The following is a 57,107-nucleotide window of genomic DNA, read 5'->3' as shown; positions in this document are numbered from 1 at the left end:
CCGCCGCATCGGCTACGTCGCCGCGGAGATCACCCGGCACGGCGGAGCGGCCGTGTGCGCGCCGATCGCCCCGTACGCCGCGGGCCGCGCCGAGGTGCGGGCGATGGTGGAGGAGTTCGGGGACTTCTTCCTCGTGCACGTGGCGACGCCCCTGGAGGTGTGCGAGGCCCGGGACCGCAAGGGCCTCTACGCCAAGGCGCGCGCGGGGGAGATCGCGGAGTTCACGGGCATCTCCGACCCCTACGAGGAGCCCGGGGACGCCGACCTGGTGCTGGACACCGGCGGAGACCCGGCGGAGTCCGTGGCCGAGGTGATGGCGGCCCTGCGCGAGGGCGGATGGCTGCCCCGCTAGGGCGCGGGCGCGCAGGACGAGCAGTGGCAGGACCCCGACAGAGAAGGACCGAGATGACCGACCCCCAGCCGACCGGGCACCGAGTACTGCGCCTGGTGGAGGTGATGGACACCCTGCGCAGGGAGTGCCCCTGGGACAGCTCCCAGACCCACGAGTCACTGGCCAAGTACCTGATCCAGGAGGCCTACGAGACCCTGGAGACCATCGAGGAGGGGGACCTGGCCTCGCTCCGGGAGGAGCTGGGCGACGTGCTGCTCCAGGTGGTGTTCCACGCGGCCGTCGCGGCCGAGCGTCCCGAGGGCGACCCGGCGCGCTTCACGGTGGACGACGTCGCGGACGCGATCATCGACAAGATGACCCGCCGCCACCCGCACGTGTTCGGCGGGGCCGAGGCGGCGGGCGTCGACGAGGTGTGGGCCGACTGGGAGGCCATCAAGGCGGCCGAGCGCGCGGCCAAGGCGGAGGCGGGCGGGAACGGCGCGAAGCCCTCCGTCCTGGACGGGGTGCCGTTCGCGCAACCCGCCGTGCTGCTCGCACACGAGCTCCAGAGGAGGGCGGTCCGCAACGGCTTCCCCGCCGACCTGGTGGGCGACGACGGGGCCGAGGGCGGCGGGCTGTTCGCCGCCGTGGCGGCGGAGGGCGCCCGGGGCCGGGACGCGGAGACGGACCTCCGGGCGGCGTCCCGCAGGTTCGACGCGCGCGTGCGCGCCGCCGAGGAGGCGGCCCGCGCCGACGGCAGGGAGCCCCGCGACCTGTCCGGGGAGGAGTGGCGCTCCTACTGGGACGCGGCCGGCGTATAGCGCCCCTGTCACCCCGGGCGGGTCTCCGGGGGAGGGGGCGGCAGGTCGCGCATGCGGACGGCCTCCGTGGCGGGGTCGCGCTCCGCGCCGCCCGCCCGGGGCCGGCGCGCCGTCTCGCTGATGGTCAGCCAGAGGCCGACGATCACCCAGTTGGCCATCAGCGCCGATCCACCGGCCGACAGGAACGGCGCGGTCATACCGGTCAGGGGGATGATGAGGGTCGCTCCGCCGAGCACGATGAACACGTCGAACGCTGTGAGGAAGGCGTACCCGAGGGCCGTCAGCTTCAGGAACCACTCCCGGGAGCCCAGGGCGATGCGGAACCCCCGCTCGGCCAGGACCAGCAGCAGGAGGAGGACGGCCATCAGGCCGGTGAGCCCCAGCTTCTCGCCCACCGAGACCAGGACCAGGTCGCTGTCGGCGGCGAAGACCTCCTGGACGGCCCCGCCTCCGAAGCCCGTCCCGGTCAGGCCGCCCTCGGCGAGCGCGAACATGCCCTCGACGATCTGGTAGCTGCCCCCGGGGCGGCTGTACACCTCCTCGTCGAAGGGGTCGAGCCAGATGTCCACGCGGTTGCGCACGTGCCCGAACATCAGGTACGCCGCGTACGCGCCCGCCGAGAAGGCGACCAGGCCGATGAGCACCCACGACTTGCGCGCGGTGGCGGCGTAGAGCACCGCCAGGAACGTCCCGAAGAGCAGGAGCGACGTCCCCAGGTCCCTGGTGCCCACGAGCAGGAGGATCGCCAGGCCCCAGCCCACCGCCATGGGCGCCAGGTCGCGTGCGCGGGGCACGCTGAACACCTTGAGGCGGCCGACCCTGACGGTGCGGGTGACCAGCGCCATCACCTCGCGGCGCCGTCCCAGGTACGAGGCGAGGAAGAGGACGAGGAGCACCTTGGCGAACTCCGAGGGCTGCATCGTGAACGGGCCGAGGCCGATCCACCGCCGGGCGCCCAGCACCTCGTGGCCCAGGGGGGACAGCGGCAGCAGGAGCAGGAGCAGGGCGGCCCCGGCGATCACGTACGTGTACATGGTGAGCCGCTGGGGGCGGCGGACGGCGGCCACCGCGGCGGCGCACAGGGCCATGCCCACCAGGGTCCACACCACCTGCCGGTCGGCGTCCCCGTGCTCCCCGGCGGTCGCCGCCCGGGTCGTCTGGATCACCCAGATCATGGTGACGCCGAGTCCGTTCAGGACGGTGGCGACCGGCATGACGACCGGGTCGGCGTAGGGCGCGACCCGGCGCAGCAGGAGGTGGAGGGAGAGGGCCCCGGCGCCCAGGGCGGCCAGGTAGAGGCCGAGCACCGGTTCGACGCCGCCGGTGACGGACAGGGACGCCGTCAGGAGGGTCGCCGCGACCGTCAGGAGCCCGGCCGTGAGCAGGACGAGCTCGGAGCCCCGCCGTGGCACCGGGGGGAGGGCGCCGTCGGCGGCCACCGGTCCGGTCTCGGGGTCGCCCACTGTCGTTCCGCCGTCCACCTCGGGGCGCGGGCGCCCGGGCCGGGCCGCCCGGCCCGGCCGGGTCCTCCGACCCTGAACTATAGGCGGGGGAGCCGTCCCCGCCCCCGAGGCGTGCCGTCCGGGCGGGACGCGCCCGGACGGGCGGGTCGCCCCGACGGGGGCGCGGGCGCGTCCAGCTCCAGGGCCTCGGCCGCCCTCGACAGCCTGGAGTCGAAGCCCCCGACCCGCGACAGCAGCGGGGCCGCGCGCACCAGCGCGTTGCGCACCGCGATGCCCGTCCGGGTCCGCGGGGCCAGGAACCCCAGCCCGGCGTCGGCGATCGCCTGGTTGGCGGCCACGAAAGGCCGCATCCGGGCCTCGTAGGCGGCCAGGGCCGCGGCGGGGGCCTCGTGCCGGGCCAGCTCTCCGGCGAGCACGTGGGCGCCGGCCAGGGCGAGGCTGCTGCCCTGGCCCGACGCGGGGGAGGGGCAGTGCGCGGCGTCGCCGAGCAGGACCACCCGGCCGGCGGACCAGCTGCGGGCCCGGATCTGGGTGACGGAGTCGAAGTAGAAGTCCGGGGCCGCCTCCGTCTCCGACAGGAGGCGCCCCGCCTCCCAGCCCGCCCCGGCGAACGCCTCGCGCAGGAACTGCCTCTGCTCCCCGGCCGGCCTGCGGTCGATCCCCGTCTCCGAACGCGTGGACACCAGGAACATCGCCTTCGCCCCCTCGGCGCGGGGCGTGTGGTAGAGCGCGATCGCCCGCCCGGGGAGGTTGTGCAGCAGGACCTCCCGGTCCAGGCCGAGGTGGTTGGGCACGGTGCAGATGCTGATGTAGGCGTTCAGGAACCTCCGGAACGGACCCTCGGGGCCGAAGGCGAGGGCCCGGGTGGTGGAGTGGAGGCCGTCGGCCCCCACCACCAGGTCGAACACGCGCGGCGCGGCGTGCGCGAAGGACACGTGCACGCCCCCGGGGGCCTGCTCCAGCGCGGTGACCGTGTCGTCGTACAGGTACTCGGTGTACGCCGTGGTGGGCTCGTGCAGGAGCCGTACCAGGTCGCCGCGCAGGAGCTCGCGGGACCGTCCCCCGGAGTCCGTGCGGGCCTGGGCGGGGGTGAAGTCGGCGACGCGGCGCCCGCGCGCGTCGACGAACGACGCCGACGCCATGCCGGTGCCGTGCTCCACGATGCCGTCGAGCACGCCCATGCGCTCGGCGACGTCCAGGGCGACGCCGCGCACGTCGACGGCGTAGCCGCCGGAGCGGGGGGCGGGGGCGCGTTCGACCACGGTCGGCTCGATGCCGTACCGGTGGAGCCAGTGGGCGAGGGCGGGGCCGGCGATGCCGGCGCCGGAGATCAGGACGTTCCGTACGGCTGTCACGGGGGGTTCACGCTCCTTCGGATGGCTTGCGGGACACGTTAGGCAGCTACTTACCGTGCGTCAAGTAACTTACCGGTCGGAAGGTACGGGTTAGACTCGGCGCATCAGGCGGCGAGTGAACAGGAGTGACACGGGTGCCCAGAGCGCAGAGCGACACCAAGGCCGAGATCCAGGCCGCGGCACTGGACCTGTTCGCCCGCAAGGGGTTCGAGAAGACGAGCCTCCGCGAGATCGCCGAGCGCCTCGGCATCACCAAGGCGGCGCTGTACTACCACTTCCCGTCCAAGAACGACCTGCTCAGGTCGCTGGTCGAGCCCCTGGAGAAGGACATGGGCGCCCTCTTCGCCGAGTACGGCGACGATCAGGGCCAGGCCCCGGAGGGGGTGTCCGACCGCGCCCGCGAGCTCCTCGGCGACTACTTCGACATCTGTGTGCGCCACAGCACCCTGCTGGTCGCCGTCCTCAACGACGTCGGCTCCCTGGCCGACGTCGGGCTCATCGACGCCGTCGTGGCCTGGCGGCGCCGGCTCGACCGCCTCCTGGTCGGCCCCGGGCGCGGGACCCCCGCCAGGATGGGCGCGGTCATCGCCCTCGGGGGGATCCAGGACATCTCCGTCATGCTCTCCGCCGAGGAGGCCCTCGCGCACCGGGAACGGGCCCTCGACATCGCCCTGGCGGCCCTGGTGACCGGGATCTCCTCCGAGGACTAGACCGCTTCGGCCGGGTGTCCCCACCTGGGGGCGGGCGGTGTCGCTAGTCTCGTGTCGGGTCCTGAACCAGTGGTCCGAGAATCCCCAAGAGACGGAGAGAGACCGTGGCGTCCATCGAGGCAGTACAGGCGCGAGAGATCCTTGACTCGCGGGGCAACCCGACGGTCGAGGTCGAGGTTCTTCTCGACGACGGAACCATCGCGCGCGCGGGTGTCCCCAGCGGCGCGTCCACCGGCCGGTTCGAGGCAGTCGAACTGCGTGACGGCGGAGACCGCTACGGCGGCAAGGGCGTGGCCAAGGCCGTGACGGCCGTCAACGACGAGATCGCCGACGAGCTCCTCGGCCACGCGCCCGACGAGCAGCGCATCATCGACCGCGCGCTCATCGACCTGGACGGCACCCCGGACAAGTCCCGGATCGGCGCCAACGCCATCCTGGGCGCCTCCCTGGCGGTGGCCAGGGCCGCCGCCAAGGAGGCCGGGCTGCCGCTGTTCCGCTACATCGGCGGTCCCAACGCGCACGTGCTTCCCGTGCCGATGATGAACATCCTCAACGGCGGCGCGCACGCCGACAGCAACGTCGACATCCAGGAGTTCATGGTCGCCCCGATCGGCGCGCCCACGTTCTCCGAGGCGCTGCGCTGGGGCACCGAGGTCTACCACTCCCTCAAGTCGGTCCTGAAGGCCCACGGCCTGGGCACCGGCGTGGGCGACGAGGGCGGCTTCGCCCCCGACCTGGAGAGCAACCGCGCGGCCCTCGACCTGATCGTCGAGGCCATCCAGAAGGCCGGCTACACCCCCGGCGCCGACATCGCGCTCGCCCTGGACGTGGCCGCCACCGAGCTGTTCGACGACGGCGTCTACACCTTCGAGGGCAAGGCCCGCACCTCGGCGGACATGGCCGCGTACTACGCGGAGCTGGTCGACGCCTACCCGCTCGTCTCGATCGAGGACCCCCTCGACGAGGAGGACTGGGAGGGCTGGAAGACCCTCACCGCCGAGCTCGGCGACAAGGTCCAGCTGGTCGGCGACGACCTGTTCGTCACCAACCCCGAGCGGCTCCAGCGCGGCATCCTCGCCGACACCGCCAACTCGCTGCTGGTCAAGGTCAACCAGATCGGCACCCTGACCGAGACCCTGGACGCGGTCGCCATGGCCCAGCGCAGCGGCTACACGGCGATGATCAGCCACCGCTCCGGCGAGACCGAGGACACCACCATCGCCGACATCGCGGTGGCCACCAACGCGGGCCAGATCAAGACCGGCGCCCCGGCCCGCAGCGAGCGCGTCGCCAAGTACAACCAGCTCCTGCGCATCGAGGAGGAACTGGACGACGCCGCCGTCTACGCGGGCGTGTCGGCCTTCCCGCGCTTCGCCAAGCGCGGCTAGTCTGCCCCAGTGCCACGCGAATCCAAGCAGCCGCCCCCAAAGGCCGGGAAGGCGTCCAAAGCCGACAGGTCTGCGGGCAGGGCTGCCCGGAGGAGGCCGGGGCGCAAGAGCGCCGGAACCGGCTCCGCCAAGGGCAGGGGGGCCGGGAAGGGCACGGGCCGCACCGCCGCCGGGGTACGGCCCATGCTCACCAGCCGCGCGGCGATCCTGGCCCTCGTGGTGTGCGTGATCGCACTGAGCCTGGCCTACCCGCTGCGCGAGTACGTCGCGCAGCGGGCGCAGATCGCCCAGCTCCAGGAGGACCGCGCGCGCATGGAGGAGAGCGTGCTCGACCTGCGCGAGCGCGAGCAGGAGCTCACCCAGGACGAATACGTCGAACGGGAGGCCCGCGCGCGGCTCCACTACCAGTATCCCGACGAGACCGCCTACATCGTCATCCCGCCGGACTCCGAGGACGACGACGAGGCCGAGACCGGTCCCCGCGAGCCGTGGTTCACCACGCTGTGGCGCTCGGTCGAGGAGGCGGACAGCCCGCCGCCCGACGACGGGCTCTGACCCGCCCCCCCGGGGCGCGGCAGGGCCCGGGGCGGGGCCCGCACCCGAGGGCGGCAGGGGTGCGGGGGCGGCCCTATGCTGGGTTCGCCATGACTTCCGCTGATCAGCCCGTGCCCGGGCACGCCGCCGGACCGGCGGGCGCCCGCCCCGGGGGGCACTCCGAGAACCCGGTCGCCGCACGCGACATCGCCGCCATCGAACTCCAGCTGGGCCGTACCCCGCGCGGGGTGCGCGGGGTCGCGCACCGCTGCCCGTGCGGGCTCCCCGACGTGGTGCGCACCGCGCCCCGCCTGGAGGACGGCACCCCCTTCCCGACGCTGTACTACCTGACGTGCCCGCGCGCGGCGTCGGCCATCGGCCGGATGGAGAACTCCGGCCGCATGCGCGAGATGCAGGACCGGCTCGCGACGGACCCGGAGCTCGGGGAGGCCTACACCAGGGCCCACGAGTCCTACATCGAGGAGCGGGCCGAGCAGGCGCGCCTCGACGGGGTCGAGCCCCTCCCCGAGGGCATGCAGAGCACCGGCGGCATGCCCACCCGGGTCAAGTGCCTGCACGCGCTGGTCGGCCACGAGCTCGCCGCGCCGGGAACCAACCCCTTCGGCGCCGAGGCGCTGGAGGAGCTGCCGCAGTGGTGGGACAGGGGACCGTGCGTGTGCGTCGACGAGGACGCCCGAGAGGGCAGTGAGGGGAACGGGTCATGAGCGGTGTCGCGGCCATCGACTGCGGAACCAATTCCATCAGGCTGTTGATCGCCGACGTGGTCCACATCGACGGCGACGAGGTCCAGGTGGTCGACGTCGACCGGCGCATGGAGATCGTGCGGCTGGGCGAGGGCGTCGACCGGACCGGTGCGTTCTCCCCCGAGGCGCTGGAGCGGACCTTCGAGGCGCTCCGCGGCTACGCCGAGGCCATCGAGGCGCACGGCATCGCCCTGGGTCCGGACGCGGTGCGCATGGTCGCCACCAGCGCGACCCGGGACGCGGCCAACCGCCAGGTGTTCATCGACGGGGTCCGCGGGATCCTCGGGGTGGAGCCCGAGGTGGTCACGGGCCTGGACGAGGCAGAGCTGTCGTTCGTGGGCGCCACGGCCGAGTTCGACGCCGAGGCGGCCGAGGGGGGAACAAGCGAGACCGCCCCGCCGTTCCTGGTGGTGGACATCGGGGGCGGCTCCACCGAGTTCGTCCTGGGGACGGGCCCGGAGGAGGCCGAGAAGGGCGAGCTGGTCCGCGCGGCGCTGTCGGTGGACATCGGCTGCGTGCGCATGACCGAGCGGCACCTGCGCGACGACCCGCCCACGGCGGAGCAGATCGCGGCGGCCACCGCCGACATCGACGCGGCGCTCGACGAGGTCGAGCGGGTCGTGCCCCTGCGCGAGGCGGGATCGGTGGTGTGCGTCGCGGGGACCGCGACCACGGTCGCCGGCATCGCCCTGGACCTGCCCGCCTACGACGCGGAGCGGATCCACCACTCCCGCGTGGGGGCGGCGGACCTCGACCGCATCACCGGGGAACTGCTCGCGGCGACCTCGGCCGAGCGGTCGGAGATCGGCGTCATGCACCCCGGCCGGGTGGACGTGATCGGTGCGGGCGCGCTCGTCCTGTCGCGGGTGCTCGCCCGCACCGGGGCGGACGCGTTCACGACGAGTGAGCACGACATCCTGGACGGTGTCGCCTGGAGCCTCGTGGTCCAGGCGTAGGCGTTCCGCAAGGGGCTTTCGGGACCCCCGAGCAGGGTCCTCCGGGTGAGACGCATCACCCCGGAAGGCCCTTGTGAATGCTTTCACAACCACTCTGACCTGCGTAAACACAAGACATGCAGGTGGGCGGGTGGTCGGAAGGTGATCAGATGTGAACCTTCTCTGTCGGTAGGTGCTTGTGAAAGAATGCACAAGCACCACCCGAAAAGTACGGGTACCCACCACGACGGGGTGGTGCCCCGCTGGAACACGAGAGCGGGCGACCGGAGACCGCGAGACCTTCGCGGCCCCGGACGGGCGCGACAGAAACCTTTAGGGCGGATATGCGATGACCGAGAGCAGGAACTACCGGCTGGTACACGGCGGAGGGGACGAGGCGGAGATCCCGCACATCCTCATCGTCGGCGGCGGTTACCTCGGGATGTACACCGCGAGGCGGCTGGAGAAGAAGCTCGGGGCGGGCGAGGCGCGGATCACCGTCATCGACCCCAACTCCTACATGACCTACCAGCCCTTCCTGCCCGAGACCGCGTCCGGCAACATCTCCCCGCGCCACGTCGTCGTCCCGCTGCGCAAGGTCTTCGACCGGGTCCGCGTCCTGGGCGGGCGCGTCGTGCGCATCGACCACGCCGACCGCCAGGTCCGCTACGAGCCCAACGTCGGCGAGCCCGAGACCATCGCCTACGACCACCTCGTGATGGCCGCGGGCGCCGTCTCGCGCACCCTGCCCATCCCCGGCCTGGCCGAGTGGGGCATCGGGATCAAGACCGTGGAGGAGGCCGCCTACCTCCGCAACCACGTCCTCAACCAGCTCACCATCGCCGACTCCACCGACGACGAGGCCACCCGCCGCAAGGCGCTCAACTTCGTCTTCGTCGGCGGCGGGTTCGCCGGCGCCGAGGCCATCGCCGAGCTGGAGGACATGGTCCGCGACGCGGTCCGCCTCCACCAGTCGATCGACCTCGACGACGTGCGGTTCTACCTCATCGAGGCGGCCGACAAGATCCTGCCCGAGGTCGGCCCCGAGGTCGGGAACAAGGCCCTCAACCAGCTGCGCCGCCGCGGCATCGACGTCAGGCTCAAGACGTTCCTGGAGTCGGCCGCCGACCAGCACATCAAGCTCAGCGACGGCACCGAGTTCGACGCGGGCACCCTCGTGTGGACCGCGGGCGTCAAGCCCAGCCCGGTCGTCGCCGCCAGCGACCTGCCCCTCGGGCCCAAGGGCCACGTGGACACGAGCGAGTTCCTCACCGTCAACGGCGTGGAGAACGCCTTCGCCGGCGGCGACAACGCCCAGGTCCCCGACGGGAACGGCGGCTACTACCCGCCCAACGCCCAGAACGCGGTCCGCCAGGCGCCGGTGCTCGCCGACAACGTGATCGCCTCGCTGCGCAACACCGAGCTCAAGGCCTACAAGCACAAGAACCTCGGCGCGGTCGCCGGCCTGGGACTGCACAAGGGCGCCGCCCAGCTGTTCGGCGTCGTCAAGCTGAACGGCCGCCTCGCCTGGTACGCCCACCGGGCCTACCACCTGTTCGCGGTCCCGACCTTCAACCGCAAGATGCGCGTGCTGTCGGACTGGACGCTCGCCCTCTTCCTGCGCCGCGACTTCGCCGCGCTCCCGGAGATGGCCGAGCCCCGCCAGGCCTTCGAGGAGGCCAGCCGGCCGCAGATCGAGGACGGCCGCCTCCGCCGGGTCAGCTGACCCGGCCCGGCCACGCGGCACCCGCCCGCGCGGCCCCGCCCGAACACACGAAACGACCGGTTTCCCCAGGGGAGCCGGTCTTTTCGTGACCATAACCGGCCAAGCCAAAGCAAAGTGGGCAATCGGCCCGGCCGGTATGATGGGTTCGCCCTCGTAGCCCAATGGAAGAGGCAGGCCCCCTAAAAGGGTCACAAGTGTCGGTTCGAGTCCGACCGGGGGTACCAGTGTCGTCGTGGGGCTCCGCCGTGCCGCCGTGGGGCTCCGCTCCGCTTCGCCCCGGGGTTCGGGCGCCTGGTGGCCGGGGTGCTTCGTCCTCGTCTGCGCCTGCCGCTCGTTCCTCGCTCGCGGCTTGTCTCGTCCTGCAGCACCCCGGCGGCGCCCTCACACACACCCCCTTGGGCGGGGTCGCGTCCTGACTCACACCCCCTTGGGCGGGGTCGCGTCCTGACTCACACCCCCTTGGGCGGGGTCGCGTCCTGACTCACACCCCCTTGGGCGGGGTCGCGTTCTCACCCGCAACCCTCCTGAGGAGAGGGCGGCTGTCACCGGCCACCTCCTGGAGCGGGGGACGGCGCCCTCACGGGCCGCCCCCGGGGTACGGGGGCTACGGGGTCTGCCGCTCCATGAGGAGCTGCAGCTGCGTGAACAGCCGCTCCCCCGGGTCGCCCAGGTCTATCCCGCTCACCGCGGCGGCCCTGCGCACCCGGTACCTCAGGGTGTTGGGGTGGATGTGCAGCCGCTCCGCCGCCGCCCGCGCGTCGCCGAACGCCTCCAGGTAGGCCAGCAGCGAGTGCACCAGGTCGGCGCCGCCCGCACGGTCGTACTCGATCAACCGGCTGACCCTCGGGTCCCGCAGGGACGGGTCCTCCCGCAACCGGGCCAGCGTCTCGCCGATCAGCACCCGCGAGCGCACGTCGGAGATGGTCGCCACCTCCCAGTCCAGGTCCCGCTCCAGGTCGCGGCCCATCGCGTCCAGCACGCGGTCGGCCTCGGCGCGCGAGTCCGGCACGTCCGCCAGCCGCTCCGTCAGCGACCCCACCGCCCCCTGCACCCGCGCCCCCAGGGTCGCGCGCGCCGCCGCCACCGTTTTGCGCGTGAGGGCCAGCACCGACTGCTCCACCCCCCTCCACCCCTCCCTGCCGCGCTCCAGGTCCGGCAGCAGCACGTACACCCGGCCGCCCAGCTCCGTCACCAGGGCGCTGCGGCGGTACGCGGCGGTGTGCACCGACACCAGGTCGATCATCCGGCGTCGGCGCAGCTCGCGGGCGGGCCGGTCGGGACGCTCCTCGCCGACCCCGTCCGGGGCCTCCAACAGCGAGAACGCCACCACCAGCGCCCCGCGGTCGGCGTGCACCTCCACCGTGTCGGCCAGGGCCCCCGCGTCGATCCGCCCCTCCAGCAGGCTCGACAGGAGGTCCTCGCGGAGCCGCAGCCCCGCGCTGGCCTGACTGCGCTGCCTGATCATCTGCAACGCCGTGGTGCGGGCGGCCCCCAGCAGCGCCTCCTCGGCGTTCTCCGCCAGCGGGCTCGCGCCCTCCTGCACCCAGATCGCCCCGAGCGGCTGCCGTCCGGCGTGGATCCCCACCGCAAGGCGGCGGCGGATGCCCAGGTCGGGGTGCTCCTCGATCCGCACCACCTCCTCACCGGCACGCAGCTTGGCGAACACGCCCCACTCCCGCAGCAGCGCCAGGTACGACTCCGGACCGCGCCTGCCCAGCACCGACAGCCGCCGCAGCTCGTCCACCTCCGCGCCGCTGGAGTAGGCCAGCACCCGGCTGGCCGCGTCCTCGATGCTCACCAGGCCGCCGGTCAGCTGGGCGATCGTCTGCGCCATCGAGAACAGGTCGCCGCTGGACTCGCCCAGGTCCTCGACGGCGGTCAGCCGGGCGTCGTCCACGATGCTCTGGCAGACCGCCTGCAACTGGTCCCACCGCACCTCCGCGCGGACCGCCAGCAGGGCGATCCCCGCCTCCCGCGCCTCGCTCCGCAGCGCCTGGAGCTCATCGGTCGCGCCCGGCCTGGGCCGCACCGCGCGGCCGCCCGCCGACGGCGCCTCGTCCTGGGGGTACCCGCCGGTCTTGACGGCGACCGCCGTGGCGCCCTGCTCGGCCAGCGTCCGGACGAGCCGGCGCGCGGCCGCTCCGCGTGCGCCGATCAGCAGCACCAGGTCGCCCTCGCGGACCTCCGCGCGGTCCTCCGGATCGAGGATGACGACATTGTCCACCTGGACATCAAGACCCCCCGGTGCGGCCGCGACGTCCGCGACGGGGTCGCCCAGGGCCAGCAGCAGTCTGCGCAGGGGCACCCCGGTGGAACCCTCCCCGTCGTGGGCGGAGTGACCTGCGAAGACGCTCGTCCGAACTTCCGTCCGGTGCGGGTTGTCGCCAGAGTGGCGGAAGGGGCCTGGTGGTGGGGTGTCAGTGCTCATATGAGTCCCATTTTGTCCCAGTGAACAAATAAGGCGGGTAAAGAGTGGCCTGCCCCACAAGGTTCGCACGGTCTTGTTCTGAGAGCGTTGAGTCAGCTCAACCCTGCTCGTTTCAGGGACATTCTTAACTGGGGAGGTGCCCATGGACGCCGTGACCAACGTCCCGCTGCCGCAGAACGAACCCGTTCTGTCCTACGCGCCCGGCAGCGCCGAGCGCGAAGAGCTCGTCGCCAAGCTGGAGGAGCTCGGCAAGGAGAGCATCGACCTTCCGATGCGCATCAACGGCGAGAGCCGCATGGGCGGCGGAGAGCCCATCGACGTCGTGCAGCCGCACCGTCACACCGCCGTCCTGGGCACCATGCGCAACGCGACCCACGACGACGCCCGCGCCGCCGTCGCCGCGGCCAAGGCCGCCGCCCCGGCGTGGCGCGCGATGTCCTTCGACGACCGCGCCGCCATCCTCCTGCGCGCCGCCGACCTGCTCGCCGGCCCCTGGCGCGCCACCATCAACGCCGCCACCATGCTCGGCCAGTCCAAGACCGCCCAGCAGGCGGAGATCGACGCGGCCTGTGAGCTCATCGACTTCTGGCGCTTCAACGTCTCCTACGCCCGCGAGCTGATCGCCCAGCAGCCCCTCAGCGTCCGCGGCGTGTGGAACCGCATGGAGCAGCGGCCGCTGGAGGGGTTCGTCTACGCGATCACCCCCTTCAACTTCACCGCCATCGCGGGCAACCTCCCCACCGCCCCGGCCCTGATGGGCAACGTGGTCGTGTGGAAGCCCTCCCCGACCCAGCAGTTCGCCGCCGAGCTGACCATGCGCCTCCTGGAGGAGGCCGGGATGCCCCCGGGCGTCATCAACATGGTCACCGGTGACGGCCTCGCCGTCTCCGACGTCGCCCTCAACGACCCCGAGCTGGCCGGTGTGCACTTCACGGGTTCGACCAAGACCTTCCAGCACCTGTGGAAGAGCGTCGGCGAGAACATCTCCTCCTACCGCAGCTACCCGCGGATCGTCGGCGAGACCGGCGGCAAGGACTTCATCGTCGCGCACTCCTCCGCCGACCCCGAGGTCCTGCGCACCGCGATCGTCCGCGGCGCCTTCGAGTACCAGGGCCAGAAGTGCTCGGCCGCCTCGCGCGCCTTCGTCGCCCGCTCCGTGTGGGAGCAGGTGCGCGACGACCTGGTCGCCGAGACCGAGGCCCTCACCATGGGCGACGTGACCGACCTGTCGAACTTCATCGGCGCCGTCATCGACCGCCGCTCCTTCGACAAGCTGGCCAAGGTCCTGAAGGACGCCGAGTCCGACCCGACCCTGGAGATCATCGCCGGCGGGACCGCCGACGACTCCGTCGGCTACTTCGTGCGCCCGACCATCATCGAGGGCACGGACCCGACCAACGACGTGTTCCGCACCGAGTACTTCGGCCCGGTCATCGCCGTCCACGTGTACGAGGACGACGAGTTCGACGACATCCTCAAGGTCGTCGACGAGGGCTCCGCCTACGCCCTGACCGGCGCGGTCCTGGCCAAGGACCGCTCCGCGATCGCCAGGGCCACCGAGGCGCTGCGGTTCTCGGCGGGCAACTTCTACGTCAACGACCGGCCGACCGGCTCCATCGTGGGCCAGCAGCCGTTCGGCGGCGGGCGCGCCTCCGGCACCAACGACAAGGCCGGTTCCGCGCAGAACCTGTCCCGCTGGTCCAGCCCGCGCGCCATCAAGGAGACGTTCGTCGCGCCGACGGTCTCCTCCTACCCCCACCAGGGGTAGCCACGGTTCCGCGCCCCCTCCCGTCCTGAGGGGGTGCGGACCCTCCAGCCCCCCGAGGAATCCACCGGCACCGCGGGGACACCCCCCGGCCGCTGCCCCGTCCGCGCGGGCCCACAGACCCGCGCACGTCTTCTTCGAGGTCACCATGCTTCGTAAGCCCCTTCTGCTCGCCGCCAGGTCCGCGAAGGTCCGCACCGTCGTCGAGCGCACGCCCATGACCCGGGCCATGGTCCACAGGTTCGTGGCGGGCTCCACCATGGAGGAGGCCCTCCCCGCGATCGAGGACCTGACCAGGGACCGCTACGTCACCCTGGACTTCCTGGGGGAGGACACCGCCGACGCCGCGCAGGCCGCGGCGACGGTGACCGCCTACCGGGACCTGCTCGCCGCGCTCGGCGAGGCCGGTCTCGGGGACCGGGCCGAGGTGTCGGTCAAGCTCTCGGCGGTGGGCCAGTTCCTCGACAGGGACGGCGAGAAGATCGCCCTGGAGAACGCCCGCGAGATCGCCGAGGCGGCCAAGGCGATCGGCACCACGGTCACCTTCGACATGGAGGACCACACCACGGTCGACTCCACCCTGGGGATCCTGCGGGAACTGCGCGAGGACTTCCCGTCCACGGGCGCGGTGCTCCAGGCCTACCTGCGCCGCACCGTCGCGGACTGCCGCGACCTGAGCGGCGCCGGTTCGCGCGTGCGCCTGTGCAAGGGCGCCTACGACGAGCCCGCCTCGGTCGCGTACCGCGACAAGGCCGAGGTCGACAAGGCGTACGTGCGCGCGCTGCGCGTCCTCATGGAGGGCGACGGCTACCCCATGGTCGCCTCGCACGACCCGCGCATGGTCGCCATCGCCGGCTCCCTGGCCGAGGCCAACGGTCGTTCGGCGGACGACTACGAGTACCAGATGCTCTACGGGATCCGCGACGCCGAGCAGGTCCGCCTCGCCGCCGAGGGCAAGAGGATGCGCGTCTACATGCCGTACGGCACCGAGTGGTACGGCTACTACATGCGGCGCCTGGCGGAGCGCCCGGCCAACGTGCTCTTCCTGGCACGCTCGCTGGTGTCCCGCAGCTAGCTTGGTGTTTAACCTCGGGCCCGTGACCGGACGACCACCCGGCCACGGGCCCGAGCGCTTCCCGGACGACCGGGGCGGCCACGCGCGCCGTCGCGGGGCTGGCGACCGGACCCGGGGCCTGTGGACGGGTGTGCCGCACGGCCGCGCCGGGGACGCGGCGCCGGCCCGCGTCCCCGGTGAGGAGCTCTTCCGCGCGACGGGGCGCCGTCGGCGGCCCGCCCCGTTTCCCAACGGTGACCTGTCCTGCGGAACCCCGCGTCGGTCCCGTGCGTTACCTTGTGGGCAGCAATCCACGCGTGAAAGGCCATTACTAGACATGCGGATGCGGAGTTCCAACCCCGTCCTCAAGCGGGCACTTCAGCAGGCCCCGGCCGGGGCTCCCCACCAGGGGTACGGCCAGCAGGGCTACGGTCAGCCGGGGTACGGACAGCCGTACCCGCAGCAGGGCTACGGCCAGCAGTACCCCCAGCAGGGCTACCCGCAGCAGGGCTACCCCCAGCAGGGGTACCCGGGCGGTCCCGCCCAGGGCGCCGGCGGCCAGCGGATGACCATCGACGACGTCGTCGTGCGCACCGGGATGACCCTCGGCGTCGTCGCACTCTTCGCCGTCGTCAACTACTTCCTCTTCGACCCCTTCGCCCCGGGCCTCACCCTCGGCCTGATGATCGTCGGCGCCCTCGGCGGCCTGGTGCTCGGGCTGGTCATCGCCTTCAAGCAGATCACCAACCCCGTCGCGATCCTCGCCTACGCGGCCCTGGAGGGCCTGCTCGTCGGCGGGCTCTCCGCGCTCCTGGCCTCCTCCCTGGAGGCGACGACCGGTGACGCGGGCGCGGGCGGCGCCCTCGTGACCCAGGCGGTCCTGGGCACCGTCGTCGTGTTCGCCGTGATGCTGGCGCTGTACAAGTTCCGCATCATCAAGGTGACCGACGGCTTCATGAAGGTCGTCATGTACGCCACCCTGGGCGCGGCCGCGCTCATGCTGGTGAACTTCGTGGCCAGCTTCTTCATCGCCGGCGGCATCGGCCTCCGCGAGCCCAGCCCGCTGGGCCTGGTCGTCGGCCTCGTGTTCGTCGTCATCGCGGCCTGCACCCTCGCCCTGGAGTTCCGGGGCATCGAGGAGGGCCTGAACGCCGGGATCCCCGACAAGTTCGCCTGGCAGTTCGCCTTCGGCCTGACGGTCTCCCTGGTCTGGCTCTACATCGAGATCCTGCGCCTGCTCTGGATGATCAAGACGATCTTCGCCGAGTAGCGACCGTCGGCCGTCCGGCCGACAGGATTCGTCGCGTGGCGAGGGGCCGCCGCCCGGGAGTTCCGGGTGGCGGCCCCTTCGTCGTGTCGCGTGCGGTGTTCGGACGCGGGACCCGTGGTCAGGCGTTCTCGCCGCGCGGAGCGGGGATCGAACGGTTCCTGCGGCGGCGGTCGTGCTCCAGCACGATGGCCTGCGCGTACCACTGGGGGAGCTCGTACTCGTCCGCGAGCCAGTTGGACCTGTCCTGGCAGCGGAGCAGTCCCGGCCCCTTGTCGAGGGCGGCGAACCACTCGTGGAGTCCCCGGCCGGTGACGACCGGGATGCGTTCGATGAGCTTGGCGTGGACCTCCGGCGAGTGGGTTACCGACATAGGCACCTCCGGCAGCGCTGTGGTGTGTGGCACTTACCTGCGACCCTGCATCAGGAACATGTTCCGGACAAGCCCCGGTCGCCAGCTTTTACCTTGCCGGTGCGGGAACGTTCGCCCGGATCCTCCTGACAGCCGATCCCGGATGTGCTGGGGCGGAACCGCCCGTGGTCCGGCGCAGGGGAGGCCCGTCGACGTCCATGGGTGAAGTGTCGTAAATGCCCACATATGCACGAAAGTCCCCCGTCCTCCTCCGGTGCGCGGAGGAGGACGGGGGACCCGGCGGGGCCGGCGCGGACGGCCCCCGGGAAGGTCTAGCTGAGGCGCTCGAAGATCGCCGCCATGCCCTGGCCGCCGCCGACGCACATGGTCTCCAGGCCGAACGTCCTGTCGTGGAACTGGAGGCCGTTGATCAGCGTGCCGGTGATGCGGGCGCCGGTGCTGCCGAACGGGTGGCCGACCGCGATGCCGCCGCCGTTGACGTTGAGGGTGCCGTCGATGTCGATGCCGAGCTGGTCGGCGGAGGGCAGCACCTGCGCGGCGAAGGCCTCGTTGATCTCGACCAGGTCGATGTCGCCGATGGCCATGTTGGCGCGGGCGAGGGCCTGCCGGGAGGCCTCGACCGGGCCCAGGCCCATGATCTCCGGGCTCAGGCCGGTCACCCCGGTGGACACGATCCGGGCCAGCGGGGTGATGCCCAGCTGCGCCGCCCTGGTGTCGCTCATGACGACCACGGCGGAGGCGCCGTCGTTGAGGGGGCAGGCGTTGCCCGCGGTGACGGTGCCGTCGGGGCGGAACACCGGCTTGAGGCCGGCGACCTTCTCGTAGGTGGTGCCGCGGCGGATGCCGTCGTCGGTGCTGACCACGGTGCCGTCGGGCAGGGTCACCGGGGTGATCTCGCGCTCCCAGAAGCCGTTGTCGAGGGACTTCTCGGCGAGGTTCTGCGAGCGCACCGCGAACTCGTCCTGGCGCTGCCGGGAGACGCCGGTGATCTGGGCGACGTTCTCGGCGGTCTGGCCCATCTCGATGTAGGCGTCGGGCAGCGCGCCCTCCTCGCGCGGGTCGGTCCAGGCCGCGGCGCCGCCCTCCTTGCGCTTCTCGGTGCGCGCCCTGGCGTCGGCGAAGAGCGGGTTCTCGTTCTGCGGGTTGTCGCTGCTGCCGTGGGCGAAGCGGCTGACGGTCTCGACGCCGGCGGAGACGAACACGTCGCCCTCGCCCGCCTTGATGGCGTGGTAGGCCATCCGGGTCGTCTGGAGCGAGGAGGAGCAGTAGCGCGTCACGGTGGTGCCGGGGACGGTGTCCAGGCCGAGCTGGACGGCCACGATGCGGGCCATGTTGAATCCCTGCTCGCCGCCGGGCAGGCCGCAGCCGAGCATCAGGTCGTCGATGCCCGCGGGGTCGAGCTGGGGCACCTTGGCCAGGGCGGCGCCGATGATCTGGGCGGTCAGGTCGTCCGGGCGGATGTCCTTGAGCGAGCCCTTGAAGGCGCGGCCGATCGGGGAGCGGGCTGTGGCGACGATGACTGCTTCGGGCATGGGCTTCGTCCCTATCGTTGAGGTGCTGCGTGCGGGCTGTGGGTTCCGGCCTGGCGGTCGGCGCGCCGGGACAGGTCACAGCATGTCTTGTTACCGACCAGTAAACCCGTCGGGAACCTCCGTCCGCCACCCGGGGTCGGCGTTCAGGAGGGCTCGCCCGAAGGCCGTCCGGCGTCCGCCGCCCCCAGTTCCGCGGGGCGCTCCTCGCGGTCGCCGTTCGCCCGCGGCCGGAAGGGGCTCCGGATGAGCGCGGCCCAGCGCCCGCGCCTCCCCGGCGCCTGTCCGTCGATGTGGGCCGCGGCGCGCGAGACCTCCGTGCCCGGGGTCTCGGCGGCGACCACGGCCGCCCGGTCCACCGGCAGGATGCCGCGCGTGCGACGGGCCTCCTCCAGTTCCGGGAGCAGTCCGAGGGCGGCGCAGGCGGAGGGGAGGACGGCGAAGGCGGCCTGCGCGTACCCGCGAGCTGACGGATGAAAACGGTCGGGCCCGAACATCGACGAAGGGTCTGTCCGGAAGTCGTCGGAGAGGATGTCGCTCAGGGAGACGGTGCGGCCGCCGACATCGGTCACGGCGATCGTCTGCGCCGCGGCGAGCTGCCGCGAGGCGCGCCGGGCGATCGAGCGCAGCGGCCAGCCGATGGGGCGGACCGTCCCCAGGTCCGGGCAGGTCGCCACGACCACGGCGGTCCCCCGGCCGACCAGGGCCCGCACGGTCCCGCGCAGCTGTGCGACGGCGTCGTTGGGCCGGATGCGGCGGATGACGTCGTTGGCGCCGATGAAGACCACCGCCACGTCGTAGCGCGAACCCGGTTCCAGGGCCCGTGCGCGTTCGACCTGGGCGGACAGGTTCGCGGACGTGGCGCCGGGGGAGGCCGTGCAGCGCAGGCGCACCGGGCGCTCCGACGCCGCCGCGATCCCGGAGGCGATCAGGACGCCGGGGGTCTGGTCGGCCCTGGCCACCGCGAACCCGGCGGCGGTGGAGTCGCCCATCATCAGCATCCGGAGCGGCGTGCCCCCGCCCTCGCCGTAGACGCCGTCGACCACCGGCCGGTCCCACCGCGTCGTGCCGACCGCGCGGCGGGCCAGCCTCGCCTGGAGGTAGAGGAGGGCGACCGTGCCGCCCCCCACGAGTGTGAGCCCGCCGCCACCGAACGCGGTGGCAGCGGCGATCCGCCGTGCGCGTGCGGCTCGCAGCACAGGACGACCTCCGAGTCCTCGGACCCGCCTGCCCTGGGCGAGCCGGTTACCTGCGAGGTTACCGGCGGGGAACCCCCGGGTCACGTACCCGGGCGGCACACCGTCCGCACCCCGGGGTGAGGGGGAACCGGCGTCCGGGCGACCCCGTCCGCCCACCGTGCGCGCCGGCGGACCCCCTCCCGCCGCCTCGGAGGAGGGCCGGCCCCGGGCGTGCGCGGGCACGGTTCCCCCGCCCGGGGAAGGGGGTCGGACGACCCCGCCGTCCCGTGCGTGCGCGGGCACCGGTCCACGCCGCATTCCGCCCGCCGAACCCCCTGGTGGGAAACGTTAGAGTCGGGGTGAGACGGGCCGGACCGGCCCACGGCCCCGGACTCGCCGCCGGGGCGAGGACCAGGCGGGCCGAAGACCCGGTCGCCACGATGCCGAGGGAGCACAAGTGCGGGTACACGACTCACTGATCGACCTGGTGGGGGACACCCCTCTCGTCCGGTTGCGGAAGGTCACGGAGGGGCTCGCGCCGACGATCCTGGCCAAGGTCGAGTACTTCAACCCCGGGGGGTCGGTCAAGGACCGCATCGCGCTCCGCATGGTCGAGGCGGCGGAGAAGAGCGGGGACCTCCGCCCCGGCGGGACCATCGTCGAGCCCACCTCCGGCAACACCGGCATCGGCCTGGCGATCGTCGCGCAGGAGAAGGGCTACCGCTGCGTCTTCGTGTGCCCGGACAAGGTCGGGCCGGACAAGCTGTCCGTGCTCCGCGCCTACGGGGCCGAGGTCGTGGTGTGCCCCACCACGGTCGCCCCCGACCACCCCGAGTCCTACTACTCGGTCTCGGACCGGCTGGCCGCCGAGATCCCCGGCGCCTGGAAGCCCAACCAGTACGAGAACCGGAACAACCCCGAGTCGCACTACCACGCGACCGGCCCCGAGATCTGGGACCAGACCGAGGGCCGGATCACCCACTTCGTCGCGGGCATCGGCACCGGCGGAACCATCAGCGGCACCGGGAAGTACCTCAAGGAGGTCTCCGGGGGCTCCGTGAAGATCGTCGGCGCCGACCCCGAGGGCTCGGTGTACTCCGGGGGCACGGGCCGCCCGTACCTCGTCGAGGGCGTGGGCGAGGACATCTGGCCCGGCACCTACGACACCTCCGTGTGCGACGAGATCGTGGCCGTCAGCGACAAGGACTCCTTCCTGATGACCCGCCGCCTCGCCCGTGAGGAGGCCCTCCTGGTGGGCGGCTCGTGCGGGCTGGCCGTGGAGGCCGCGCTGCGCGTGGCCAGGGACGCGGGGCCCGACGACGTCATCGTCGTGCTGCTCCCCGACGGCGGGCGCGGGTACCTCGGCAAGATCTTCAACGACGAGTGGATGTCCGACTACGGGTTCCTGACGGCCGAGACGGAGGAGGCCACGGCCGGCAACGTGCTCGGGGAGAAGGGCGGCGAGCTGCCCGACTTCGTGCACAGCCACCCGGACGAGACGGTGGGCACCGCGGTCGCGATCATGCGGGAGTACGGCGTCTCCCAGCTCCCCGTCATGAAGGAGGAGCCCCCGGTCATGGCCGCCGAGGTGGTCGGCTCCATCGCCGAGCGCGACCTCCTGGACGCGCTGTTCGACGGCCGGGCCCAGCTGGACGACACGGTCGAGACGCACATGGGCAAGCCGCTCGCCACGGTCGGCACCGGTACGCCCGTCAGCGACTGCGTGCGCCTGCTGCGCGGCTCCGGCGCCCTGGTGGTGCTGCGCGACGGCAAGCCGGTGGGCATTCTCACCCGCCAGGACCTGCTCGCCCACCTGTCGAGCTAGCAAGCCGCGCCCGCTCCGGCGGGCGGCCGAACGACCGCAGGGCCTCCGGGGCCCCGGACGCGTCTTTCGCGACGCGTCCGGGGGCCCCGGTGCGTGAGTCCCGGGCATATCGACGCATACTCGGACACTGCTAATGTTCGCGGCAGTATTACTGGCAGGTAATAAATGGGAGCACGCGTGTCTCGGCTGTTGTCCTGGATCATCCGCTCCGTCTGGTCCTACGCCCGGAGCAGAGCCGAAATCCGCCCCGGCTCCGCGGCCGCCCGGAAGTTCGCGCGCTTCGGGACGGGCTCCGCGATCGCCTTCCCCACGGCCACCCTCTACGGCGAGCCCTGGATCGAGATCGGCGTGCACACCGTCCTGGGCGGCGACATGACCCTCGCCGCGGGGATGGGCCCGGACTACGACCTGGGCGAGGGCTCCGTCGTGCGGATCGGATCGGGCTGCGCCATCGGCCGCGGCTCCCACATCGTCGCCCACAAGTCCGTGGACATCGGCGACCACGTGTACACGGGCCCCTACGTCTACATCACCGACCAGAACCACGCCTACGCCAACACCGAGATCCCCGTGGGCCTCCAGTGGCCCGTGGACGACCCGGTCAGCATCGGCGACGGCACCTGGATCGGTGCGAACGCGGTCATCCTCCCCGGGGTCCACCTGGGCCGCAACTCCGTCGTGGCGGCGGGCACGGTGGTCCGCCCGGGTACCTACCCCGACCACGCCGTCATCGCCGGCGTCCCCGGCAAGGTGGTGCGCACCTACGACGCCGAACTCGGCTGGGAGCCCCCGCTGCGGGAGACCGGGACCCCCACCCGGGTGCCCACCCCCGTCACCGGCCTGCCCCCGGAGGTCCCGGTGGAGCCGCCGACGCCCGGGTCCGCCACCCGTTTCCCGCCCGTCTGACCCCGGCCGGGCGGAGCGCCCCGGCCAAGGGCTCCTCCGGAGCGCTCCGGCCCAGCTGAACGCGGGTTCCGGGGGGTCCGCGGGCACTAGGGTGGCCCCATGAAGTTCGACGGGTTTGAAACACTGGCCATCCACGCGGGGCAGGAACCGGACGCCGGGACCGGAGCCGTGGTGGTGCCGATCTACCAGACCAGCACCTACGCCCAGGACGGCGTGGGCGGGCTGCGCCAGGGGTACGAGTACTCCCGCACCGGCAACCCCACGCGCGCCGCGCTGGAGGAGTGCCTGGCGGCGCTGGAGGCCGGTACGCGCGGCCTCGCGTTCGCCTCCGGGATGGCGGCGGAGGACACCCTGCTGCGCACGGTCCTGTCACCGGGCGACCACATCGTCATCCCGGGCGACGCCTACGGCGGCACGTTCCGCCTCGTCTCCAAGGTGGTCGAGCGGTGGGGCGTGCGGTGGGACGCGGTCGACCAGTCCGACCCCGAGGCGGTGCGCGCGGCGATCCGGCCCGAGACCAGGGTCGTGTGGACCGAGACGCCCACCAACCCCCTGCTGAACATCACCGACATCGAGGCGGTCGCCCGGATCGCGCACGACGCGGGCGCGCTGCACGTCGTCGACAACACCTTCGCCTCGCCCTACCTCCAGCAGCCGCTGACCCTGGGCGCGGACGTGGTCGTGCACTCCACCACCAAGTACCTGGGCGGGCACTCCGACGTGGTCGGGGGCGCCCTGGTCGTCTCCGACGCCGAGCTGGGCGAGCGGCTGGCCTTCCACCAGAACACCATGGGCGCCGTGCCGGGGCCCTTCGACTCCTGGCTGACCCTGCGCGGGGTCAAGACCCTGGGTGTGCGGATGGACAGGCACAGCGCCAACGCGGAGCAGGTCGTGGCGGTGCTGGAGGGCCACCCGGCGGTCCGCAGGGTCTACTACCCCGGGCTGGACGCCCACCCCGGGCACAAGGTCGCCGAACGGCAGATGCGGGCCTTCGGCGGGATGGTCTCCTTCGCCCTGCGCGACGGGGAGAAGGCCGCGCTGGAGCTGTGCGAGCGGACCGAGGTCTTCACGCTGGGCGAGTCCCTGGGCGGTGTGGAGTCCCTGATCGAGCACCCCGGGCGGATGACGCACGCGTCCACCGCCGGTTCCCCGCTGGAGGTCCCGGCCGACCTGGTGCGGATCTCCGTGGGCATCGAGTCCGGCGCCGACCTGGTGGCGGACCTGCTCCAGGCCCTGGGGGACTAGGACCTGCTCCGGCGGCGCCCGCCCCGGGGCGCCTTCCGCCGTGCGGGCCCTCCGGCGTGGCCGCCGGGCCCGTCACGGCGCCTCTCCGGCACTGCGTCCCCGGTGTCGCGGTCCTTCTGCGGCGGGCTCTCCGCGGGCCCGCCGCGGCGCCCCGAGGGGCTGCCGGCCGGCGTGTTCCCGCGCCGGTCGGCGGGTGCGCCGTGCGGTCGGCTCCGATCCCCGGTTCAGGCCGGGGTGGAGGTGCGGTCCTGGGGAGGTGCGGTCCCGGCGGGCTTCTCGTTGGTGAAGCGGAGTCCGACGACGAGGCTGCCGGTACGGGAGAGGGCGATGGGGTCCTCGCCCCGCAGGGAGCGGTAGGCGCCCCGCCTGTCCCGGCGGCGGATGCCGATGGAGACGGCGAGCAGGAAGCCCACGGCCAGGCCCAGAAGGACGACTCCGACGAGTGTGACGGCGATCGGGATCATGCTGGTCTCCTCAGGGGAAGTCTCTAGCGCTTCGTACGCCCCCGTGCGGGGTGAGGGGGCGCGAGGTGGTGTCTCACGAGTGCTGTATCCGTGGTCGGTGGTGCGCGGGTGTTCGGTCCGGCGGTTTGCGGTCCGCCGTGCGCTGCTCTTTCGGGTGTCTCATCGGCGGCGACACCGTGTACTGGGGGTGGCCTTCACCTACGATAGGTTCAGCAGAACCGGATGGACCTGTTCGGTTGGTGTACCGATCACCTTGTTGGTACAAGCTAGGTTGTTGGTCTAGTACCCCAGCGAGGGCTGAATCATGCGGGCAGAAAGCAGATATCGACAGATCGCGCGGACCCTGCGGCGCGAGATCCAGGAGAGAAGCCTGCCGCTCGGCGGGCAGCTGCCCTCGGAGAAGCAGCTCGAGGAGCGCTTCGACGCCTCCCGCAACACGGTCAGGCTGGCCCTGGGCATGCTGCGCAACCAGGGCCTGATCGTCAGTCGGCCCGGCAGGGGGCACTTCGTCCAGGACGTCGTCCCCGAGACCTTCTACGCCAACCGCTCCAGGGGCGGGCCCGCCGGACTCAACGAGTCCGGCATGACGGGCCAGATGCTGGAGGAGCTCCAGCTCCTCAGCGCCACCCCCGACATCGCGAGCCGCCTGCGCGTGCCCGAGGGCGACATGACGGTCGTCCGCCGGATGTACCGGTTCTCCGGTGAGATCTCGGGCTCCGTCAGCTCCGCCCACTACCCCATGGACCTCGTCAACGGCACCCCGCTCATGCTGCCCGAGGACGTGGAGAGCGCCCTCGCCGTGCTCGCCGACCACGGCCACCGCCAGGTCGGCTTCGTGGACGAGCTCACGACCCGCATGCCCAGCCCCCACGAGGCCGGGCAGCTCGAACTCCCGCCCGGGGTGCCGGTGCTGGAGGTCCACCGGACCGACCTCTCGGAGGACCGGCCGATCCGCGTGGTGGAGACGGTCTACGCGGGGCACAGCATCCGCTACCAGTACGAACACGGCAACATGAACGCCTACCGCCGGGACTGAGCACACGCATGAGCACGTCGAGGAAGACCGAGGTCGCGGACCACCTGCGGGAGGCCCTGGCCAGGGGCGACTACAAACCGGGCGAACGGCTGCCGGGGGAGGAGGAGCTCGCCGAGCAGCTCGACGTCTCCCGCGCCACCGCACGCCTGGGCATGCGCATCCTCCAGGACGAGGGCCGCATCGCCATCCAGGCGGGCCGCGGGGCCTTCGTCGCCGACCACCGCCCCATCGTCCACCTCGCCACCCCCATCACGGGCGGCAGCGACTCCGAACGCTTCGACGCCGGCTACCAGCCGCACCTGCGCGAGGCCGGATACGACCAGATCGACGAGAAGATCAAGGTCAGCCTCGACACCATGCGGCCCAAGGTGGCCAGGCGGCTCCGCCGCGGCGACGCGGAGGAGGGCCCCCACGGCGGGCTGGTCGTCATCCGGGCCTCCGACCGGTTCGTCGAGGGCAGCCTGTGGCAGTCCCAGGTGACCCACTTCCCTTTCAGCATCGCGAACAACACCCCCCTCATGTCCCCCGACCGGCTGGAGCAGGGGGTGGCGGCAGTGCTCCAGGACCTCGGCTACCGGGAGGACTGGAACTGGGACGTCGTCGGCGCCCGGATGCCCTCCCAGGACGAGGCCGAGTCCTTCGGCCTGGGCCCGGGGATCCCCCTGCTCGTCCAGGAACGCGTCGCCTACGACGGGGAGACGCCTCTGCGGTTCACCGAGACGGTCATGCCCGCCAACCGCCACCAGCTCCTCTACTCCGGGGGCCAGGCGCCCGAGGAACTCCTGCTGATGGCCTCGGACGTCAACATCTTCGAGCGCTGACCCGCCCTCCGCACCGGGGCCGCGCGGCGGGACCCCGCGAGCGGGGCTCCGCCGCGCGCGGCACCGAGCGGGAAGGCACGACCCGCCCTCCGCACCCCTGGCCGGAGCCGCCGGTCCGTGCGCCCCCGGGCGCCGTCTCAGCCCCGGCGCCCCAGGTAGCGGTCGACCACGAGGGGGCCCAACCCCTCGGCGTCGGCGCGCACCACCCGGACGCCCCGGCGCCGCTCCACGCGCCCCAGGAACGCGCGCAGCCGCGGATCGTCCGCCAGGACGAAGAACGCGACCTCCGCGCCCTCCCGCAGCGCGGCGTCCAGCTCGGCCAGCGTCAGCTCCTCGGTGCGGGGCTCCGGCGGCCAGGAGAACCGGGCTCCGCCGTCCTCGCCCAGGTGGGCGGTCGGCTCCCCGTCGGTCACCACCATCACCTGCGGGCGCAGGTCGCGGTGGCGCCGCAGGTGGCCGCGCGCCAGCCGCAGCGCGTGGTGCAGGTTCGTTCCCGGGACGCGGCTCCAGTCGTGGGCCGCCAGCTCGGCCGGGGTCATCTCCCGGGCCCTGTCCCCGAAGCCGACCAGCCGCAGCCTGTCCCGGGGGCGGCGGACCCGGACCAGCGCGTCCAGGGCCAGGGCCGTCCCGGTGGCGGCCCCGTGCAGAGCGCGCGTCGTCATCGAGTGCGACAGGTCCACCAGCAGGGCCACGGCGGCGGCCTCCGCCGGTTCGGTCTCCACCACCCGTACGTCCTGCGGGCGCAGGACCGCGGAGCGCTCCCCGGGCCGCGCCCGGCGCACGACCGCCTCGCGCGCCGTGGCGACCGCGTCCAGCGCCAGGTCCCCGGCCTCGTCCCGGGGCAGGTGGCCGCCGGTCGCCTCGCCGCCCGGTCCGGCGCCGCCCCGGAGGCCGCCGCCGCGGACGCCGCGCCGGCGCCCCGCCGCCTCGATGTCGCGCAGGGCGAGTTCGCCCAGCCGGCGGATCTCGCGCGGCCCCCAGTCCGGGGCCCCCGTCCGGGGCCGCTCCTTCCCGGCGCCCTCCTCCGGTGCGGCCGGGCCCCCGGGGGCCTCCGGGCGGGAGGACCCGTCCCCCCACCCGTCGGCCGGGACGGTGCCCGGCCCGTCCGGGGGCACAGGGCCGTCCTCCCCGTAGCTGAGCCGCACCCCCTCCAGGGCCGGAGGCTCCGACCCGGCGGCGGGGCCCGCCCCGCCGGCCGGCCGCTCCCCCGGGGAGGCGGACCCGCCCGGGGTCCGGGGCTCCTCCTCGGGCCCGTCCAGGGGGTCGGGCCCGCCGTCGTACTCCCGGTACCGGAACCTCACCCGCGCCGCCCCCGATCCTCCCGGCCCGCCGGCCGGGCGCGTCGGCCACGACCCTACGCCCGGTGCGCCCTCCGGCGGCGCCGGGCCCGGGGACCCGTGGCCGCCGGAGCGCCGGTCCGGCTAGAAGCGGTAGACCCCGCCGCCGGGCAGCACGTCCTTGGACAGGCGGCGCTCCAGGTACAGCCCCTCCAGCGCGAACTCCACCACCGCGGCGGCCAGGCCGGGCGTGGGAGGCCCGTCCTCCGACTCCGGGGCGGCGCCGGCGATCATCGCCGCGAGCCCCGGTACGGCGCCGACCCGGCGCAGCAGCTCGTCGGCGGCCACCAGGTCGCCCGACTCCACGACGGCTCCGCCGGAGAACCGCTCGACGAGGGCGGCCAGGTCCGCCCCGCCCAGCCGCTCCCGGAACGCCTCCGCCGTCGCCCGTCTCAGCAGGGCGTGCAGGACCTCCGGCTCCCGGCCCTCGGCCCCCAGCTCGAACTCGACCTTGCCCAGCAGCGGCTCCACCGCCGCGGCCAGGTCGCACACGCGCGCCACCGGAGCCTCCCCGCCCCTCAGGGCGGACCGGCGCAGCGCCGACGCCGCCGCCGTCTCGGCCGCCGCGACGGCGAAGCGCACGGACACCCCCGACCTGGCGTCCACGTGCTTGGAGGCGCGCACCAACCGGGTGAACCGCGCCGCGGTCTCCCACACGTGCGCGGGCACCGCCGTCCCCTCCGGCAGCACCGCCTCCTGGCGCACCAGCGCCAGCTCGTCCTCCAGCGTGAGCGGGTAGTGGGTCCGCACCTGCGCGCCGAAGCGGTCCTTGAGCGGGGTGACGATCCGGCCCCGGCTCGTGTAGTCCTCGGGGTTGGCGCTCGCGACCACCAGCAGGTCCAGGGGGAGCCGCAGGCTGTAGCCCCGCACCTGGAGGTCGCGCTCCTCCAGCACGTTGAACAGGGCCACCTGCGCGCGGGCGGGCAGGTCGGGGAGCTCGTTCACGCAGAACACGCCGCGGTTCGCGCGCGGTACGAGGCCGTAGTGGACGGTCTCCGGGTCGCCCAGGGAACGCCCCTCCGCCAGCCGGGCCGGGTCCACGTCGCCCACGAGTTCGCCCACCCCCGTGTCGGGGGTGCCGAGCTTCTCCCCGTACCGCTCCCGCCGGTGCCGCCACACCACGGGCAGGCGGTCCCCCTCCTCCGCCGAGCGCCGCACGCACACCGGGCACACCGGCGCGTAGGGGTGGTCGTTCACCTGGCACCCGGCGACCGCCGGTGACCACTCGTCCAGCAGTCCCACCAGGGAGCGGATCAGCCGGGTCTTGCCCTGCCCCCGCTCGCCGAGCAGCACGAGGTCGTGCCCGGCCAGCAGGGCGCGCTCCACCTGCGGGAGCACCGTCGAGTCGAAGCCGAGCACCCCGGGGAAGCGCGGTCCGCCGGAGCCCATCAGGCGGAGCAGGTTCTCCCGCACCTCGGCGGAGACGGAACGGTGGACGTGGCCGTGCTCGCGCAGCGCCGCGCGGGTCCGGGGGAGTTCGGGGGGTGCGCTCACCCCCCGAACCTATCCGCAACCGGGGCGGGGCGACGGGAGTATCCCCCGCCCGGGGTTTCCGCGGCCCGGCTGGGGAAAGGGACCCCGATCAGAGCGTCCCCTTTCGGCAGCCCCGCCACCGGGGCCGGTGCCCGGTCCCGTTCACCGGAGGATCCCCCGGTGGCCGCCGGGATGGAAGAATGGGACGTGACGGTGGAGTCCTGCGAACGGCCGCGGTGGCCGGCGAAACCGGAGGTGGCGGCTGGTGGCACGGTTCGGCAATGCACTGACGACGGGGGCCGACCTCGTGAACGCGGCCGAGCGCGCCGTCCTCGGCGCGCTGGAGCAGGTCGACGGGGCGGCCGACCTGGTGTGCTTCTTCGTCTGCGGCGCCGACCCCGAGGAGGTCACCCTCGCGGGCAGGCGCGTCATGGCGCTGGCGGGGGGCGCGACCACCCTCGGGTGCAGTTCCACCGGGGTCATCGGCGGCGGACGGGGCGTCGAGGGGCAGGGCTCGGTGAGCGTGTGGTGCGCCGGCCTGCCCGGGGTGGAGATCACCCCGTTCCGCCTGGACACCGTGATCGAGGGCGACCACCTCGCGGTCGTCGGCATGCGCGAGCCCGGCCCCGACGACCGGGCCGCCATCCTGCTGACCAACCCCTACGAGTTCCCGACCCAGGCGTTCGTGCGCGAGTCCACGGTCGCGCTCAACGGCCTGCCCCTCGTCGGGGGCATGGCCGACGGCATGCGGGGGGAGGAGTCCGTCCGCCTGTTCTGCGACGGAGACGTCGCGGAGCACGGGGCCATCGGCCTCCTGCTCGGCGGCGCCAACGTCCTCGGCACCGTCGTCAGCCAGGGCTGCCGCCCCGTCGGCCCGGCGATGACCGTCACCAAGTCCGAGGGCAACCTCATCCTCGAGCTCGCGGGGGTCAACGCCTACGACAAGCTCGAGGAGCTCGTCGAGGAGCTCTCGGACGAGGACCGCGAACTCGCCGGGCACGGCCTGCACCTGGGCATCGCCATGGACGAGTACGCCGACCACCACGGGCAGGGCGACTTCCTGATCCGCAGCGTGGTCGGGGCCGATCCCGAGCTCGGCGGGCTCACCGTCGGCGACATGGTGGACGTCGGCCAGACCGTCCGCTTCCAGGTCCGCGACGCGGGCACCGCGGACGAGGACCTCGCCCGGCGGCTCGCCGACTTCGGGGCGGAGCACGCCGTCGGCGCCGGACTGCTCTTCTCCTGCAACGGCCGCGGGGCCTCGCTCTTCCCCCACGCCGACCACGACGTCCTCGCCGTGCACCGCGTGCTGGGCGTCGAGGCCGTCGCCGGCTTCTTCGCGGCGGGGGAGATCGGGCCGGTCGGCGGCGTCAACCACGTGCACGGGTTCACCGCCTGCCTGCTCGCCTTCGCCTAGGGCGCGTTCCGCGGCCCGTCCCTCCGCCGAGGCCCCGTGTCCGCGGCGGGACCGGCCGGGGGCGCAGGACCGGCCGGGGCGGCCCCTCGTCGCACCGGCAGCGCCCCGGCCGGCCCGTCGGCCGTGCCCGGCTGCGAGCCGGACTTTTACTGCCGTAACACCAACACCCGCCACAAGCTCCTTGAGCGTGCGCACACCAGGGCGCTTACTGAGAGTTACTGATTTGATCACTCTCGGTGTTTGGTGAGGGAAGGTACAGATGTCGGACAGACGGTGCGGACGCACCACCGCCCAGACCCTGGCGGCCCTGGGCGCCGCGGCCCTCCTCGTTCCCCTCGCGGCCCCGGCGCCCGCCTTCGCGGAGGGCGGCTGGCTGCGACAGGACCTGGACTCCGCGGACCGGGTCGGCCTGGTGCTGGAGGCCGGCGCCCTGCGGGCGGACGGCGCGGAGGCGGACGGCGGCGGCGCCTCGCTGCGCAGGGAGGGGCAGCACGGCCGCACGGGCCTGGCGACCTTCCCGGAGCAGACCCTGGACGGCCCCACCGACTCCGTCGACGTGCGGGTGCGGGCGGACGGGGACGTCGAGCACCTCCTGGCCGAGGTGCGGGGGGTCCGCCCGGACGGGATGTGGACCGAGTGGTACCCCGCGCCGGGGAGCGGCGGCCGGGTGACCCTGCCCGAGGACGTCACCCAGGTGCAGCTGCGGGTGGAGGTCGGGGGCGGTGACACGGCCCTCACCGGCCTGCGGGTGCGCCCGCTCGCGAGCAGCGCGGGCGGGCCGGACGGTGGGGGCCGGGAGGGCGGCGCCCACGGGGCCCGGCCGGCCGAACCGTTCTCGGCGCGGCTCTTCGCGACGCGCATCGGCCTGGTGGGCGGGACCACCGCCAACGGGCACACGGTCCGGAAGGACGACCACTTCGTGGCCCTGCCCTCCCGCCGGGGCCTGGCCACGCGGGGCGGTGGCGAGTACACGGTGCGGGTCTGCACCACGGGAGCACTGGGACCCGAGGGCAAGGACGACCCCAAGCACGAGCCGCGCTGCTCCTACCTCCCCGTCTGGGACGTGGGCCCCTGGAACACCGGGGACGACCACTGGAACGAGGACCGCGAGTCCTGGCACGACCTGGAGCGGGGGCGCCCCCAGGCGGAGGCGGCGTACTCGGACGGGTACAACGGGGGGCTGGACGGGTTCGGGCGCAAGGTCCGCAACCCCGCCGGGATCGACCTGGCCGACGGCGCCTTCAGGGAGGGGCTCCAGCTGCCCACCAACGCCTGGGTGGAGGTCGACTACCTGTGGACCGCCGAGTACCGGCAGCGCGCGGAGATCACCACGGTGACCCAGAGCGACCCGGTGGTCGTGCGCGGCGGCCCCGGCCTGGAGCACGACCCGGTGGGGCTCGCGGCGCACAAGGCCAACGTGGACGTCGCCTGCCAGGCGGTCGGGGACGAGGCGACGGGCCCGTTCGGCACCAGCAGCGCCTGGTACCGGATCGGCCCCGGCAACTACGTCCCGGCGGCGTTCGCCGACGGCGGCGCCGACGCACCCGACTGCGCCCGCCGGTAGCCCCGGCACGGAGGCCCCGGCGCCCCGGGGCCTCCGCCGGGAGCGGCGGACCGTGCCGGGGACGGGCCCCGGGCCGTCCCCGCCTCAGGAGCGGACACGGACGACGACCGTCCCGGCCGCCCTGTCGTGCAGGGCGCGGGACCGGGTGTCGAAGGGGATGGTCAGCGCCTCCGCCAGCGAGAACAGGTTCCCCACCAGCGGCAGGGTCTGGGGCAGGCCGAAGAACGCCGCACGGCCCAGGGCCTGGCCCTGGGAGAGCCTCCCCCCGTCCGCGGCGCTGACCACCCTGATGCCGACCGCCATCTTGCCGATCGTGCGCCCCCAGGCGACCAGGTACAGCCAGTCGTAGAAGAACAGGAGCAGGCCCCAGCCGAAGAAGAGCAGCAGGGCCCACAGTCCCCCCTGGGCGTCGGTGGCGTCGGCGCCCAGGGTGAGCACCGTCGTCACCATGGCCATGAAGACGAAGAACGCCCAGGCGGCGAACATCACCAGCGCGTAGTCGATGGCGCGGGCGGCCAGGCGGCGCCCCAGGCCGACCGTCTCCGCCGGGTGGGCGGACCCGGCGGGGGACACCTCCGACCCCGGTACCCCCCAGCCCGCGCCCGGGGGAGCGGACGCCGGCCCCCAGCCGCTGGTCGGGGCGTACGAACCGGGCCGGGGTTCCTGGGGGTTCCAGTGGGGGGTGGGCATCACGGGGTCGGTTCCTCTGCTCGTCGGTCGGGGAGGGGGAGGAGGCCGCGGGCCGGACCCGCCGGGCCTTTCCGGTACTCAGAGACTACGACGCGCCGGGGGCCCGGACGGATGCGTCGCGGCGTCCCCGGAACTCGGGCCGCGCCGGTCCGCGCGGGACCCCCCGAACGCGGCGGGGGGCGGCCGCCGGCCGCCCCCCAACCTGTTCCGCCTGTGCCTCACATGCCGCTGTAGGGGACCGCGTCGATGATCTCGACCCCCAGGCTCTTGCCGTTCGGGAGCGTGTAGCTCACGCTCTCACCGATGCGCTTGCCGTTGATGGCGGACCCGAGAGGGGACTTCGGGGAGTACACGTCGATCGGAGATCCGCTCTCCTCGCGGGAGGCGAGCAGGAAGGTGACCTCCTCCTCGTCCCCGTCGAACTTGACGGTGACGGTCATGCCGGGGCCGACCACGCCCTCGGTGCGCGGGGCCTCGCCGACGCGTGCGGTGCGCAGGATCCCGGTGAGCTGGAGGATGCGGGCCTCCATCTTGCCCTGCTCCTCCTTGGCGGCGTGGTAGCCGCCGTTCTCCTTGAGGTCGCCCTCCTCGCGGGCGGCCTCGATCTTCTCCGCGATCTCGATCCGCCCACGGCCCGACAGGGTGTCCAGCTCAGACTTGAGCCGGTCATACGCCTCCTGGGTGAGCCAGGTGACGTTGTCATCGCGGGTCTGGGTCACTGGAACTCCTTGTGTACTAGTAGCAAGGGCCACCAGGCGGCCGAAGCTGAACTTACGAGAATATCACCGTGCGTGGTGGCACAAGGGAACTCGCAGGCGTGGCGGCGGCACCGGGGACCAGTGCGGGGAGGGATCGGTCGATCAGTCCTGCGAACCTTGTTCCCTGCACGAGGCCACTTGTACCGCGGAAGCCTGACGAACCGTCTCAACGGTCGCGGTGACCATCCGGTTCCCCGCCTCCGCCTCGGAGCGCTTCTGCCCCACCTCGACGTGCTGCTCGTCCAGCGCCACGATCAGGCACTCGGCGCCGTCCCGGCTGTTCACCTCGTAGTTGACCGTGACCTCGTCCGGGGACTCCAGGGAGTAGGAGACCACCTGGTGGTACACGCCGCCCCCGAGCCCCCTGTAGCTCATCACGGAGTAGCCCCAGCCGACCGCGCACAGGACCGCGAACACGGTCGCGATGACGAAGAAGACGGGTCCGTTGCCATGGCGCTTGCGCAGCGCGGGCGCAACGGGTTCGGCCGTGTCGGCCGGGGTGTCGGCACTGTTCACGGCGTCTTCTTCCGGGGTGGGCTGCATCGGGAATCTCCGAACGAGGGGACGGTGTTGTCTAAGATATCCCCGACCTGACAGCCCCCCTACGCGGCCCGTGCGTGAGTCGTCGAAGCCGTGCTCCGGGGAGGCCGGACAGCCACGCCCCGTGCCCGTGTTCACCAAGTCAAGGAGAACCCTTCGTTGTCCGAGCGCCTGCGGCTTATGGCCGTCCATGCCCACCCCGATGACGAGTCCAGCAAGGGCGCGGCCACGATGGCGCGCTACGTGGACGAGGGCGTCGACGTGCTCGTCGTCACCATGACCGGTGGCGAACGAGGCGACATCCTCAACCCCGCCATGGAGCGTCCCGAGATCCGCGAGAACATCGCGGCGGTCCGCCGCGAGGAGATGAACCGGGCCCGCGAGATCCTCGGCATCCAGCAGGAGTTCGCCGGGTTCGTCGACTCCGGCCTGCCCGAGGGCGACCCGCTGCCGCCGCTGCCGGAGGGGTGCTTCGCGACCCTGCCGGTCGAGGAGGCCTCCGCGCCCCTGGTGGAGTCCATCCGCCGGTTCCGCCCGCACGTGATCCTCACCTACGACGAGAACGGCGGCTACCCGCACCCCGACCACATCATGACCCACAAGGTGTCGATGCACGCGTTCGACGCCGCGGGCGACCCCGACGCCTACCCGGAGGCCGGGGACCCCTGGCAGCCGCTGAAGCTGTACTACTTCGTCTCGTTCCCGCCGGAGCGGTTCGAGGCACTGGCGACGGTCCTGGCCGAGCGCGGCATCGAGAACCCCTTCGAGGACTGGATGAAGCGGATCAACGAGCGCGAGTACCCCCGGTGGGAGATCACCACCCGGGTGCACTGCAGCGAGCAGTTCGACGTCGCGGACGAGGCGCTCAAGGCGCACGAGACCCAGGTGGACCCGAACGGCTTCTGGTTCGCCGTCCCCAACGAGGTCCTGGCCGAGGCCTGGCCGACCGAGGACTACCACCTGGTGCGCTCGCTGGTGGACACCGAGGTCCCTGAGAAGGACCTCTTCGCGGGTGTCCGAGAAGCAGTGAGAGTATGAGCGGTATGAATACCCTTCTCACCTCCGCGGCGGTGGCGGCCAACGACTTCTCGCTGGACAAGGACACCGTGACACCCGGGGTCATGGGCTTCCTCGTCATCTTCGCGATCGGCGTCGTGCTGTACTTCCTCATGAGGAGCCTGATGGGCAAGCTCCGCGCCCTGCCCAAGGAGGGCGACGGGTCGCCGGAGGCCGGCGGCCCCGCGCGGGCCTCTGACGAGGGGGCGGCCGGGGTGGCCGCCTCCGCCGGCCCCGACGGCGCCGGGGAGCCCGGGGCCTGACGCCCCGGGAGCCCGGCGGCCGGTCCCGCGGGGTCCGCCCCGGGGCGGCGGGAGCGCTCCCCGGGGACCGTCCCCCGCCGTGGCGGGACGGTTTCCGGGACGGGGGCTCCCGCCCCGGGGCGGACCGGGCGGACACCGGCCGCGGGTGGCACAGTGGGGGCATGCCCAACCGCTTGAGCGAAGCGACCAGCCCGTACCTGTTGCAGCACGCCGAGAACCCCGTGGAGTGGTGGCCCTGGGGTGAGGAGGCCTTCGCGGAGGCGCGTCGGCGCGACGTTCCCGTGCTCGTCTCCGTCGGCTACGCGGCCTGCCACTGGTGCCACGTGATGGCCCACGAGTCCTTCGAGGACGAGGCGACCGCCGCGCGCATGAACGCCCACTTCGTCAACGTCAAGGTGGACCGCGAGGAGCGCCCGGACGTCGACGCCGTCTACATGGAGGCCACCCAGGCCATGACCGGCCAGGGCGGGTGGCCCATGACCGTGTTCGCCACACCCGAGGGCGCCCCGTTCTACTGCGGGACCTATTTCCCCCGCGACCACTTCCAGCGGCTGCTGGAGGGGGTGGCAACCGCCTGGCGCGACAAGCGCCCCGAACTCCTCGACCAGGGCAAGCGGGTCGTGGACGCGCTCGGGGCCCCGCGCACCCTGCCCTCCGCGCCGCCCCCCTCCGCCGACCAGCTGGACCTGGCCGTCCACGCCCTGGTGCGCGACTACGACAGCGCGGAGGGCGGCTTCGGCGACGCCCCCAAGTTCCCGCCGTCGATGCTGCTGTCCTTCCTCACGGCGCAGGACGAGCGCATCCGGCCCGTCCCGGCCGCGGGGGCCTCCGGCGGAGGCCCCGGGAGCCCGGGCGAGGCCTCCCCCGCGCGGCTCATGGCCACCGGAACCGCCCTGGCCATGGCCCGGGGCGGCCTGTACGACCAGCTCGGAGGCGGGTTCGCCCGCTACTCCGTGGACCGTGCGTGGGTGGTGCCCCACTTCGAGAAGATGCTGTACGACAACGCGCTGCTGCTGCGCGCCTACCTCCGCATGGGCCGCCGCCCCACCCCTCCGGGCGCCGGGACCTCGGAGACCGCCACCCGCGCACTGCTGCTCCGGGTGGCGGAGGAGACCGCCGACTGGATGCTGCGCGACCTGCGCACCCCCGAGGGCGGGTTCGCCTCGGCGCTGGACGCCGACAGCGAGGGCGAGGAGGGCACCTACTACGTGTGGACCCCCGCCCAGCTGCGCGAGGTCCTGGACGCGGACGACGCCGCCTTCGCGGCCGCGGTGTTCGAGGTGACGGAGGAGGGCACCTTCGAGCGGGGCGCCTCCGTGCTCCGGCTGCCGGTCCCTCCCGCCGACACGTGGCGCTTCCAGAGGGTCCGCGAGGCACTGCTGGCCGCGCGCGCGGAGAGGGTCGCGCCCGCCCGGGACGACAAGGTGGTGGCCGCCTGGAACGGGCTGGCGATCGCCGGACTGGCGGAGGCGGGGGCGCTGCTGGAGCGCCCCGACCTGGTGGAGGCCGCCCGTGACGCGGCGGAACTGCTGCTCACCGTCCACCTGCGGGACGGCCGCCTGGTGCGCACGTCCCGGGACGGCAGGGCGGGCAACAGCGCCGGTGTGCTGGAGGACTACGCCGACGTGGCGGAGGGGCTGCTGGCCCTGCACGGGGTGACCGGCGATCCGCGCTACGCGCACGGGGCCGGACGGCTCCTGGACGCCGTCCTGGAGCACTTCGGCGACGGCGAGGGCGGGTTCTTCGACACCGCGGACGACGCGGAGAAGCTCTTCAGCCGCCCGCAGGACCCCACCGACAATGCGACCCCCTCGGGGCGCTCCGCCGCCGCGTCCGCCCTCGTGACCCACGCCGCGCTGACCGGTTCGCAGCGGCACAGGACGGCGGCCGAGGGAGCCCTGGCGCCGGTGGCGCTGCTGGCCGAGAAGGCAGCGAGGTTCGCCGGGTGGGGCCTGGCCGCGGGCGAGGCGGCCCTGTCGGGGCCGCGCGCCGTCGCGGTGGTCGGCGACCCCGGGGACCCGCGGACGGAGGAGCTGGTACGCACCGTCCTGACCTGGGCGCCCCTCGGCACGGCGCTGTCACGGGGCGACGGCCTCGACGACGGCGGCGTGCCGCTGCTGCGCGACCGGACGCGGGTCGGAGGGGCCCCCACGGCGTACGTGTGCGAGGGGTTCGTCTGCAAGCTCCCGGTCACCTCGCCCGAGGAGCTCCGGGCCCAGCTGCTCTCCCGGACGCCCTGACCGCCGGGGGCGCGAAGACGCGCCCCCGGTCAGACCAGCCGGGTGCCGCCGATGATGTCGTTCACCACGTCCGGGCGGTAGGCGGGCTGCCGGATCTCCATGTACACGGTCGTGGGCACGCCCGGCTGGTGCACGGCGGCACTGCTGAACGCGCCGCCGCCGTTGCACTCGGGCCAGTCCCACACGGTGCCCTCCCAGGTGGGGGTGCGCAGCTCGCGCTCGTCCGGCGAGCCCCCGCACGGGTCGGCCCCGGAGACGCCGCTGAGCGTGCGGGCCCCGGGCATCACCGTCGCGTACACCCCGTAGGACGGAACCTCGGTGGAGTGCCAGTCGTCCGCGTCGGTCGCCACCAGCAGCCCGGGACCCGCGCCGGCCTCGGCCGCGGCCGGACCGGCGGCGAGGTCGGTGTGGAACTCGCGCGCCCACACCGAGGGCACGTTCACGAGGATGTTCTGGCTGGCGTCCCTCACCGTGGTCAGCGCCATGCCAGGGGCGCCGGCGGACGCGGTCACGCCCGCCGCCACCAGCAGCAGGGAGGCCGCCAGCGCGACCGTGCGCCGCCAGGGCATCTGGTAGCGCTGCCACCACGGGTCCGCCTTGGGCAGGTCGGGCTCCGTGCGGATCGCCCTGACGCGGTCGGTGAAGGTCTTGGCGTCCGCCGGCCTGCTCTCCCGGTCCACCGAGAGCGCGGAGAGGATGAGCTCGTCGAGGGCGCGGGGCAGACCTGGCCGGATCCGGCCAGGCGGGACCTTGACGGGCGGGCGGGAGGGCGGACGCCCGGTGATCAGCTCGTAGGCGACCGCGCCCAGCGAGTACACGTCGGACCGGACGTCCAGGTCGCCGCCGGGGATGCTCTGCTCGGGCGACATGTAGCCGGGCGTGCCCGCCGCCGCCGTGAACCCCGAGGCCTCGTCGATGGCCTTCGCGAACCCCAGGTCCGCGACCAGGACCCGCTGCCCCACGGGGGAGGACTGGAGCAGGACGTTGGACGGCTTGATGTCGCGGTGGATCGTGCCGTGGTTGTGCAGCACGGTGATGCCCTGGCCGATCTCCGTCAGCAGCCGCAGGGCCTCGTCCAGGGGCAGCTGGCCCCGGCGGATGAGGTCGGTCACGCTTCCCTGGTCGGCGTACGTCATCACCATGTAGGGGCGCCCGTCGGGCAGCACGTCGACGTCGTGCACCGCCACCAGCCACGTGGAGTCGGTCTGGCGCAGGATGCGCGCCTCCTCCAGGAACCGGTGCTGGATGTCCATCTGGTGCGCCCAGTTCTCGGCGAGTACCTTGATGGCCACCGGGTAGTTGAGCAGGTCGTCCTGCGCCAGCCAGACCGTGGCGAAGGAGCCGGACCCCAGGCGCCGGATGACGCGGTACCGTCCGAAGGCCTCCGGTTGGCTCATGTCCGCCTCGGTGTCTAGGGGGGTGGATACGCGTTCGTTGCCCACTAATACACCATCTACGCCTTCATGTTGTCTCCCGCGGATATGATCCCCTCTCCGGGTAGCGTCGAGCCCCCCGTGGCGTGGAAACTGGGGGGAGCCCCCAGACGGGTTCTGTGCGCCACGCGGATGGTCGCGGCGAGATGCGAAGCTTCGCGAGGACAGGGCCGAAGGGGATCCGTGGACGTCCCGTCGGCGTGTGACCCTCGTACAGATGGACGCACACGCGTCCGAACAGGACGGCCGGACGTCCGCCGTCAGTCAGGGAGAGACCAGCCATGCGCAGTAGTGACCACACGGAGAACGAGGAGACCCCGGCGCCCCGGCGGCGGGTGGCGAGCAACGTCGACGAGGAGCTGGAGGACCTCGCGCGCCGGGCCAAGCACGGCGACGCCGCGGCCCTGGACGACCTCCTGCGTCGCATCCAGCCCGAGGTGCTCCGCCGGTGCGCGCGCTTCCTCCCCTACCGCCAGGACGCGGAGGAGGCGTGCCAGGACGCGCTGCTCCGCGTGGCCCGCAAGATCGACAGCTTCAAGGGCGACTCCCTCTTCACCACCTGGCTGTACACGGTGGTCTCCAACTCCGCCCGCCAGACCTACCGGTCGATGAAGCGCAGATCCGCGGAGTTCCCCACCGAGGCCGAGCGCATGCCCCACCAGCGCGACCCACGGACCACCAGCGTCATCGCCGGCTCCCGCATCGACCTCCTGGAGGCGCTGGACCAGCTGGAGAAGGACCGCCCCAACCTGGTCGCCCCCCTGGTCCTGCGCGACCTGTGCCAGATGGACTACAACGAGATCGCCTCCGAGCTCAACCTCGCCCTGGGCACCGTCAAGTCCCGGATCCACCAGGGACGCAAACACGTGCGCAAGTCCCTGGCTGTGACGTAGCGCCCCGGGGCGAACTACTCTGGAGGAATCCCCGTCGGCACATCCTTCACAGGAGTGTGCTGTCTTTGATCCAGCTCTGAGAGGTTTCGCCAATGGGGCTCCGAGACCCCCTGTACTGGCTCTACGAGCGGCGGCTCGAACGCCAGCTGACCAGCCAGGAGATTCCCCGCCACGTCGGTGTCGCCATGGACGGCAACCGTCGATGGGCGAAGAGCAGCGGCCTCCGTGCGGCGGAGGAGGGCCACCAGGCCGGCGCGAACAAGATCTTCGAGGTGCTGCGCTGGTGCGACGAGGTCGGTGTGCAGGTGGTCACCCTGTGGATGCTCTCCACCGACAACCTCACCCGCGACGAGTCCGAACTGGGCCCGCTGGTGCGCATCATCGAGCAGACCATCGCCCGGCTCCGCGAGGAGGGGTGGAACACGCGCCCCGTCGGCGCGCTCGACGTGCTGCCCGACTCCACCGCCCGCGCCCTGAAGGAGGCGGAAGAGGCGACATCCGGCAACCCCGGCCTGGTTGTCAACGTCGCCGTCGGGTATGGAGGTAGACGTGAGATCGCTGATGCGGTTCGGTCCCTCCTCCACGAGGAGGCGGCCAAGGGCACCGGTATCCAGGAGCTTGCCGAGCGCCTGGACATCGAGGACATCGCACGGCATCTCTACACGCGCGGCCAGCCCGATCCCGACCTGCTCATCCGCACCTCCGGGGAGCAGCGCCTCTCGGGCTTCATGCTGTGGCAGAGCGTGCACTCGGAGTTCTACTTCTGCGAGGTCTACTGGCCCGCGTTCCGCAGGGTGGACTTCCTCCGTGCACTGCGCTCCTACGGCGCGCGCAACCGGCGCTTCGGCTCCTGACCCCCGGTCCCCCCGGTCGGCCTGCCCATTAACGCGGTGTTCACCGCGCGGCGGGGCGGGGCCCTTGGAAACGGGGTCGCGGGCGCGTAGCGTCGGAACAAGCGGGTGGTGTGCATCCACCCGTTCGGGAGGCCCCGGCTCATTGATCTCCTCCGCTCTCGCGGAACGTCGACGAGGAGGGCCGGACCCGGCCCTCTGGGGCCAGGTCCCGGTCCTCCATGATCCCGTGACAGTAGGGCGCCCCAGCGGTGCCCAAGGGGAGAACGAGTGGCTAGTTCCTCGACCGATCGCCGTGACACCCAGTCCCCCGCCGACCCCCGCACGGAGGTAGGCCGGGGAAGGCGCGTCCATGTGCTCGACACCAGTGTCCTGCTCGCCGACCCGATGGCCATGGCCAGGTTCGCCGAGCACGAGGTGGTCATCCCCGTGGTGGTGATCACCGAGCTGGAGAGCAAGCGACACCACCCGGAACTCGGGTACTTCGCTCGCAACGCGCTGCGCCGCCTCGACGACCTGCGGGTCGCCAACGGCCGACTGGACGTCCCGGTACCGGTGAACGACCAGGGCGGAACGCTCCGTGTGGAGCTCAACCACAGCGATCCGAAGATCCTGCCGGCGGGCTTCCGGCTCGGCGACAGCGACACCCGGATCCTGACGGTGGCCCGCAACCTCCAGGAGGAGGGCGGGAACGTCGTGCTGGTGAGCAAGGATCTGCCGATGCGGATCAAGGCCGCCTCGATCGGCCTCCCGGCCGACGAGTACCGGGCCGAGCTCGCCATCGAGCACGGCTGGACGGGCATGGCCGAACTGGACGTGCCCGCCCACCAGATCGGTGAGCTGTTCGAGAGCGGTACCAGCGAGATCGAGGAGGCCAGGGAGTTCCCCTGTCACACAGGGCTGGTGCTCGTGTCCGAGCGGGGCAAGGCGCTCGGCCGGGTGCGGCCCGACAAGTCGGTCAAGGTGGTGCGCGGGGACCGGGACGTGTTCGGCCTGCACGGGCGCAGCGCCGAGCAGCGGATCGCCCTCGACCTGCTCACCGACCCCGAGGTCGGCATCGTGTCGCTGGGCGGGCGCGCGGGCACCGGCAAGTCGGCGCTGGCGCTGTGCGCCGGACTGGATTCCGTCCTGGAGCGCCGCCAGCACCGCAAGGTGATGGTGTTCCGGCCGCTGTACGCGGTCGGGGGCCAGGAACTCGGCTACCTGCCCGGCACCGAGAACGACAAGATGTCCCCGTGGGGCCAGGCGGTGCACGACACCCTGTCCGCCGTGACCAGTGAGGACGTCATCGAGGAGGTCGTGGACCGGGGGATGCTGGAGGTCCTCCCGCTCACGCACATCCGGGGCCGCTCGCTGCACGACGCGTTCGTGATCGTGGACGAGGCCCAGTCACTGGAGCGCGGCGTGCTCCTCACCGTCCTGTCCCGGCTCGGGGAGAACTCGCGGGTGGTGCTCACCCACGACATCGCCCAGCGCGACAACCTGAGGGTGGGGCGCCACGACGGCGTGGTCGCGGTGATCGAGAAGCTCAAGGGCCACCCGCTGTTCGCGCACATCACCCTGAACAGGTCCGAGCGGTCCCCGATCGCCGCCCTGGTCACCGAGCTGCTGGAGAGCTGACGCGAGGGCGGTCCGGGCCCGGCCGTCGAGGCCGGGCCCGGACCGCCGCCCGCGCGTGCCGGTTCCGGCCCCTCAGCGCATGCCCGACACCAGCCGGCCCAGGCTCCGCAGCTTCGCCAGGCTCGCCTCGTAGCGGGCGCCGACGGCGAGGAGGAGCAGCCCCACGACCGCGAACGGCACCCAGTTCGGCGCGAGCCGGGCCAGGTCCCACAGGGGCGGCCCGAACGCCCGCGCCGACGTGGCCACCAGTACCAGCCCTCCCAGGGCCAGGGGCGCCCGGAGCCGTCCCGCCAGCCCCCACACGGTGACGGCCACCCCGAGCACCAGCACGGCCGGCACCCGCCACGCCATGCCGTCCTCGGTGAGCACCAGGACCACCGTCGGCAGGAACAGCAGCGCCAGGCCGCCGCCGTAGGCGGCCCAGCTCGACGGAGGGGCGGGCGACCTGCGGCTCCACTCCCAGCCGATGACCAGGGCGGCGAGCGCGGGCGGCGCCGTGTACGCCTCGGGCACCGTCACGTCCCACGCCGCGAGCGCGGTCCACAGGGCGGCGAACATCAGCAGGCCGCCGACCACCGCGAACCCCGACCGGCCGGGCCGCACGGCGGTGGCCGTCGCGATCACGCCGACCAGGGCCAGCGCGAGCGCCACCAGTTCCGGCCGCGCCCCCGCGCCGAGGGCGACGGCCAGTGCCAGCACCGCCCACAGGCACGCGGGGACCTCCGCGGCGGGCACCAGCGCCCCGCGCAGCCTCGGCACGACCGCGGCCACGGCGGCGACCAGGGCGATGGGCGCCAGCGCCGCGTACTCCGCCGGCGCGTCCAGGGCCAGGGGCAGGGCGAGGGCGAACGCCCCGGTGAGGGCCGTGGCGGCCGCGGTGCCGCCCAGGGCCGGGGCGGGGGTCCGCGCCAGTGCTGCGGCCACCGACGCGACCACCGCGGCCGCCATCAGCGCGGCCGCGACCGCGTGCTCCTCGGTGAGCGCCCAGCCCAGCCCCAGCGCCAGGGTGAGGAGGCCGGTCAGCCCCGGCAGCGGGCTCGTGCGCCCGTCCCGCAGCAGCGCGGACCACACCACGAGCGCGGACCCCACCGCCAGCACCCACAGCAGGGCGAGGAGGAACGGCGCGCCGGCGACCACCGGCAGCGGGGCCAGCGCGGGCGGCGCGACCAGGGCGACGGCATGCGGTGTCCACCTGCGGGCCAGCACGGCGACAGCGCCGACGGAGAGCGCCCCGGAGACCAGGATCCCGGCGACCGCCGCCGCGGCGACCGGCCCCGGCAGCGGGGCGAGGCCGAGGACGGTGTACGCGGGGTCCGTCAAGGCGGAGAGCGGGGCCGCCCCCGGGGGGTGGGCCCGGGAGACCACGGCGAGCGCGGGCGCCGACCGGGGGCCGGCCACGAGCGGGACGGCCGCCAGCAGCAGGAGCCCGAGCAGGGTGAGGGGCGCCGCCCGGTACGCGGACCGCGGCTCGGGGCCGGGGGCCGGCGGGGGCGTCCCGGGGCGGTGCGGCAGGTCCGAGGCCACCGCGGCGGCGCCGACGCACAGCAGGGCCGCGGCCGACAGCCACCACGTCACGGGTTCGGGCGGTCCCTGCCGCGTGAAGGAGGCGACCAGGGAGGCCCCGACGGCGAGGAGGGCGAGGGCCCCCGGCACGAGGGGAGCGGTGCGCGCCGCCGCACCGGGGGACTCCGCCCGGCGCAGGAGCAGCGCCGACACCAGGGACGCCGCCGCGACCAGCACGATCGCCGTCAGCGTCGTCCGGTACTCGGGGAGCGACCAGAGCAGGCCCAGCAGGAGGGTCGCCGAACCGGTCGCCGTCGGCACCCAGCCGAGTCCGGGGCGGCCGGAGAGCGTGACGCCCAGGAGCAGCGCGGCTCCCACGAACACCGTCCACACCACCGCCGCCGCGTACGGCAGGCCCAGGAGCACAGGCAGCGGCACCAGGGAGGTGGGCGCGGCGAGCGAGGCCGCGGTCACCGTCCACCTCCGGTCGACCACGAGGACCAGGGACACCACCAGGGCGCCGGCGACGAGCACGCCGAGCGCGGCGCCCAGGGCGGCGGCCGTCCCGGAGGGGGTCGAGAGCCCCAGGACCCGGTGGGCGGGGTCGAGCATCGCCGACGCCGGGGCGGTCCAGGGGGCGTACGGGCCCGGGAACGGCGACAGCCCGGGTTCCCGGCCCCCTCCGGCGAGCAGCGGCGCGGAGGCCAGGAGCAGGAGGCCGAACACGGTGAAGGCCGTCCCGGGGTCGGCGGCGTCCGGGACGGGGGGCCGGGCCGCCCCACCGCCTCCGGGCGCGGTCCCGGTCCCGGGGGAGGCGAACGGACGGCGGACCCTGCCCAACAGCAGGGCGGTCGCGCCCGTCAGCAGGGTGGAGGCGGCGAGGAGCCACCAGGCGGGGCGCGCAGCGTCCCCGCCGAGGGTCAGCGCCGCCAGGAGGCCCGTGCCGGCCGCCAGGGCCAGCGCCCACAGCAGCAGGCACGCCCCGTAGAGGGAGGCGGGGGCGTCGCCCGCGCGGTCGGCGCGGCGGAACAGCAGGAGGCCGACCAGCGGGACCGCGCCCGCCAGGAGGAGGGCGGCCAGGGACGTGTACTGGTCCGGCAGGGACCACAGGACCCCCGTGGCGAGGGTGAGGCTCCCCGAGGCCGCGGACACCCGGCCCGCGCCCCTCCGGGGGAGGAGGGCGGTGCCGAGGACCAGCGCGGCGCCCACGAGCAGGGCCCACACGACCGCGACCGCCAGGGGCAGGGGCAGCAGCAGGGGGACGGCCAGCAGGGTCGGCGGGGCCACCAGGGCCGAGGCGTGCGCCAGGAGGTCGCGGCGCAGCAGGGCCGCGGCCGTCAGGGCGAGGACGGCGGCGGCCGCGACGGCCGCCAGCCAGGCGGCCCCGGACAGCGGGGGCGCGCCGGGGCCGGTGAGCCCCAGGACCCCGGAGGCCGCGGCGGTCGCGGTGCCGGGGGCCTCGGACCAGAACGTGCCCGGGACGCGCGGGAGGACGGGGAGGTGGGCGGGCCCGGCCGCCAGGGGCGCCGCCCCCAGGGCGAGGAGCGCGACGACGGCGTGCACCGCCGACGGCCGGGCGCCGGCCGGGGGGAGCGAGGGCAGCGGGCGCCGGATGAACAGCAGCCCCGTCACGCCGGACACCAGCAGGGTCGCCGCGAGGGCCCACCAGGAGCCGACGTCGCCGGCCGCGGGGACGGCGAGCACGAGGACCGCGGAGAGGGCGAGGGAGAACCCCCACAGGACCGTCGCGGTCACGTGGAGGGTGCGGACGGGGACGCCCCCGCGCGGGCCGCCGAGCAGGCGGACCAGCAGCAGGTCGGCGAGGGCGGTGGCGGCGAGCGCGGGCAGGGTCCAGGGCAGGAGCCCGTCCCCGGGCGCCGCCGCCACCAGCAGCACCGGGACCGGCTGGGCCACGAGCGCGGCGACGACGCGCGGGGACCGCAGGGGCACGAGGAGCGGGTAGAGCGCCGTCAGCGCACCGATGGCCGCCAGCGCGGCGGCCGCGTAGCCGGGCCCGTTGGAGACGCGGTCGGAGAGGAGCAGGCCCAGGGCGAGGGCGTCGACGCACAGGAGGGCGGCGGCGACGGCCCCGAAGGTCTCGGCGGTCGCCCTGAGGCCGCGCCGGTGCAGCGGGAGGGCCAGGAGGGCGAAGGCCAGGGTCGTGGCGCCGAGGACGCCCGCGCGGGCGCCGGTGCCCAGGTCGCTCCAGGACCAGACGGCGAACACCAGGGCGGCGATGCCGACGAGGAGGCCGCCCAGCCCGAGGACGAGGTTCTGGGCGGAGCGCCGGGTGACCTCGCCGGCCGGTGCGGAGCCGTGTCCGGCGGACGCGGGGGCCGGGGCCCCCGGGACGGCGGCTCCGAGCGGCGGCCGTGGGCCGGTCCCGGCCCGGACGGCTCCGGGGGCCGGAGCGCGGGTCCCGGGGCGACCGTCGGCGGGGGCGTCCGACGGAAGGGGCGTGCCCGGGAGCGACTCGCGGCGCAGCAGGCGCATCGTGACGGCGCGCTCGCCGAGCAGGCGGTGCCTGCGGCCGTCGATCTCCGCGATCTCGGAGTCGATCAGCCAGAGGCGCCGGGCGGTGTCGCCGACGAGCGCCAGCCCGCACCGCGGGCACGCGCGCACGCCTGGCGGAAGCGGGGCGCGGCAGTCCGGGCAGTGGAGCCGTGGACCCGCGGGGGACGGTGGGGATCCTGGGGCGTTCATACCGCCATCCTGTCCCCGGTCCCGCCCGCGCGCATCGGTACACGTACTCAGACGGCACGGTGACGAGAACCGCGTCCCCCGGTGCGGAGACGTGGACCACACGTAGGACCGCTTGACCAGAACTTGACTCTTCGTGGCGCTGCGCAGGTCAGAAGTCCGCAATGCGGGCACATTCCGTGATGTGACTCAAGGCACAGTAAAACTGGCGTTACTTGGCCGTGACGATGATGCAGGCTGAGTCCGCTGCACAGAACACTCCCTCCCACGTGGAAGTCCCCCGCGCCGCGGTCGGTCGAACGGAAGAAGACCCGTCCCCTCCGCGCACAGTCCGGGCCACGTGGTCAGCGGCGGCGAAGCACCACACACGAACAGCCCCACGAAGGCACGTGTGCGTCTACGCGAAAGGGCCACTCCTTGCTGATCGACCGAACCTCACTGCGCCGTGCGAGCGCCGTCGGAGCCGCTGCCGCGGTCGCGGGAAGCGCCTTCACGGTGGCGGCGTTCGCGCAGACCGGGGCGGTGGAGCCCGAACGGCTCACGTCCGCCGCGGTGGTCCCCGAACAGGAGACCGGGAGCGACGCCGACGACTTCTTCGCCGAACCCTCCGCGGTCGGCGAGGAGGAGCGCGAGGAGGGCCGCCGACAGGCCGCGGCGGCCGCGGAGGAGGGCCTCCGGTCCGCCAGCGGGACGGGGAGCGAGATCCCCGAGCCCGAACCGGAGCCCGAACCCACCGCCGCCGCCGGCGGCGCGGACCCCGCGGACCCCTCCGGAGGCGGCGGCGCGGCCGCCGTTCCGGCGGGCTCGGCCAAGGAGATCGCCCTGGAGATGGTCCTCGCGGAGGGGTGGGGCGAGGACCAGTTCTCCGGCTGCCTCGAACCCCTGTGGGAGAAGGAGAGCAACTGGGACCACACCGCGGAGAACCCGGGTTCGGGCGCCTACGGCATCCCCCAGTCGCTGCCCGGCAGCAAGATGGCCTCCCACGGCGACGACTGGCGGACCAACCCCGCCACCCAGATCGCGTGGGGCATCGACTACATCAAGGACCGGTACGGGAACCCCTGCGGCGCCTGGTCCCACTCCCAGGCGAACAACTGGTATTAATGGGGCTTTCCCTGCCAATAACCCCCTCTTGGGAAAGGCAATCGTGCTACTCAACCGAATGTCGCTGCGCAGTACAGCGGTGATCGGTGCGGCGACCCTCGTCGCGGGTGCGACGTTCGCCGTCTCCGCGTTCGCGGACGACGGGGTCGACCCGGAGATGGCGGCCAGTGCCGCCGTTCCGGACGGCGAGGAATCCGCAGCCGACACCGAAACCGGGGAGGACGAGTTCTTCGCCTCCTCCGAGCTGACGCAGGAACAACTCCAGGAGCTGCGCCAGCAGGCCCGGGGTGAGAGCGAGGCCGCCCTCGGCGCCGGGGTCAGGACGGCCCAGGGCGACGGGAGCGACATCGAGGAGGAAGAGGAAGAGGAAGAGGAGGAGGAGGTTCCCGAGTTCACCGGGGACCCCAAGTCGATCGCCCTCGACATGGTCCTCGCGGAGGGCTGGGGCGAGGACCAGTTCTCCGGCTGCCTCGAACCCCTGTGGGAGAAGGAGAGCAACTGGAACCACACCGCCTCGAACCCGAGTTCGGGCGCCTACGGCATCCCCCAGTCGCTGCCCGGCAGCAAGATGGCCTCCCACGGCTCCGACTGGCAGACGAACCCCGCCACCCAGATCGCGTGGGGCATCGACTACATCAAGGGGCGCTACGGCACCCCGTGTGAAGCGTGGGCCCACTCCCAGTCCATCGGCTGGTACTGACCCCGAGCACACGACGGCCCCCGCGGGACACCGCGGGGGCCGTCCGCCGTCGGGGCCCGGTCACAGGTGCGGGGTGAAGGTCTCCACGACCTCCTCGTGAAGGTCGTCGTAGAAGTCCCCGTCCTCGCGCGGGACGTTGACGCTCACCATGTAGAAGACCCTGCTGCCCTCGTGGTCCATGCTGATCGCGTAGGACCAGAACCGGCGCTCCGGCGTCGCCCACGACTCGTTGGTGAAGTCGGACTCCACCATCGCGACGTCCCAGCCGTCCCCGTAGTCGTCCTCGTCGAACTCCTCCAGCTCCAGCTCGGCGTAGTCCGTCGTGATGTCCTGCTCCGCGTCGGTGCCGCCGTTGGTCTGCCGGAGGTACTCGGCGCTCGTCCCCGTGAACTCCTCCTCCGTCCACCCGGTCACCCACACCTGGTGGTCCCTGCCGGGAGCGACGAACACCGCCAGGCTGTCGTCGATCCCGCTGTCGTCGACCTCCCAGCCCGCCGGGTGGGCCACGTCGAACCACTGCGAGCTGAACGTGTCCAGCTCGTCGTAGGAGGGCGGCTCCCCGTCGTCGTCCCCCTCGACCGCGGCGGCCTCCTCGCCGCCACCGCCACCGCCGCCGGGCTCCGCGGACGGGGACGGCTCCTCCGGAGGCGCGCCGCCCTCCGTCGGCGCCCCCTGGGGGGCGGGCTCCTCCGCCGCGCCGCCCGACCTCAGGACCACGGTCACCACGGCCACGGAGACGAGGAGGAGGGCCAGCAGGCCGGCGCCGACGCCGAGCAGCACCTTGGCCGTCGAGGCGGTCCCGGAGCCGGCGGGCCGCCCCGGGCCGCCGGGGCCCCCCGAGCGGAGGGGGCCCGTGGAGCCGCCCGTGCCGCCCCCGCCGGAGTGCCCGTAAGGGGCGGCCGGCGCCCGGCCGGGAGGGAAGGGCGTCCGCGGCGTCACCGGACCCGGCGGACCGGGCCGGCCCTGGGGGAGGCGCGCCCCCGTGCCGTGCCCCGCCGTCCCGGGGCCCGTGGAGTACCCCCCGGCCCGCGGCCCGGCGGCGGGGTACCCGCCGCTCCGGAGCCCGTGGGCGTACGGGGAGCCGTCGGCGCCCGGATCGGCGCCGGGGCCCGCTCCCGCCGCTACCCCTGCGGCCCCGGCGACGCCCGCCGGGCCGACGCCCCCTCCGGAGGCCCCGCGCCCACGCAGGAGCGCCAGAGCGCCCTCCACCGTCAGCCGCCGGTCCGGGTCGCGCTCCAGGAGGCCGGCGATGACCGGCTCCAGCCGGCCGGCACGCGTCATCGGCGGCAGGGGCGCCGAGATGACGGCGGCGATGGCCGCGGTGATGCTGTCCCGGCGGAACGGCGACGTGCCCTCCACCGCCGCGAACAGGGTCACGCCGATGCTCCACAGGTCGCCCCGGTGATCGGCCGGCCCGCCCTCCAGTCGCTCCGGCGGCATGTACTCGGGGGAGCCGATCAGCGCACCCGTCCGGGTGATGCTGGGCCCGCCCTCCATGGTGGCGATGCCGAAGTCGGTGAGGATCACCCGGCCGTCCAGGGACATCATGATGTTGCCCGGTTTGATGTCCCGGTGCAGGACTCCGGCCGCGTTCGCCGCCTGCACCGCCTTGAGCAGGGACTCCGCGATCTCCGCGACGGAGTCGGGCGGGAGTGCGCCCTGCTCGTTGAGCCGGTCCTGGAGGGACCCGCCCTCCACGAGCTCCATGACCACCCACGGGTCGCCCTCGTACTCGAAGACGTCGTGGACGGTGATCACCGTGGGATGGCTGATGCGCGCCGCCGAACGCGCCTCGCGGCGCACCCTCCCGTGCGCGTCGGCGCGCTCGGAGTCGGTGAAGTGGTCGGGGAGGAGCACCTGCTTGATCGCGACGACGCGGTCCAGGGACGGGTCGAAGGCTTCCCAGACCACGCCCATACCGCCGCGTCCGAGTTCACGGCGCAGGACGTAGCGGTCCGCGACGATCCGTTCGCTGTCGCTCTTGCTCGACATGTACTGCCCTCTCGAAGGCGGGCCTCTCGGGTGCTCTGACAAGGATGTCGGACGCCTCCCGCGGGCGGAAGGTTCCCGGGGGGCAGGTGAGTGGAACCGGAGCGCCGCACGGCCGTCGCCCCCGCGGACCGGCCGCCCCCGTGGACCGGCCGCCGCCGGGCGGCGGGGCGCCCCGCCCGTGCGGGGCGCCCCGTGGACACCGCGGAACGCCGCCCGTGGGGACGGCCCCCGTCTACCGGGAGTTGGTCATCTTCAGCACGTCGAGGGCGTCGTCCAGCTGCTCCTCGGTGAGCTTGCCCGCCTCGACGTAGCCGCGCTCCAGGACCACCTCGCGGATGGTCTTCTTCTCCTTGAGCGACTGCTTGGCGACCTTGGCGGCCTCCTCGTAGCCGATGTAGCGGTTGAGCGGGGTGACGATCGACGGCGAGGACTCGGCGTAGACGCGGCACTGCTCGGTGTCGGCCTCGATGCCGGCGACGCAGCGGTCGGCGAACACCCGCGAGACGTTGGACAGCAGACGGATCGACTCCAGCAGGTTGCGGGCGATCATCGGCAGCTGCACGTTCAGCTCGAAGTTGCCGCTCGCTCCGCCGAAGGCCACCGCCGCGTCGTTGCCCACGACCTGCGAGGACACCTGGAGGACGGCCTCGCACAGGACCGGGTTGACCTTGCCGGGCATGATCGAGGAACCGGGCTGGAGGTCGGGCAGGAAGATCTCGCCCAGGCCCGTGGTCGGTCCGGAGCCCATCCAGCGGATGTCGTTGGCGATCTTCGCGAAGCCGACCGCGATGGTCCGCAGCTGGCCGGACAGCTCGACCAGGCCGTCGCGCGCGCCCTGCGCCTCGAAGTGGTCGCGGGCCTCGGTGAGGGGCAGGCCGGTGTGGGAGGCGATCTCGGCGATGACACGGGCCGAGAAGCCCTCGGGGGTGTTGATGCCGGTGCCGACGGCGGTGCCGCCGAGCGGGAGCTCGGCCACGCGCGGGAGGGAGGCCTCCAGGCGCTCCACGCCGTAGCGCACCTGGGCGGCGTACCCGGCGAACTCCTGGCCGAGGGTCACCGGGGTGGCGTCCATCAGGTGGGTGCGGCCGCTCTTGACGACGGACGCGAACTCCTCCGCCTTGCGGGACAGCTCGCCCTCCAGGTGCCGCAGCGCCGGGACCAGGTCGTTCTGCACGGCGGCCGTGGCGGCGATGTGGATGGAGGAGGGGAACACGTCGTTGGACGACTGGGAGGCGTTGACGTGGTCGTTGGGGTGGACGTCGAGGCCGGTGCGCTCCTTGGCGACGGTCGCCACGACCTCGTTGGTGTTCATGTTGCTGGAGGTGCCGGAACCCGTCTGGAAGACGTCGATCGGGAACTCGTCGTTCCACTTGCCGTCCGCCACCTCCAGGGCGGCCTCGCGGATCGCCTTGCCGAGGTCCTCTCCGATGACGCCGAGCTCGGCGTTCACCTTGGCCGCGGCGGCCTTGATCTGGCCGAGGGCGGCGATGTGGGCGCCTTCGAGGCCCTGGCCCGAGATCGGGAAGTTCTCGACGGCGCGCTGCGTCTGAGCCCGCCACTTGGCCTCGGCCGGGACCTTGACCTCACCCATCGAGTCGTGCTCGATACGGAACTCACTCATTGCAACCCATCTCTCCTGGGAAAACCTGTGACACAAAGCCTGCCAGACGCATCCGGGCACACCGTCACCTCACCCGGGCTTGGCGGTGTTGCACGCGTCATGTTGTCGTCGCCGCAGGTGGGAACAGGCGCCTTTCAGGAGCCGATGCCGCGGCGGGGCGCCCGCCGGAGCCGGCCGAGGAAGCGGCGGCGTCTCGGCGCGCGCACGCGGACCACTCCGAAGAGCGAGAAACCGTCGATCTCCAGCACCGGGGGGTCGGACATGCCGGAGCGGCGGGCGGTGGTGGTGCGCCGCCCCAGGAACGACCAGCCGGTCAGGCGCACCTCGACGCCCTCGGGGACGTCGATCTCCACGCGGCCCAGGACGGCGGTCACGGTCATCCGGTGGTGGTTGTGCATGAGGAGGGCCTCGCGCATGTCCACCTCCACCCGCCCGACGACGGCGACCGCGTACTCACCCGGGTAGGCGACCCAGCGCCCCCGGCGCGCGGTGTTGCCGAACAGCCCGACCAGGGGCTGCGGGTCCAGGCGGATGGGCTGGCGCTCGACGGGGAGGAGGTCGGCGGTGATCCCGGGGAGCTCGCCCAGGGTGAGGGCCCCGTGCACGAGGGAGGAGCGCTCCTCGAACTCCTCCAGGTCGATGCGGCCGTCGGCGGCGGCGTCGCGCAGGGCCTTCAGCACGCGTTCCCGGTCCGTGTCGGAGGCGCGGAGCCGCTCGGGGGACACTTCCTCACTCACACCGCCACCCTAGTGCGTGCCCGGCCGACCGGGCTCGATCGCGGCCCCGCGGGGCGGCGGCTCCCGCAGTTGTGCGCGCCGGGTTCCCCGGGGGGTCTCGCGCGGTTCACCGGACGCGCCTACCTTGCTACCGACAGCACACGGCGAGGGCGTGGAGGGGCGGGAGCGCTATGCGCGGAACCGGTACGTGGAGGAGAGGGGTCCGGGTGGCGGGCGCCCTCGGCGCGGCGGTCGCGGCGGCGGCGGTCCTGGTGCCCGCCACGGCGGCGGCCGACTCCCCGGGGCGGGAGCCCGGGGGAGGGCCGCCCCTGTCCGTGGACGGCGGCGCGTGGCCGTCCGGGCACGTCCAGGGCGCCGCGCTCGACGAGGAGAAGGGGCACATGTACTTCTCCTTCACCGACACCCTCGTCAAGACCGACCTGGACGGCCGGGTGATCGGCACGGTCACCGGCCTCACCGGCCACCTCGGCGACCTCGACCTCGACGACCGGGACGGGCGCGTCTACGGATCGCTGGAGTACAAGGCGGCCGAGGCGTTCTACATCGCGATCTTCGACGGCGACCGCATCACCCGGCCGGGCATGGACGCGGAGGACGACCGCGTCCTGACCACCGTCCACCTGGACGAGGTCGTGGAGGACTACACCGCCGACATGGACGGCGACGGCGTCTTCGACGGCAACGTGGCCGACACCGCCGACCACCGCTACGGGTCCAGCGGCATCGACGGGGTGGCCTTCGGCCCCGCGTTCGGCCGCGGCGGAGGCCGCGAGGTGCTGACGGTCGCCTACGGCGTCTACTCCCACCCCGGGCGCGCCGACAACGACCACCAGGTCCTGCTCCAGTACGACACCTCCTCGTGGAGGCGGTACGAGCGCCCGCTCGACCAGGACGCCCCCCACACCAGCGGCCCGCCCAGGGTCGGCGGCAAGTACTTCGTGTACACCGGCAACACCACCTACGGCGTGCAGAACCTGGAGTACGACGCGCGCACCGGCGACTGGTTCATGGCGGTCTACGAGGGCGTCAAGCCGCACTTCCCCAACTACTCCCTCTACGTGGTCGACGGCTCCCGGCCCCCGGTGCGGGGCACGGTCCGCGGCCAGGAGGACGACGAGCAGGGCCTGCTGCTCCCACTGCGCCGGGACGGCATGCTCCACGCGGGGTCGGGGGTCCGGGGCTGGGAGACCGGCGGCCAGTACGGCCTGGTCTCCCTGGACGACGGGCGCTTCTACGTCGTCGAACGCGGCCGGCGCACCGTGGACGGGACCACGCTGGAGACCGGGGTCGCCCACCTGCACCGGTGGACGGCGGGGACCCCCGACCCCTTCACGCCCCTGGCCGGCTGAAAGGCGCACGCGGGGCGGCCGTCCCGCAGACCGGGGGCGGGCCGGCCTCCGACCGGCCGCCCCGCCCCCGTCGGCGCCGCCCCTACAGGCGGAGCAGCACCCGCCTTGCCACGACGTCGGAGGCGGCCGCGAGCGGGCGGACCGCCAACCGGACCAGGGCGCGGGGGTTGTCGTCCCCGGCCACGCGGTTGGAGCCGAGTTCGCCGCAGCGGAGACAGCGGTGGATGAGCATCCACTCCCCGTCGGGACGCGAGGCGAGGCTCAGCGCGACCATCCTGCCCCGGCAGCCCGCGGCGCGGTCACCGGGGATCCGGCGGTCCACGTGCAGGCTGGCCAGGCAGTTCGGGCAGTGGTTCCGGTGGCTGGTCCCCGGTGCGGTGAGGGGGACCTCCAGACGGCACTCCGCGCACCGGAACGACCCGGACTCGCGTGAGGCGTGCTGGACGGTCTTCGCACGCTGGGGCCTGCGGTCACGCGTGTTGCGCCGTCCCACGCTCACACCTCCCCGAACAGGTCGAGCGGGAACGGCGGATCGGCGAGGGGCCGGACCGCGATCCTCATGAGGGCGAGGTGGTTGTCGTCCCGGGAGACGGAGCTCCCGGCCAGCTCGTCGCACAGCGTGCAGCGGTGGACGAGCATCCAGCCGCCGTCGCGCACGACCGCGACGGAGACGGGGACCATGCGCCCGCCGCAGTCGGAGCGGCCGCCCCTGACCTGGTCGACGACGTGGCGCGAGGTCAGGCAGCTGGGGCAGTGGTCGCGCCGTTCTCCCCCGGGTGCGAGGGCGGACACGGACAGGCCGCAGCGCACGCACGTGAAGGTGCTGGTGCGCAGGGTGGGGCTGGGTTCATACGGTGAATCGGTGGTGGACACCCGGAACTCCTTGCTGGAAGTGGTACGAGGCAGCAGGAGCAGGCCGAGCGCTTCTCGACGGAAGGGGCGCCGCGTCAGACGGTGCGGGGGCCCGCAGGGATGTGAGGCGCGCTCGGCGCGTTCCGGTTCATCAACACCTGTCCTCTACCCGTGGGGCGTCGACCCCCGGGAATCGTCTCGGGTTCCGGGCTCCCCGGCCCGGAAGTGACGATGGTAGGCAGGGGCTCCGAGCGGGCGCAACGGGTTTTCCGCGACCCCCGGGAGTGCGGGCGCGGGCCGTCCCGGAGCGGCGCCCGCCCTCGGCGCCCGGCCCCCCGGAGGCCGGGCGAACGGGCCGGGCGGCAGGCGTAAACCCGTTGGAATTCCGGTCACCCGGTGCCTACGGTGGGGCCATGACCACACCTGTGCCCGGCCGCCGCCTGCCCGGGAGCGCGTCCACCACCCCCCGCGACGCACCCCCGCCGGACGTGCCCGCACTGCTGCTCCGCGGCGTCGTCAAGCGCTTCGGGACGCTCACCGCCGTCGACGGGCTCGACCTGGAGGTCCCCCAGGGCGTCGTCCTCGGCCTCCTCGGCCCCAACGGCGCGGGCAAGTCCACGACCATGAAGATGCTGACCGCCCAGTCCCTCGCGGACGAGGGCGAGATCCGCGTCCTCGGGCACCCGATCCCCGCCGAGTCCAAGTGGGCCCGCGCCCGCATGGGCGTCGTCCCCCAGCACGACAACCTCGACGAGGAGCTCACCGTCGAGCAGAACCTGCGGATGTTCTCCTTCCTCTACCGGGTCCCGCGCGCCCGGCGCAAGGAGGCGGTCGCCCGCGCCATGCGCCTCGCCCAGCTCGGCGACCGGGGCGACACGCTCGTGGACGACCTGTCCGGGGGCATGCGCCGCCGCCTCCTCATCGTCCGCGCCCTCCTCCACAGACCCGAGTTCGTCCTCATGGACGAGCCCACCGTCGGCCTCGACCCGCAGGTGCGCCAGGACCTGTGGGGCGTCATCTCCGCGCTGCGCGACGAGGGCGTCACCGTCCTGATGTCCACCCACTACATCGAGGAGGCCGAACGCCTCTCCGACGAGGTGGCCCTCATGGCGAAGGGCGCGGTGGTCGAGCGCGGGACCCCCGCCGACCTCGTCGCCAAGTACGCGGGCTCCACCGTCGAGGAGTACACCCCGGGGGACGAGGGCGCCGACGCCCTCGAACGGCGCGTCCGCGAGCACGGCTTCACCACCCGCCGGACCGGCGTCACCCTGTCGGTCCTGCGCGCCGAGGAGCTGCCCGACTCCCTCCGCGACCGGCTGGGGACCCCCCACCGCCGGGCCAGCACCCTGGAGGACGTGTTCGTGACCCTGACCGGAGAGAGCGTCGAATGAGCACCCAGCACGACCTGGCCCGGGACGACGCCCGGCCCGAGGTCCACGCGCGCCCCGGGCGGATCGAGGCCGACGCCGTACTCGGCGTCGTCGCCCGCGAGTGGATCCTGTACGGCCAGTCCTGGCGCGCCACCACGTTCGCCGCCGTCGTCGAGCCCACCCTCTACCTGCTCTGCTTCGGCTTCGGGATGGGCGCCCTCATCGGCACCCTCGCCGGGTTCAGCTACATCGACTTCCTCGGCACCGGCATCGTGGCGGTGTCCGTGATGTTCCAGTCGATGATGCCCGCCGTCATCAACACCTTCATCAAGCGGCGCTTCCTGCACACCTACGAGGGCATCCTCGCCGCGCCCGTGGACGTGCGCGAACTCGTCACCGGCGAGGCCCTGTGGCTGGCGATGCGCTCGGGCGTGTACGGCTGCGTCCCCCTGCTGGTCGCCGTCGGCTTCGGGCTCCGACCCGGTCCGGGCATGCTCCTGGTGCCGTTCATCGCGTTCCTCGCCGGGTTCGCGTTCGCGCTCTTCGGCATCTGGATCTCCGCGGTGATCACGTCGGTGCGGTCCATGGACTACGTGTTCAGCGGCCTGTTCACGCCGCTGTTCCTGGTCGCGGGCACGTTCTTCCCGCTCACGGAGCTGCCCGCCTGGGTGCAGAACGCCGCCATGGCCAACCCGCTCTACCACGCGGTCGAGCTGATCCGCGGCTCGGTGTTCGGAGGGCTCGGCGCCGGTGCGGCGCTCCTCCACGTCGGGGTGCTGCTGGGGTTCATCGTGCTGATGTGGTTCCTGGCAGGCTTCCAGATGCGACGGCGCGTCGTCGGCTGAGAACACCCCGGGCGGGACGGGCCTCCCCGGGCCCGGCCGGGGAAGGGGAGGCCCGCCCCCTGGGGACGGCACGCGGACGGCGCGGGCCGTCCCCAGGGGGCCCGCGCCGTCCGCGCCACCGCCGCGCGCGCCCTACCGGGCCGCGCGCCCGGGCCCACCCCCCCCCCCCCCGGGGTGGTGGTTGTACGGGGGGGGTGGGTAAAAGTCCACGGACAAGTGGTTCACCCCGGGGGGCGTTTTACGGTGGGCCACACCCCCCGGCTTTTGGCCCGGCGCCCTAT

General features: G+C 73.5%; 48 protein-coding genes and 1 tRNA gene (1 of these 49 only partly in view). 30 read left to right on the top strand and 19 right to left on the bottom strand.

Features of this window, described 5'->3' with window-relative positions; all coding sequences use genetic code 11:
- Both cysC and ACIRPH_RS25090 read left to right on the top strand, forming a co-directional pair.
- Nucleotides 1–352, top strand: partial view of an adenylyl-sulfate kinase gene (gene cysC / locus ACIRPH_RS25095; RefSeq protein WP_402918580.1) — the 3' portion only. Its footprint begins 1,217 nt before the window's first position; only the last 352 of its 1,569 coding nucleotides appear in the window; its start codon lies off the left edge, out of view; the stop codon is at nt 350–352.
- A gap of 53 nt (nt 353–405) precedes the next feature.
- The gene (locus tag ACIRPH_RS25090; RefSeq protein ID WP_402918578.1) at nt 406–1,152 is read left to right on the top strand and encodes a MazG family protein; all 747 of its coding nucleotides are present in this window, start codon (nt 406–408) and stop codon (nt 1,150–1,152) included.
- An 8-nt stretch (nt 1,153–1,160) separates the two neighbouring features.
- Here the strand turns inward: ACIRPH_RS25090 and ACIRPH_RS25085 are convergent, their stop codons facing one another.
- Nucleotides 1,161–2,615, bottom strand: a complete 1,455-nt coding sequence (locus ACIRPH_RS25085; protein ID WP_402918577.1) for an FtsW/RodA/SpoVE family cell cycle protein — start codon at nt 2,613–2,615, stop codon at nt 1,161–1,163.
- 77 nt (nt 2,616–2,692) lie between these two features.
- A complete protein-coding gene (locus tag ACIRPH_RS25080; RefSeq protein ID WP_402918576.1) occupies nt 2,693–3,970 on the bottom strand; it encodes an FAD-dependent monooxygenase in 1,278 nt (425 codons plus the stop codon).
- A gap of 134 nt (nt 3,971–4,104) precedes the next feature.
- On the opposite strand from ACIRPH_RS25080, the gene ACIRPH_RS25075 reads away from it, so the two are divergent.
- The 7 genes from ACIRPH_RS25075 (at nt 4,105) to ACIRPH_RS25045 (ending at nt 10,251) form a co-directional block, all read left to right on the top strand.
- Nucleotides 4,105–4,680 carry a TetR/AcrR family transcriptional regulator gene (locus tag ACIRPH_RS25075; protein ID WP_402918574.1) on the top strand — a complete coding sequence of 192 codons (576 nt, stop codon included), beginning with the start codon at nt 4,105–4,107 and terminating at the stop codon, nt 4,678–4,680.
- Nucleotides 4,681–4,784: 104 nt separating this feature from the next.
- Nucleotides 4,785–6,068, top strand: a complete 1,284-nt coding sequence (gene eno, locus ACIRPH_RS25070; protein WP_402918573.1) for a phosphopyruvate hydratase — start codon at nt 4,785–4,787, stop codon at nt 6,066–6,068.
- Between the two features lie 183 nt (nt 6,069–6,251).
- Complete coding sequence (locus ACIRPH_RS25065) at nt 6,252–6,623, top strand: septum formation initiator family protein (RefSeq protein WP_402918571.1); 372 nt, start codon at nt 6,252–6,254, stop codon at nt 6,621–6,623.
- 89 nt (nt 6,624–6,712) lie between these two features.
- Nucleotides 6,713–7,327 (top strand): DUF501 domain-containing protein, encoded by a 615-nt coding sequence (locus tag ACIRPH_RS25060; protein WP_402918569.1) that lies wholly within the window; start codon nt 6,713–6,715, stop codon nt 7,325–7,327.
- Nucleotides 7,324–8,322, top strand: coding sequence for an exopolyphosphatase (locus tag ACIRPH_RS25055; RefSeq protein WP_402918567.1), 999 nt, complete (start codon nt 7,324–7,326; stop codon nt 8,320–8,322). Before ACIRPH_RS25060 ends, ACIRPH_RS25055 begins: the two co-directional genes overlap by 4 nt.
- Nucleotides 8,323–8,650: 328 nt before the next feature.
- Nucleotides 8,651–10,027: an NAD(P)/FAD-dependent oxidoreductase gene (locus ACIRPH_RS25050; RefSeq protein ID WP_402918566.1), complete on the top strand. Its 1,377-nt coding sequence runs from the start codon at nt 8,651–8,653 to the stop codon at nt 10,025–10,027.
- A gap of 147 nt (nt 10,028–10,174) precedes the next feature.
- A tRNA-Leu gene (locus tag ACIRPH_RS25045) sits at nt 10,175–10,251 on the top strand.
- 380 nt (nt 10,252–10,631) lie between these two features.
- Here the strand turns inward: ACIRPH_RS25045 and ACIRPH_RS25040 are convergent.
- Nucleotides 10,632–12,455 (bottom strand): helix-turn-helix domain-containing protein, encoded by a 1,824-nt coding sequence (locus ACIRPH_RS25040; RefSeq protein ID WP_402918565.1) that lies wholly within the window; start codon nt 12,453–12,455, stop codon nt 10,632–10,634.
- A gap of 142 nt (nt 12,456–12,597) precedes the next feature.
- On the opposite strand from ACIRPH_RS25040, the gene pruA reads away from it, so the two are divergent.
- The 3 genes from pruA (at nt 12,598) to ACIRPH_RS25025 (ending at nt 16,544) form a co-directional block, all read left to right on the top strand.
- Nucleotides 12,598–14,223: an L-glutamate gamma-semialdehyde dehydrogenase gene (gene pruA, locus ACIRPH_RS25035; RefSeq protein WP_402918563.1), complete on the top strand. Its 1,626-nt coding sequence runs from the start codon at nt 12,598–12,600 to the stop codon at nt 14,221–14,223.
- 145 nt (nt 14,224–14,368) lie between these two features.
- Nucleotides 14,369–15,295 carry a proline dehydrogenase family protein gene (locus tag ACIRPH_RS25030; protein ID WP_402918561.1) on the top strand — a complete coding sequence of 309 codons (927 nt, stop codon included), beginning with the start codon at nt 14,369–14,371 and terminating at the stop codon, nt 15,293–15,295.
- Nucleotides 15,296–15,611: 316 nt separating this feature from the next.
- On the top strand, nt 15,612–16,544 hold the full coding sequence (locus ACIRPH_RS25025) for a Bax inhibitor-1/YccA family protein (RefSeq protein ID WP_402918559.1): 933 nt from the start codon (nt 15,612–15,614) through the stop codon (nt 16,542–16,544).
- A 118-nt stretch (nt 16,545–16,662) separates the two neighbouring features.
- Here the strand turns inward: ACIRPH_RS25025 and ACIRPH_RS25020 are convergent, their stop codons facing one another.
- The 3 genes from ACIRPH_RS25020 to ACIRPH_RS25010 all read right to left on the bottom strand — a co-directional run bounded on the left by ACIRPH_RS25020 (nt 16,663) and on the right by ACIRPH_RS25010 (nt 19,642).
- Complete coding sequence (locus ACIRPH_RS25020) at nt 16,663–16,914, bottom strand: DUF4287 domain-containing protein (protein ID WP_267946572.1); 252 nt, start codon at nt 16,912–16,914, stop codon at nt 16,663–16,665.
- Between the two features lie 311 nt (nt 16,915–17,225).
- Entirely contained in the window at nt 17,226–18,446 is a 1,221-nt protein-coding gene (locus ACIRPH_RS25015; protein ID WP_402918556.1) for an acetyl-CoA C-acetyltransferase, read from the bottom strand.
- A 143-nt stretch (nt 18,447–18,589) separates the two neighbouring features.
- Nucleotides 18,590–19,642, bottom strand: a complete 1,053-nt coding sequence (locus ACIRPH_RS25010; protein WP_402918554.1) for an SGNH/GDSL hydrolase family protein — start codon at nt 19,640–19,642, stop codon at nt 18,590–18,592.
- Between the two features lie 436 nt (nt 19,643–20,078).
- Between ACIRPH_RS25010 and ACIRPH_RS25005 the strand changes: the two genes are divergently transcribed.
- The 3 genes from ACIRPH_RS25005 (at nt 20,079) to ACIRPH_RS24995 (ending at nt 23,597) form a co-directional block, all read left to right on the top strand.
- Nucleotides 20,079–21,446, top strand: a complete 1,368-nt coding sequence (locus tag ACIRPH_RS25005) for a cystathionine beta-synthase (RefSeq protein WP_402918552.1) — start codon at nt 20,079–20,081, stop codon at nt 21,444–21,446.
- 165 nt (nt 21,447–21,611) lie between these two features.
- Complete coding sequence (locus ACIRPH_RS25000) at nt 21,612–22,352, top strand: acyltransferase (protein ID WP_402918550.1); 741 nt, start codon at nt 21,612–21,614, stop codon at nt 22,350–22,352.
- A gap of 99 nt (nt 22,353–22,451) precedes the next feature.
- Entirely contained in the window at nt 22,452–23,597 is a 1,146-nt protein-coding gene (locus tag ACIRPH_RS24995; protein ID WP_402918548.1) for a cystathionine gamma-synthase, read from the top strand.
- Nucleotides 23,598–23,821: 224 nt separating this feature from the next.
- On the opposite strand, the gene ACIRPH_RS24990 is transcribed toward ACIRPH_RS24995, so the two are convergent.
- Nucleotides 23,822–24,061, bottom strand: a complete 240-nt coding sequence (locus ACIRPH_RS24990; protein WP_402918546.1) for a hypothetical protein — start codon at nt 24,059–24,061, stop codon at nt 23,822–23,824.
- A 304-nt stretch (nt 24,062–24,365) separates the two neighbouring features.
- Between ACIRPH_RS24990 and ACIRPH_RS24985 the strand changes: the two genes are divergently transcribed.
- Together ACIRPH_RS24985 and ACIRPH_RS24980 are read left to right on the top strand one after the other, a co-directional pair.
- Complete coding sequence (locus ACIRPH_RS24985; RefSeq protein WP_402918545.1) at nt 24,366–25,097, top strand: GntR family transcriptional regulator; 732 nt, start codon at nt 24,366–24,368, stop codon at nt 25,095–25,097.
- Between the two features lie 8 nt (nt 25,098–25,105).
- Entirely contained in the window at nt 25,106–25,918 is an 813-nt protein-coding gene (locus tag ACIRPH_RS24980) for a GntR family transcriptional regulator (RefSeq protein ID WP_402918543.1), read from the top strand.
- Between the two features lie 137 nt (nt 25,919–26,055).
- On the opposite strand, the gene ACIRPH_RS24975 is transcribed toward ACIRPH_RS24980, so the two are convergent.
- Both ACIRPH_RS24975 and ACIRPH_RS24970 read right to left on the bottom strand, forming a co-directional pair.
- Entirely contained in the window at nt 26,056–27,219 is a 1,164-nt protein-coding gene (locus tag ACIRPH_RS24975) for a VWA domain-containing protein (protein ID WP_402918541.1), read from the bottom strand.
- Between the two features lie 120 nt (nt 27,220–27,339).
- Entirely contained in the window at nt 27,340–28,749 is a 1,410-nt protein-coding gene (locus ACIRPH_RS24970) for a sigma 54-interacting transcriptional regulator (RefSeq protein WP_402918539.1), read from the bottom strand.
- 244 nt (nt 28,750–28,993) lie between these two features.
- Between ACIRPH_RS24970 and ACIRPH_RS24965 the strand changes: the two genes are divergently transcribed.
- On the top strand, nt 28,994–30,145 hold the full coding sequence (locus ACIRPH_RS24965; protein ID WP_402918537.1) for an FIST N-terminal domain-containing protein: 1,152 nt from the start codon (nt 28,994–28,996) through the stop codon (nt 30,143–30,145).
- Nucleotides 30,146–30,404: 259 nt separating this feature from the next.
- Nucleotides 30,405–31,709: a hypothetical protein gene (locus ACIRPH_RS24960; RefSeq protein ID WP_402918535.1), complete on the top strand. Its 1,305-nt coding sequence runs from the start codon at nt 30,405–30,407 to the stop codon at nt 31,707–31,709.
- Nucleotides 31,710–31,793: 84 nt separating this feature from the next.
- Here the strand turns inward: ACIRPH_RS24960 and ACIRPH_RS24955 are convergent, their stop codons facing one another.
- The 3 genes from ACIRPH_RS24955 to ACIRPH_RS24945 all read right to left on the bottom strand — a co-directional run bounded on the left by ACIRPH_RS24955 (nt 31,794) and on the right by ACIRPH_RS24945 (nt 33,700).
- On the bottom strand, nt 31,794–32,399 hold the full coding sequence (locus ACIRPH_RS24955; protein WP_402918533.1) for an RDD family protein: 606 nt from the start codon (nt 32,397–32,399) through the stop codon (nt 31,794–31,796).
- A 218-nt stretch (nt 32,400–32,617) separates the two neighbouring features.
- Nucleotides 32,618–33,118: a transcription elongation factor GreA gene (gene greA / locus ACIRPH_RS24950; protein ID WP_267946558.1), complete on the bottom strand. Its 501-nt coding sequence runs from the start codon at nt 33,116–33,118 to the stop codon at nt 32,618–32,620.
- 141 nt (nt 33,119–33,259) lie between these two features.
- Nucleotides 33,260–33,700 carry a DUF4307 domain-containing protein gene (locus ACIRPH_RS24945; RefSeq protein WP_402918531.1) on the bottom strand — a complete coding sequence of 147 codons (441 nt, stop codon included), beginning with the start codon at nt 33,698–33,700 and terminating at the stop codon, nt 33,260–33,262.
- Between the two features lie 156 nt (nt 33,701–33,856).
- Here ACIRPH_RS24945 and mca point away from each other — a divergent pair, with 156 nt between their 5' ends.
- The 3 genes from mca to ACIRPH_RS24930 all read left to right on the top strand — a co-directional run bounded on the left by mca (nt 33,857) and on the right by ACIRPH_RS24930 (nt 37,256).
- Nucleotides 33,857–34,735 (top strand): mycothiol conjugate amidase Mca, encoded by an 879-nt coding sequence (mca, locus tag ACIRPH_RS24940; protein ID WP_402918529.1) that lies wholly within the window; start codon nt 33,857–33,859, stop codon nt 34,733–34,735.
- A 5-nt stretch (nt 34,736–34,740) separates the two neighbouring features.
- Nucleotides 34,741–35,016 (top strand): hypothetical protein, encoded by a 276-nt coding sequence (locus tag ACIRPH_RS24935; RefSeq protein ID WP_402918527.1) that lies wholly within the window; start codon nt 34,741–34,743, stop codon nt 35,014–35,016.
- A gap of 161 nt (nt 35,017–35,177) precedes the next feature.
- Entirely contained in the window at nt 35,178–37,256 is a 2,079-nt protein-coding gene (locus tag ACIRPH_RS24930; RefSeq protein ID WP_402918525.1) for a thioredoxin domain-containing protein, read from the top strand.
- A gap of 29 nt (nt 37,257–37,285) precedes the next feature.
- On the opposite strand, the gene ACIRPH_RS24925 is transcribed toward ACIRPH_RS24930, so the two are convergent.
- Entirely contained in the window at nt 37,286–38,653 is a 1,368-nt protein-coding gene (locus ACIRPH_RS24925; protein ID WP_402918523.1) for a serine/threonine-protein kinase, read from the bottom strand.
- A 317-nt stretch (nt 38,654–38,970) separates the two neighbouring features.
- Between ACIRPH_RS24925 and ACIRPH_RS24920 the strand changes: the two genes are divergently transcribed.
- From ACIRPH_RS24920 to ACIRPH_RS24910, 3 genes are all read left to right on the top strand, one after another.
- A complete protein-coding gene (locus ACIRPH_RS24920) occupies nt 38,971–39,582 on the top strand; it encodes an RNA polymerase sigma factor (protein WP_267946552.1) in 612 nt (203 codons plus the stop codon).
- Between the two features lie 92 nt (nt 39,583–39,674).
- Nucleotides 39,675–40,436 carry an isoprenyl transferase gene (locus ACIRPH_RS24915; protein ID WP_267946551.1) on the top strand — a complete coding sequence of 254 codons (762 nt, stop codon included), beginning with the start codon at nt 39,675–39,677 and terminating at the stop codon, nt 40,434–40,436.
- A gap of 351 nt (nt 40,437–40,787) precedes the next feature.
- Complete coding sequence (locus tag ACIRPH_RS24910; protein WP_402918521.1) at nt 40,788–42,053, top strand: PhoH family protein; 1,266 nt, start codon at nt 40,788–40,790, stop codon at nt 42,051–42,053.
- A 72-nt stretch (nt 42,054–42,125) separates the two neighbouring features.
- On the opposite strand, the gene ACIRPH_RS24905 is transcribed toward ACIRPH_RS24910, so the two are convergent.
- Complete coding sequence (locus ACIRPH_RS24905) at nt 42,126–46,178, bottom strand: SCO7613 C-terminal domain-containing membrane protein (protein WP_402918519.1); 4,053 nt, start codon at nt 46,176–46,178, stop codon at nt 42,126–42,128.
- Between the two features lie 495 nt (nt 46,179–46,673).
- Here ACIRPH_RS24905 and ACIRPH_RS24900 point away from each other — a divergent pair, with 495 nt between their 5' ends.
- Both ACIRPH_RS24900 and ACIRPH_RS24895 read left to right on the top strand, forming a co-directional pair.
- Entirely contained in the window at nt 46,674–47,360 is a 687-nt protein-coding gene (locus tag ACIRPH_RS24900; RefSeq protein WP_402918517.1) for a lytic transglycosylase domain-containing protein, read from the top strand.
- 43 nt (nt 47,361–47,403) lie between these two features.
- Nucleotides 47,404–48,060, top strand: a complete 657-nt coding sequence (locus tag ACIRPH_RS24895) for a lytic transglycosylase domain-containing protein (protein WP_402918514.1) — start codon at nt 47,404–47,406, stop codon at nt 48,058–48,060.
- Nucleotides 48,061–48,120: 60 nt separating this feature from the next.
- Here ACIRPH_RS24895 and ACIRPH_RS24890 read toward each other — a convergent pair whose 3' ends face one another.
- From ACIRPH_RS24890 to ACIRPH_RS24880, 3 genes are all read right to left on the bottom strand, one after another.
- Nucleotides 48,121–50,052 carry a serine/threonine-protein kinase gene (locus ACIRPH_RS24890; RefSeq protein WP_402918511.1) on the bottom strand — a complete coding sequence of 644 codons (1,932 nt, stop codon included), beginning with the start codon at nt 50,050–50,052 and terminating at the stop codon, nt 48,121–48,123.
- A 232-nt stretch (nt 50,053–50,284) separates the two neighbouring features.
- Nucleotides 50,285–51,673, bottom strand: a complete 1,389-nt coding sequence (locus ACIRPH_RS24885; protein WP_402918508.1) for a class II fumarate hydratase — start codon at nt 51,671–51,673, stop codon at nt 50,285–50,287.
- 134 nt (nt 51,674–51,807) lie between these two features.
- A complete protein-coding gene (locus ACIRPH_RS24880) occupies nt 51,808–52,398 on the bottom strand; it encodes a DUF1707 domain-containing protein (protein WP_267950515.1) in 591 nt (196 codons plus the stop codon).
- A gap of 218 nt (nt 52,399–52,616) precedes the next feature.
- Here ACIRPH_RS24880 and ACIRPH_RS24875 point away from each other — a divergent pair, with 218 nt between their 5' ends.
- Nucleotides 52,617–53,759: a hypothetical protein gene (locus ACIRPH_RS24875; RefSeq protein WP_402918506.1), complete on the top strand. Its 1,143-nt coding sequence runs from the start codon at nt 52,617–52,619 to the stop codon at nt 53,757–53,759.
- Nucleotides 53,760–53,841: 82 nt separating this feature from the next.
- On the opposite strand, the gene ACIRPH_RS24870 is transcribed toward ACIRPH_RS24875, so the two are convergent.
- Nucleotides 53,842–54,258 (bottom strand): RNHCP domain-containing protein, encoded by a 417-nt coding sequence (locus ACIRPH_RS24870; protein WP_402918503.1) that lies wholly within the window; start codon nt 54,256–54,258, stop codon nt 53,842–53,844.
- Entirely contained in the window at nt 54,255–54,632 is a 378-nt protein-coding gene (locus tag ACIRPH_RS24865; protein ID WP_402918500.1) for an RNHCP domain-containing protein, read from the bottom strand. Before ACIRPH_RS24865 ends, ACIRPH_RS24870 begins: the two co-directional genes overlap by 4 nt.
- A 392-nt stretch (nt 54,633–55,024) precedes the next feature.
- Here ACIRPH_RS24865 and ACIRPH_RS24860 point away from each other — a divergent pair, with 392 nt between their 5' ends.
- Nucleotides 55,025–56,002, top strand: a complete 978-nt coding sequence (locus ACIRPH_RS24860; RefSeq protein WP_402918498.1) for an ABC transporter ATP-binding protein — start codon at nt 55,025–55,027, stop codon at nt 56,000–56,002.
- Complete coding sequence (locus ACIRPH_RS24855; protein WP_402918496.1) at nt 55,999–56,826, top strand: ABC transporter permease; 828 nt, start codon at nt 55,999–56,001, stop codon at nt 56,824–56,826. The genes ACIRPH_RS24860 and ACIRPH_RS24855 overlap by 4 nt, the downstream gene beginning before the upstream one ends.
- Nucleotides 56,827–57,107: the final 281 nt, after the last annotated feature.

The sequence above is a fragment of the Nocardiopsis sp. NPDC101807 genome (assembly GCF_044766605.1).
GTDB lineage: Bacteria > Actinomycetota > Actinomycetes > Streptosporangiales > Streptosporangiaceae > Nocardiopsis > Nocardiopsis tropica.
Note: the sequence above shows the minus strand (reverse complement) of the source record. Positions and strands in the feature narration are given on the sequence as shown.

What these genes read in the sequence shown, in the direction of transcription:
- ACIRPH_RS25090 (WP_402918578.1), top strand. Translation starts at nt 406, where the DNA reads ATGACCGACCCCCAGCCGACCGGGCACCGAGTACTGCGCCTGGTGGAG.
- ACIRPH_RS25065 (WP_402918571.1), top strand. Translation starts at nt 6,252, where the DNA reads ATGCTCACCAGCCGCGCGGCGATCCTGGCCCTCGTGGTGTGCGTGATC.
- ACIRPH_RS25060 (WP_402918569.1), top strand. Translation starts at nt 6,713, where the DNA reads ATGACTTCCGCTGATCAGCCCGTGCCCGGGCACGCCGCCGGACCGGCG.
- ACIRPH_RS25055 (WP_402918567.1), top strand. Translation starts at nt 7,324, where the DNA reads ATGAGCGGTGTCGCGGCCATCGACTGCGGAACCAATTCCATCAGGCTG.
- ACIRPH_RS25050 (WP_402918566.1), top strand. Translation starts at nt 8,651, where the DNA reads ATGACCGAGAGCAGGAACTACCGGCTGGTACACGGCGGAGGGGACGAG.
- ACIRPH_RS25040 (WP_402918565.1), bottom strand. Translation starts at nt 12,455, where the DNA reads ATGAGCACTGACACCCCACCACCAGGCCCCTTCCGCCACTCTGGCGAC.
- pruA (WP_402918563.1), top strand. Translation starts at nt 12,598, where the DNA reads ATGGACGCCGTGACCAACGTCCCGCTGCCGCAGAACGAACCCGTTCTG.
- ACIRPH_RS25030 (WP_402918561.1), top strand. Translation starts at nt 14,369, where the DNA reads ATGCTTCGTAAGCCCCTTCTGCTCGCCGCCAGGTCCGCGAAGGTCCGC.
- ACIRPH_RS25025 (WP_402918559.1), top strand. Translation starts at nt 15,612, where the DNA reads ATGCGGATGCGGAGTTCCAACCCCGTCCTCAAGCGGGCACTTCAGCAG.
- ACIRPH_RS25020 (WP_267946572.1), bottom strand. Translation starts at nt 16,914, where the DNA reads ATGTCGGTAACCCACTCGCCGGAGGTCCACGCCAAGCTCATCGAACGC.
- ACIRPH_RS25015 (WP_402918556.1), bottom strand. Translation starts at nt 18,446, where the DNA reads ATGCCCGAAGCAGTCATCGTCGCCACAGCCCGCTCCCCGATCGGCCGC.
- ACIRPH_RS25000 (WP_402918550.1), top strand. Translation starts at nt 21,612, where the DNA reads ATGGGAGCACGCGTGTCTCGGCTGTTGTCCTGGATCATCCGCTCCGTC.
- ACIRPH_RS24995 (WP_402918548.1), top strand. Translation starts at nt 22,452, where the DNA reads ATGAAGTTCGACGGGTTTGAAACACTGGCCATCCACGCGGGGCAGGAA.
- ACIRPH_RS24990 (WP_402918546.1), bottom strand. Translation starts at nt 24,061, where the DNA reads ATGATCCCGATCGCCGTCACACTCGTCGGAGTCGTCCTTCTGGGCCTG.
- ACIRPH_RS24985 (WP_402918545.1), top strand. Translation starts at nt 24,366, where the DNA reads ATGCGGGCAGAAAGCAGATATCGACAGATCGCGCGGACCCTGCGGCGC.
- ACIRPH_RS24980 (WP_402918543.1), top strand. Translation starts at nt 25,106, where the DNA reads ATGAGCACGTCGAGGAAGACCGAGGTCGCGGACCACCTGCGGGAGGCC.
- ACIRPH_RS24960 (WP_402918535.1), top strand. Translation starts at nt 30,405, where the DNA reads ATGTCGGACAGACGGTGCGGACGCACCACCGCCCAGACCCTGGCGGCC.
- ACIRPH_RS24955 (WP_402918533.1), bottom strand. Translation starts at nt 32,399, where the DNA reads ATGCCCACCCCCCACTGGAACCCCCAGGAACCCCGGCCCGGTTCGTAC.
- ACIRPH_RS24945 (WP_402918531.1), bottom strand. Translation starts at nt 33,700, where the DNA reads ATGCAGCCCACCCCGGAAGAAGACGCCGTGAACAGTGCCGACACCCCG.
- ACIRPH_RS24935 (WP_402918527.1), top strand. Translation starts at nt 34,741, where the DNA reads ATGAATACCCTTCTCACCTCCGCGGCGGTGGCGGCCAACGACTTCTCG.
- ACIRPH_RS24930 (WP_402918525.1), top strand. Translation starts at nt 35,178, where the DNA reads ATGCCCAACCGCTTGAGCGAAGCGACCAGCCCGTACCTGTTGCAGCAC.
- ACIRPH_RS24925 (WP_402918523.1), bottom strand. Translation starts at nt 38,653, where the DNA reads ATGAGCCAACCGGAGGCCTTCGGACGGTACCGCGTCATCCGGCGCCTG.
- ACIRPH_RS24920 (WP_267946552.1), top strand. Translation starts at nt 38,971, where the DNA reads ATGCGCAGTAGTGACCACACGGAGAACGAGGAGACCCCGGCGCCCCGG.
- ACIRPH_RS24915 (WP_267946551.1), top strand. Translation starts at nt 39,675, where the DNA reads ATGGGGCTCCGAGACCCCCTGTACTGGCTCTACGAGCGGCGGCTCGAA.
- ACIRPH_RS24890 (WP_402918511.1), bottom strand. Translation starts at nt 50,052, where the DNA reads ATGTCGAGCAAGAGCGACAGCGAACGGATCGTCGCGGACCGCTACGTC.
- ACIRPH_RS24885 (WP_402918508.1), bottom strand. Translation starts at nt 51,673, where the DNA reads ATGAGTGAGTTCCGTATCGAGCACGACTCGATGGGTGAGGTCAAGGTC.
- ACIRPH_RS24860 (WP_402918498.1), top strand. Translation starts at nt 55,025, where the DNA reads ATGACCACACCTGTGCCCGGCCGCCGCCTGCCCGGGAGCGCGTCCACC.
- ACIRPH_RS24855 (WP_402918496.1), top strand. Translation starts at nt 55,999, where the DNA reads ATGAGCACCCAGCACGACCTGGCCCGGGACGACGCCCGGCCCGAGGTC.